Genomic DNA, 56,398 nt, shown 5'->3' on the forward strand with positions numbered 1-56,398 from the left:
ACCACCATGGTCAGGATCGCCACGCCCCACAGCACCGGCCGCCAGTCCAGCCGCAGGCCCGGGAAGGCCACGTAGAACAGCCGCAGGAACGCCCCGAACGCGGCGACCTTGGTGGCCGCGGCCATGAAGCCGGTCACCGGGGTCGGCGCACCCTGGTAGACGTCCGGGATCCAGGAGTGGAACGGCACCGCGCCGACCTTGAACAGCAGCCCCACCGCCAGCATCGCCAGACCGGTCAGCAGCAGCGCGTCGCTCTGGGTGCTGCTCAGCTGCGCCGGGGTGGTCATCGCCTTGCCGGCGATGACGTCCGCGATGTCGCCGAGCTTCACGCTGCCGGCGTAGCCGTACAGCAGCGCGGTGCCGAACAGGAAGAACGCCGAGGCGAAGGCGCCCAGCAGGAAGTACTTGACCGCCGCCTCCTGGGACAGCAGCCGGCGGCGCCGGGCCAGCGCGCACAGCAGGTACAGCGGGAGGGAGAAGACCTCCAGCGCCACGAACATGGTCAGCAGGTCGTTGGCGGACGGGAAGAGCAGCATCCCGCCGACCGCGAACATGGTCAGCGGGAACACCTCGGTGGTGGCGAAGCCGGCCCGGACCGCGGCCCGCTCCTGCTCCCCGCCGGGGGTGGCGGAGGCCTGGGCGGCGAAGGCGTCGGCGGGCAGGCCGCCCGCCTTGGGCTCCAGCTTCCGCTCGGCGTAGGTGAGCACCGCCACGACGGCGACCAGCAGGATCACGCCCTGGAGGAACAGCGCCGGGCCGTCCAGCGCGACCGACTCCATCGCCAGCAGGTCGATCCGCGGCGCGCCGTGGCCCTGGGTCGCCAGCACCACCACGGCGACGAACGCGCCGACCAGCGCGGCCAGCGCCAGCGAGACCTGGGTCCAGTGCCGCAGCCGGCGCGGGACGAAGGCCTCGACCAGGACACCGGCCACGGCGGCGCCGAAGACCACCAGCATCGGGGACAGTTGGCCGTACTCGATGTGCGGGGCCGGGATGCTCGGGGTGTTGCCGCCGACGGCGGCGAGCACTGCGGTGGCACTCACTTCTGCTCACCTCCTGAGGTGGCGGCGACCGGGTGGGCCGGCGCCGGATCGGTCCGGTGGACCTGCGAGAGCGTCGCGTCCACCGAGGGGTTCACCAGGTCGGTGAGCGGCTTGGGGTAGACGCCGAGCAGGATCGTCAGCGCCACCAGCGGTGCCACCACGGCCAGTTCGCGGACCTTGAGGTCGGGCATCGCGCGCACGCCCTCCTTCACCGGACCGGTCATGGTGCGCTGGTACAGCAGCAGGGCGTACAGCGCGGCCAGCACGATGCCGAAGGTGGCCACGATGCCGATCGCCGGGTAGCGGGTGAAGGTGCCCACCAGCACCAGGAACTCGCTGACGAACGGGGCCAGCCCCGGCAGCGACAGGGTCGCCAGGCTGCCGATCAGGAAGGTCCCGGCGAGCACCGGGGCGACCTTCTGCACGCCGCCGTAGTCGGCGATCAGCCGCGAGCCGCGGCGCGAGATCAGGAAGCCGGCCACCAGCATCCACGCGGCGGTGGAGAGGCCGTGGTTGACCATGTAGAGGGTCGCGCCGCTCTGCCCCTGACTGGTCATCGCGAAGATGCCCATGATGATGAAGCCGAAGTGCGAGATCGAGGCGTAGGCGACCAGCCGCTTGATGTCCTTCTGGCCGACCGCCAGCAGCGCGCCGTAGACGATCCCGATCAGCGACAGCACCAGGATCGCCGGGGCGAAGGTCTTCGAGGCGTCCGGGAACAGCCCGAGGCAGAAGCGCAGCATCGCGAAGGTGCCGACCTTGTCCACCACGGCGGTGATCAGCACCGCGGTGCCGGCCGTCGCCTCGCCCATCGCGTTCGGCAGCCAGGTGTGCAGCGGCCACAGCGGGGCCTTCACCGCGAAGGCGAAGAAGAAGCCCAGGAACAGCGCGTTCTGCGCCGTCCCGGACAGCTTCAGACTGCCGTCGGCGATCGCCCGGGTGAGGGTCGGCAGGTCGAAGGTGCCGAAGCCCTGGTCCTGGGCGATCACGTACAGCCCGATCACCGCGGCCAGCATCACCAGGCCGCCGAGCAGGTTGTACAGCAGGAACTTGACGGCCGCGTAGGAGCGCTGGCGCGCCGACTCGGGGCCGCCGGCCCGGTCGCCGAAGCCGCCGATCAGGAAGTACATCGGGATCAGCATGGCTTCGAAGAACACGTAGAACAGGAAGACGTCGGTGGCGTAGAAGGAGACCACCACCATCGCCTCCACCGCCAGGATCAGGGCGAAGAAGGCCTGGGTGCGTCGTTTGTTCTCGAAGCTGCCGTCGGGGCCCGGCGCGGCCGGGTCGGCGTCGTGCCAGGAGGCCAGCATCACCATCGGCACCAGGACGGCCGTCAGCAGGGCCAGCACCGCGCCGATGCCGTCCACGCCGAGCGAGAAGGTGATGCCGAAGGAGCGGATCCAGCTGTACGACTCGGTCAGCTGGAACCGGGCGCCGTGCGGGTCGAACCGCAGCGCCACCAGGGCGGCCAGCACCAGGGTCACCCCGGACACGGCCAGCGCGACGGTCTTGATGGTGCGCCGCCGGGCCTCGTTCGACCCGGCGGGCAGGGCGGCGGTCAGCACCGCGCCGGCCGCCGGGACGGCGCAGGTGGTGGTCAGCAAAACGCTCATGCCACTCCTCCCCCGCGGGTTGTGGATTCCTTGTCCATTACACGGACCTCATCAGGAGAGTGGTGGCGACCAGCACCAGCGTGCCGCCGAACATGGACAGCGCGTACGAGCGGACGAAGCCGTTCTGCACCCGCCGCAGCCGGCCGGACAGGCCCCCGATGAGGGCGGCCAGGCCGTTGACGAAGCCGTCCAGGCCGCGGCTGTCGAAGTAGACCAGGGTCGCGGCGAGCGCCGAGCCCGGCCGCACCAGCACGGCGTGGTTGAAGTCGTCCTGCAGCAGGTCGCGGCGGGCCGCCCGGGTGAGCGGGGAGCCGACCGGCGGCACCACCGGGACGGGCGAGCGCCCGTACATCAGGTACGACAGGCCCACCCCGGCCAGCATGCAGGCCGTGGTCAGTCCGGTGACCGTCCAGGAGCCGAGCGGGGAGTTGCCCTCGCTGTGGCCGGTGACCGGCTCCAGCCACTTCAGGAAGGAGTCGTGGAAGGCGAACAGCCCGCCCGCGAACACCGAGCCGAAGGCCAGCAGGACCATCGGGATCACCATGGTCCTCGGCGACTCGTGCGGGTGCGGGAGCTTGCCCTCCGCGTCGGGCTGCCAGCGCTTCTCGCCGAAGAAGGTCAGCAGCATCACCCGGGTCATGTAGAACGCGGTGACGGCCGCGCCGACCAGCGCGCACAGGCCGAGGATCCAGCCCTCGGTGCCGCCCTTGGCGAAGGCCGCCTCGATGATCTTGTCCTTGGAGAAGAAGCCGGACAGACCGGGGAAGCCGATGATGGCGAGGTAGCCGAGGCCGAAGGTGGCGAAGGTCCACGGCATCTTCCGCCACAGGCCGCCGTAGTGGCGCATGTTCACCTCGTCGTCCATGCCGTGCATGACCGACCCGGCGCCGAGGAACAGCCCGGCCTTGAAGAAGCCGTGGGTCACCAGGTGCATGATCGCGAAGACGTAGCCGATCGGGCCGAGCCCGGCCGCCAGCACCATGTAGCCGATCTGCGACATGGTCGAGCCGGCCAGCGCCTTCTTGATGTCGTCCTTGGCACAACCGACGATCGCACCGAACAGCAGCGTCACCGCACCGACCACCACCACGGCGGTCCGGGCGTCCGGCGCCAGGTCGAAGATCGCCGAGGAGCGGGTGATCAGGTAGACGCCGGCGGTCACCATGGTGGCCGCGTGGATCAGGGCCGAGACCGGGGTCGGGCCCTCCATCGCGTCCCCGAGCCAGGACTGCAGCGGCACCTGCGCCGACTTGCCGCACGCGGCCAGCAGCAGCATCAGGCCGATCGCCGTCAGCTTGCCCTGGCTCGCCTCGTGCGCCGCGCCGACCGCGCCCTCCGAACCGAGGATCGGCGTGAAGGCGAAGGAGCCGAACTCCGCGAACATCAGCATGATCGCGATCGACAGGCCCATGTCGCCGACCCGGTTGACCAGGAACGCCTTCTTCGCCGCCGTCGCCGCGCTCGGCTTGTGCTGCCAGAAGCCGATCAGCAGGTACGAGGCCAGGCCCACGCCCTCCCAACCGAAGTACAGCAAAAGGTAGTTGTCCGCGACCACCAGCAGCAGCATGGCGGCCAGGAACAGGTTCAGGTACGCGAAGAAGCGGCGCCTGCGCTCGTCGTGCGCCATGTAGCCCACCGAGTACAGGTGGATCAGCGTGCCCACCCCGGTGATCAGCAGCACGAAGGTCATCGACAACTGGTCGAGCCGGAACGAGACGTCGGCCTGGAAGGCGTTCACCGGCACCCAGCTGAACAGGTGCTTCGTCACCGCCCGGTGCTCGGCGTCCCGGCCCAGCATGTCCGAGAACAGTGCCAGGCCGAAGCCGAACGAGAGCGCGGCGAGCGCGGTGGCCAGCCAGTGGCCGAAGCGGTCGAATGCCCGACCGCCCAGGAGCAGCAGGGCGGCACCGGCCAGCGGGGCCGCCACCAGCAGCGGAATGAGAGAGTTCACCGAAGGCCCTCCGCCTACAGCTTCATCAGATTGCTGTCGTCGACCGAAGCGGAGTGCCTGGTCCGGAAGATGGAGACGATGATGGCGAGGCCGACCACGACCTCGGCCGCCGCGACCACCATGGTGAAGAAGGCGATGATCTGGCCGTCCAGGGTCCCGTGCAGCCGGGAGAACGTGACCAGTGCCAGGTTCGAGGCGTTCAGCATCAGCTCGACGCACATGAACAGCACGATCGCGTTCCGCCGGATCAACACCCCGGACGCGCCGATGGTGAACAACAGGGCCGACAGATAAAGGTAGTTGACCGGATTCACCGCTCCCCCTCCTGATCGCCCTCACGGCTGCCCTCGGCACCCGCACCGGCCGGCGCCGGCTCCAGGGACTTGCGCGGAGCCGCCACCGCCGGGCGCTCCGAGGACGGCCGGCCCAGCCAGTCCGACGTGCTGTTCTCCAGCTCCGCCATCCGCCGCAGCATCTCCTGGCTGACGTCCCGCACCTGGCCGCGCTCGCGCAGCGTCGCCATCACCGAGTCCTCCGCGATCGTGCCGTCCGGCAGCAGCCCCGGCACGTCCACCGCGTTGTGCCGGGCGTACACACCCGGGGCCGGCAGCGGCGGCACCTGGATGTTGTCCCGCACCCGCTGCTCCGCCAGCTCGCGCTGGGTCTTCGGCGCCTTCACGTGCTCCCGGTGGGTCAGCACCATCGCGCCGATCGCCGCGGTGATCAGCAGCGCGCCGGTGACCTCGAAGGCCCACACGTAGCGGGTGAAGATCAGCCGGGCCAGGCCCGGCACATTGCCCTCGCCGTTCGCCTCGGTCAGCCCGGTGAAGTGGTCCAGCTTCGCGTTGGCGATGCCCGCGATCAGCAGCACCCCGAAGCCCAGCCCGCACAGCACCGCCGCGAACCGCTGGCCCTTCAACTGCTCCTTCAGGGAGTCCTCGCTGGTCACGCCGACCAGCATCACCACGAACAGGAACAGCATCATGATCGCGCCGGTGTAGACCACGATCTGCACCACGCCCAGGAACACCGCGCCCTCGGCCATGTAACAGACCGCCAGCGCCATCATCGTCGCCGCCAGGCAGAGCGCGCTGTGCACCGCCTTGCGCATCAGCAGCATGCCCAGCGCGCCGCCGACCGCGATCACCGCGAGCACCCAGAACTGGACGGCCTCACCCGTGGAGGTCGTCCCGCTCGCCGCCGCCAGCTGTGCGATCACTGCCGCACCTCCTTGTCCCGGTCGGTGCGCTCCTGCTGGACCGTCCCCGGCGCCGCCGCGGTGATCTCGCCCCGGTAGTACGCGCCCTCGTCGGTGCCCGGGAAGATCTCGTGCGGGCTGTCGACCATGCCCTCGGACAGGCCCACCAGCAGCTGCTCCTTGGTGAAGATCAGGTCCTTGCGGGAGGAGTCGGCCAGCTCGTACTCGTTGGTCATGGTCAGCGCCCGGGTCGGGCAGGCCTCGATGCACAGCCCGCACAGGATGCAGCGGGCGTAGTTGATCTGGTACACCGCGCCGTAGCGCTCACCCGGCGAGTAGCGCTCCTCGTCCCGGTTGTCCGCGCCCTCCACGTAGATCGCGTCGGCCGGGCAGGCCCACGCGCACAGCTCGCAGCCGACGCACTTCTCCAGGCCGTCCGGATGCCGGTTCAGCTGGTGGCGGCCGTGGAAGCGCGGAGCGGTGGGCTTCTTCTGCTCCGGGTACTGCTCGGTCAGCCGCTTCTTGAACATGGCCTTGAAGGTCACGCCGAAGCCGGCGGCCGGGCCGAGGATCGACGGCCGGTCGGCCCGCTCGGGCCGGCCCGTCTGGTCGGACGACATCGCGGATCAGCTCCCTTCGGTATGGTCGGCCCCGTTGAGGGCGTCCTGGAGTTGCTTCTTGGCCCGACTCGGCCTGCGCGGCACCGGCGGGAGCACCTGCCCGGGCAGCGGCGGCACCGGGTACCCGCCCGCCATCGGATCGAACTCCCCACTGGGAGGCGCCGGTTGCTCCTCCCCGGACTCCTTCCGGAAGAAGTCCCGGACCAGCACCAGCAGCAGGACCACGCCGACCGGCGCGCCCACGTACAGCACCACGTCGCCGAAGCCGTAGCCCTCGTTGCGCAGCGCCCGCACGCTGGCGATCAGCACCAGCCACACCAGCGAGACCGGGATCAGCACCTTCCAGCCCAGCTTCATGAACTGGTCGTAGCGCAGCCGCGGCAGCGTGCCGCGCAGCCAGATGAAGAAGAACAGCAGCAGCTGGATCTTCAAGGTGATCCACAGCATCGGCCACCAGCCGTGGTTGGCGCCCTCCCAGAAGGTCGACACCGGCCACGGGGCCCGCCAGCCGCCCAGGAACAGGGTCGAGGCCACCGCCGAGACCGTCACCATGTTGACGTACTCGGCCAGCATGAACATCGCGAACTTCAGCGAGGAGTACTCGGTGTTGAAGCCGCCCACCAGCTCGCCCTCGGCCTCCGGCAGGTCGAACGGCGCCCGGTTGGTCTCCCCGACCATCGCGATGATGTAGACGATGAACGACACCGGCAGCAGCACCGCGAACCACTTCGGCTGCTGGTGCGCCACGATCTCCGAGGTCGACATCGACCCGGAGTAGACGAACACCGCCGCGAAGGACAGGCCCATCGCGATCTCGTAGCTGATCATCTGCGCCGAGGAGCGCAGCCCGCCCAGCAGCGGGTACGTCGAACCCGAGGACCAGCCCGCCAGCACGATGCCGTAGATGCCCACCGAAGCCGTCGCCAGCACGTACAGCAGCGCCACCGGGAAGTCCGTCAGCTGCAGCGGCGTCCTGGTCCCGAAGATGGACACCTCGTTGCCGGGCGGACCGAACGGGATCACCGCGAAGGCCATGAACGCCGGGATCGCGCAGACGATCGGGGCCAGGATGTAGACCACCTTGTCCGAGCCCTTGACCACCAGGTCTTCCTTCAGCGCCAGCTTCACGCCGTCCGCCAGCGACTGCAGCAGGCCCCACGGCCCGTGCCGGTTCGGCCCGATGCGCAACTGCATCCAGGCCACCACCTTGCGCTCCCAGACGATCGCCACCAGCACCGTCAGCAGCAGGAAGACGAAGCAGAACACCGCCTTCAACAGCACCAGCCACCACGGGTCCTGGCCGAAGAAGTGGAGCGTCTCGTACGGCTGCGGAGTCGTCGTCATCGGACCTCCCCTTCCCGGGCCCCGGCCGCGGCGGCGGCCGGCGCGAGCTCGGCCGCGGCGATCGTCACCAGATGGCCGACGGTGGTGCCGAGCGCGCGGTGGGCGCCGCCCGGCGTGGAGTTGAGCGGGATCCAGACCGTACGGTCCGGCACCGAGTCGGTGACCTCCAGCGGCAGGACCAGCGACCCCGCCGGACCGGTCAGCCGCAGCGCCCCGGCGGCGTCCGCCCCGACCTCCTTCGCGGTGGCCGAGGAGACCCGGGCCACCGCCCGGTGCCGCGTCCCCGCCAGATGCGGATCGCCGTACTGCAGCGAGCCCTCGTCCAGCAGCAGGCGCCAACCCGCCAGCACCGCCTGGCCGGTGGCCGGGCGCGGCAGCACACCGGGGTGCGCCGCCGGATCCGCCGCGCGGTCACCCCGCCACGGCTCGAAGCGGTCCAGCTCCAGCCGGGCCGCCCGCACGTCCGCCAGACCCAGCCGGTGCCCCAGCGCGTCCGCCAGCATCGCCAGCACCCGCAGGTCCGACTGGAGGTGACGGCCCATCTGCTGGTCCGGCTTGAGCGCGGCCTCGAACATCCGCACCCGGCCCTCCCAGTCCAGGAAGGTCCCCGCCTTCTCCGCCACCGCCGCCACCGGCAGCACCACGTCCGCCCGCGCGGTCACCGCCGAGGGCCGCAGCTCCAGCGACACCACGAACGGCACCGCCGCCAGGGCCTCCCCGGCCAGCGCCGGATCCGGCAGGTCGTCCGGATCCACCCCGCCGACCAGCAGCGCGTCCAGGTCGCCGCGCGCGGCCGCGGTCAGGATCTGGCCGGTGTCCCGGCCCGGGCGCGACGGCAGCTCCGCCACCCCCCACACCGCGGCCGCCTCCGCCCGCGCCGCCTCGGCCGCCACCGGACGGCCGCCCGGCAGCAGACCCGGCAGCGCACCCGCCTCCACCGCCCCGCGCTCCCCGGCCCGGCGCGGCACCCAGGCCAGCGCCGCCCCGGTCGCGTGCGCCAGCCGCAGCACCGCCGTCAACGCGCCCGGCACCGACGCCAGCCGCTCACCCGCCAGGATCACCGCGCCCGGCAGCCGCAACAGCTCGGCCGCCCGCCCCGCGTCATCGCTCAACGGCTCGTCCGCCGCCAGCGCCGCGAACCACTCCGGCTCCGTCCCCGGCGCCGCCGGCAGCAGCGCACCGCGCAGCTTCGCCAGCCCCCGGGAGGCGAACGACGCCACCGAGAACACCTTCAGGCCGCCCGCCCGGGACGCCTTGCGCAGCCGCAGGAAGACGATCGGCGACTCCTCCTCCGGCTCGAACCCCGCCAGCAGCACCGCCGGAGCCTGCTCCAGCCGCTCGTAGGTCAGGCCCGAGCCGTCCACGTCCACCCCGCGCCCGGCGACCGCCGCGGCCAGGAAGTCCGCCTCCTCACCGCTGTGCGGCCGGGCCCGGAAGTCCACGTCATTGGTGCCCAGCACCACCCGGGCGAACTTCGCGTACGCGTACGCGTCCTCCACCGTCACCCGGCCACCCGCCAGCACACCCGTACGGGCCCCGCGCAGCCCCTCCGCCACCCGGGCCAGCGCCTCCGGCCAGGAGGCGGGCACCAGCTCGCCGTCCACCCGCACCAGCGGGGTCGTCAGCCGGTCCCGCTGCTGGGCGTAGCGGAACGCGAACCGGCCCTTGTCGCAGTTCCACTCCTCGTTCACCGCCGGGTCCTCGCCCGCCAGCCGGCGCAGCACCTTGCCCCGCCGGTGGTCGGTGCGCTGCGCGCAGCCTGCCGAGCAGTGCTCGCACACGCTCGGCGAGGACACCAGGTCGAAGGGGCGCGAGCGGAAACGATAAGCCGCCGAAGTCAGCGCGCCCACCGGGCAGATCTGGATGGTGTTCCCGGAGAAGTACGACTCGAAGTCGTCCCCCTCCCCGGTGCCGACCTGCTGCAGCGCCCCGCGCTCCACCAGGTCGATGAACGGGTCCCCGGCGATCTGCTGCGAGAAGCGGGTGCAGCGCGCGCACAGCACGCAGCGCTCCCGGTCCAGCAGCACCTGGCTGCTGATCGGCAGCGGCTTCGCGTAGGTGCGCTTCATCCCCTCGAAGCGGGAGTCCGCCGCGCCGCTGCTCATCGCCTGGTTCTGCAGCGGGCACTCGCCGCCCTTGTCGCAGACCGGGCAGTCCAGCGGGTGGTTGATCAGCAGCAGCTCCATCACGCCGCGCTGCGCCTTCTCGGCCACCGGCGACGTCAGCTGGGTGCGCACCACCATGCCCTCGGCGACCGGGATCGTGCAGGAGGCGACCGGCTTGCGCTGGCCCTCGACCTCCACGATGCACTGCCGGCAGGCGCCGGCCGGGTCCAGCAGCGGATGGTCGCAGAAGCGCGGGATCTGGGTGCCGACGGTCTCGGCGGCCCGGATCACCAAGGTGCCCTTGGGGACCTTCACTTCGACGCCGTCGATGGTGAGCGTGACCAGTTCGACCGCGGTGTCGGGGGCGGTTGGCTCAGTGATCGTCACGCGTGCACCTCCCTCTCGGTGGCGGACTGGTGGCCGGGGCGGGGGCCGTCGGCCCAGACGGTGGAGGCGGCCGGGTCGAACGGGCAGCGGCGCTCGGCCAGGTGCTGCTCGTACTCGGCCCGGAAGTGCTGGAGCGAGGAGACGATCGGGCTCGCCGCGCCGTCGCCCAGCGCGCAGAAGGACTTGCCGTTGATGTTGTCGGCGATGTCGAGGAGCTTCTCCAGGTCCCCCTCGACGCCCTCGCCCGCCTCGATCCGCTTCAGCAGCTGGACCAGCCAGTAGGTGCCCTCCCGGCAGGGGGTGCACTTGCCGCAGGACTCGTGGGCGTAGAACTCCGTCCAGCGGGTGACCGCCCGCACCACGCAGGTGGTCTCGTCGAAGACCTGCAGCGCCTTGGTGCCGAGCATCGAACCGGCCGCGCCGACGCCCTCGTAGTCCAGCGGGACGTCGAGGTGCTCGTCGGTGAACATCGGGGTGGAGGAGCCGCCCGGGGTCCAGAACTTCAGCCGGTGCCCGGCCCGGACGCCGCCGCTGAGGTCCAGCAGCTGGCGCAGGGTGATGCCCAGCGGCGCCTCGTACTGGCCCGGGTTGGTCACGTGGCCGGAGAGCGAGTACAGCGTGAAGCCCGGGGACTTCTCGGTGCCCAGGCCCTTGAACCACTCCTTGCCGCGGGCCAGGATCGGCGGCACCGAGGCGATCGACTCGACGTTGTTGACCACCGTCGGGCAGGCGTACAGGCCGGCGATCGCCGGGAACGGCGGGCGCAGCCTCGGCTGGCCGCGGCGGCCCTCCAGCGAGTCCAGCAGCGCCGTCTCCTCGCCGCAGATGTACGCGCCGGCGCCGGCGTGCACGGTGATGTCCAGGTTCACCCCGGACCCCTGGATGTCGCGGCCCAGCAGCCCGGCCGCGTACGCCTCGGCGACCGCCGCGTGCAGCCGGCGCAGCACCGGGACGACCTCGCCGCGCAGGTAGATGAACGCGTGGTCGCAGCGGATCGCGTAGGAGGCGATGATCATGCCCTCGATCAGCGCGTGCGGGTTGGCGAACAGCAGCGGGATGTCCTTGCAGGTGCCCGGCTCGGACTCGTCCGCGTTGACCACCAGGTAGTGCGGCTTGCCGTCGTTCTGCGGGATGAACTGCCACTTCATCCCGGTGGGGAAGCCCGCGCCGCCGCGGCCGCGCAGGCCGGAGTCCTTGACCAGGGCGATCACGTCGTCCGGGGGCATGGCGAGGGCCGCCTTGAGGCCCTCGTAGCCGTGGTGGCGGCGGTAGGTGGCGAGGGTCCAGGGGCGGCTGTCGTCCCAGGAGTCGGAGAGGACGGGGGTGAGCAGCTTCTCGGCCGGCTCGGCGGAGGTCATCACGCTTCGGTCCCTTCCTGGCCGGTGCCGGTGGCTTCGGTGCCCTTGGCTTCGGTGCCCTTGGCTTCGGGGCCGGTTCCGGTGCCTTCGTGGCTGGTGGCTTCGGGGCCGGTGCCGGTGGCTTCGGGGCGGGGGGCCTCGTGGCGGGGGGCGACCACCTTGGTGCCGCCGGTGCCGGGCAGGGCCTCGCCGCGGGCCAGCCGCAGACCGGCCAGCGAGGGGCCGCCGCCGGCGCCGGACTCGTCGTTGGCGCCCGGGCGCTCGTCCGGGAAGCCCGCCAGGATCCGGGCGGTCTCCTTGAAACCGCACAGCCGGGCGCCGCGGGTGGGCCGCACCTCGCGGCCGGCCCGCAGGTCGTCGACCAGCCGGCGGGCGCTCTGCGGGGTCTGGTCGTCGAAGAACTCCCAGTTGACCATCACCACGGGGGCGTAGTCGCAGGCGGCGTTGCACTCGATGTGCTCGATCGAGATCTCACCGTCCTCGGTGGTCTCGTTGTTGCCGATGCCCAGGTGCTCCTGCAGGTCGGCGAAGATCCGGTCCCCGCCGAGCACCGCGCACAGGGTGTTGGTGCAGACCCCGACGTGGTACTTCCCGGCCGGGCGCCGCCGGTACATCGTGTAGAAGGTGGCGACGGCGGTGACCTCGGCCGTGGTGAGCTCCAACTGCTCGGCGCAGAACCGGATCCCGGTCCGGCTGACGAAACCCTCCTCGGCCTGCACCAGGTGCAGCAGCGGCAGCAGCGCTGAACGGGCCTGCGGGTAGCGTCCGATCAGCTCGGCGGCGTCGGCGGCCAGCCGGGCGCGCACCTCCTCGGGGTACGGCGGGGCCGGCATCGCCGGCAGTCCCAGTTCGACGTCCGTCACCGGTCCACGCCTCCCATCACCGGGTCGATCCCGGCCACCGCGACGATCACGTCGGCCACCTGGCCGCCCTCGCACATCGCCGCCATCGACTGCAGATTGGTGAACGACGGGTCCCGGAAGTGCACCCGGTACGGGCGCGTCCCGCCGTCGCTGACCACGTGCACGCCCAGCTCGCCCTTCGGCGACTCGACCGCCGCGTACGCCTGGCCCACAGGGACCCGGAAGCCCTCGGTGACCAGCTTGAAGTGGTGGATCAGGGCCTCCATCGAGGTGCCCATGATCTTGCGGATGTGGTCGAGCGAATTGCCCATCCCATCCGGGCCGACGGCCAGTTGGGCCGGCCAGGCGATCTTCTTGTCGGCCACCATGACCGGGCCCGGGCGCAGCCGGTCCAGGCACTGCTCGACGATCCGCAGCGACTGCTTCATCTCCTCCAGCCGGATCAGGAAGCGGCCGTAGGAGTCGGCGGTGTCCGCGGTCGCGACCTCGAAGTCGTAGTCCTGGTAGCCGCAGTACGGGTCGGTCTTGCGCAGGTCGTGCGGCAGGCCGGCGGCGCGCAGGATCGGGCCGGTGGCGCCGAGGGCCAGGCAGCCGGCCAGGTCCAGGAAGCCGACGTCGACCAGGCGGGCCTTGAACACCGGGTTGCCGGTGGCGAGTTTGTCGTACTCGTGCATCCGGGAGCGGAAGGTGCGGACCGCCTCGCGGATCTGGTCGACCGCGCCGGGCGGCAGGTCCTGGGCCAGGCCGCCCGGGCGCACGTACGCGTGGTTCATGCGCAGGCCGGTGACCAGCTCGAAGACGTCCAGGATCAGTTCGCGGTCCCGGAAGCCGTAGATCATCAGGGTGGTGGAGCCGATCTCCATGCCGCCGGTGGCCAGGCAGACCAGGTGCGAGGCGATCCGGTTGAGCTCCATCATCATCACCCGGATGACGCTGGCCCGGTCCGGGACGTCGTCGGTGATGCCGAGCAGCTTCTCGACCGCCAGGCAGTAGGCGGTCTCGTTGAACAGCGGGGTCAGGTAGTCCATGCGGGTCACGAAGGTGGTGCCCTGGACCCAGTTGCGGAACTCCATGTTCTTCTCGATGCCGGTGTGGAGGTAGCCGATGCCGCAGCGGGCCTCCTTCACCGTCTCGCCGTCGATCTCCAGGATCAGCCGCAGCACGCCGTGGGTGGACGGGTGCTGGGGGCCCATGTTGACGATGATGCGTTCGTCGTCGGCCCGGCCGACCGCCTCGACCACCTCGCCCCAGTCGCCGCCGGTGACGGTGAAGACCCGGCCCTCGGTGGTGTCGCGGGCGTGCGCCTCCTCGGCCCCGCCGGGGGTGTCCGCGCCGGTGTCCGCGGGGGCTTCCCCGTGGGCTTCGTGGGCCTCGTGGGGGGCCTCTTCGAAGTGCTGGGTGCTCATCAGCTGTACGACCTCCGCTGGTCGGGTGCCGGGATCTGGGCGCCCTTGTACTCGACGGGGATGCCGCCGAGCGGGTAGTCCTTGCGCTGCGGGTGGCCCAGCCAGTCGTCCGGCATCATGATCCGGGTCAGCGCCGGGTGGCCGTCGAAGACCAGGCCGAAGAAGTCGTAGGCCTCGCGCTCGTGCCAGTCGTTGGTCGGGTAGACGCTCACCACCGAGGGGATCCGCGGGTCGGCGTCCGGCGCGGTGACCTCCAGCCGGATCAGCCGGCCGTGGGTGATCGAGCGCAGGTGGTAGACCGCGTGCAGCTCGCGACCCCGGTCGCCCGGGTAGTGCACCCCGCTCACCCCCAGGCACAGTTCGAAGCGCAGCGCCGGATCGTCGCGCAGGATCCGCACCGCCTTCAGCAGGTGGGTGCGGTCGAGGTGGAAGGTGAGCTCGCCGCGGTCGACCACGGTCTTCTCGATCACCTCGACCGGATCCAGGCCCTGCTCCTCCAGCGCGCCCTCGAACTCGTCGGCGACCTCGTCGAACCAACCGCCGTACGGGCGTTCGCTCGGACCGGGCAGCACGATCGGGGCGGCCAGACCACCGAAGCCGGAGGTGTCGCCGGTGCCGGCGGCACCGAACATGCCCTGCCGGCGGCCGACCACCTCGACCGGGATCTCGCGGACCGGCTGCTCGCGGCGGGTCTCGGGTACCTGCTCGTTCATCGCAGCTGCCCCCGCATCTCGCTGATCGGGGTCGCCTTGAGGGCCAGGGCCTCGCCCAACTCCTCGGCGCGGCGCCGGTTCACGCCCAGCGGCTCGTGCTGGATCTTGTCGTGCAGCTTCAGGATGGCGTCCATCAGCATCTCCGGTCGGGGCGGGCAACCGGGCAGGTAGATGTCCACCGGGACGATGTGGTCGACGCCCTGGACGATCGCGTAGTTGTTGAACATCCCGCCGGAGGAGGCGCAGACGCCCATCGAGATGACCCACTTGGGGTTGGCCATCTGGTCGTACACCTGGCGCAGCACCGGGGCCATCTTCTGACTCACCCGACCCGCCACGATCATCAGATCGGCCTGCCGGGGGGAGCCCCGGAAGACCTCCATGCCGAACCGAGCCAGGTCGTAGCGGCCGGCGCCGGTGGTCATCATCTCGATCGCACAGCAGGCCAGACCGAAGGTGGCCGGGAAGAGTGACGCCTTGCGCACCCAGCCGGCGGCCGTCTCCACGGTCGTGAGCAGAAAGCCGCTCGGCAGCTTCTCCTCGATTCCCATCAGATCCCTCTCAATGCCCTCAAGTCCTCTGGTACGTCCGGCGATGCGCCCGCGGAGCGTCCGGGGGAACGTCCGGCCCGTCCGAGCTTGTCCGCTCGTTCACAAGGGCGGCGGCGCCACCCCTGCCTCAGTCCCACTCCAGGCCGCCGCGGCGCCAGACGTAGGCGTACGCGACGAAGACGGTGGCGATGAACAGGAGCATCTCGACCAACCCGAAGATCCCCAGGGAGTCGAAGGTCACCGCCCAGGGGTAGAGGAAGACGATCTCGATGTCGAAGACGATGAAGAGCATCGCCGTCAGGTAGTACTTGATCGGGAACCGACCGCCGCCCACGGGCTGCGGGGTCGGCTCGATGCCGCACTCGTACGCCTCCAACTTGGCCCGGTTGTAGCGCTTGGGGCCGGTGAGTGAGGCCATCACGACGGAACCGACCGCGAACGCCGCCGCGATGGCACCGAGTACGAGGATCGGCGCGTAGGCATTCATAGCCTCCGCTCCCTCCGTCCAGTCGTCCTTGACTGCAGATCGGAACCGGCGGGTCACAGTGAGGTGAACCCGCGTTCCAGTTCCCGAGATCCACCTCATGTGAGGCAGTTCACAAAGCCTGGAACGAGCGCATCCTATGCCCGGTGGCTTGTGATCTGCGACACGCAGTTCATCGTCATCTTTGTGATCTACGACACCATGTGAATGGTGGCGAATGTGAACATGCCCAGAGTTGTCAACGCAAAGGAGTCAAATGGTCACAAGCAGTCGCATTCATCTTGGAAGCGGCTGGTCAGGGGCGCGTTCCTATATCAACTGTGCTTCGTGGATAGCAAATTTCAAGGCGCCATGTTGACGTGTTATAGGGGCTCACTCGGAGGGGTGGTGGGGGGATGAACGCTTGCTTGACCCTTCGTTCACAAGCGCGCGATGTTGTCGTGGGGATCTCCCCCTCCCCCCTCCCCCCCTCCCCCACCCCACCCGCCGCCCGCCGCCCGCCGCCCGCCGCCCGCCGCCCGCGCCAGGGTTGCCCACCTGCCGCCGGTGTCACCTGCGCTGGGCCGGCCGGTCCCAGCGCGGGGCTGCTGCGCGCTCGCAGCCCTGGCAGCCTGTGGGCCCCTGGGGGCCTGCCCTCCTCCTCCGCCTCCGCCTCACTTGCCGCCCTCGCGGCTCCGCCTCCCGTGTCGGGCAGGCCCAACTTCCGATGCGGCCCTCGAACCTCTCGGCCCGCCTCCGCCTCCCTCCGCCCCGCCTCCGCCTCCCTCCGCCCCGCCTCCTTCTCCCTCTCAGGCCCCGCCCTTGTGCGGGCCGCCTCCTCTGTCCGCTCTCGCCCTTCGGGCCAGGGGCCGGCTACCGGTTGCCGACTGCCTGTTCCCACACCCAGCTCGCGACGCCCACCCGGTTACGGGCGCCGAGCTTGCGCTGAATGTTGGCGAGGTGGTTCTTCACCGTTCCCGGTGAGATGAAGAGCCCGGCGCCGATCTCGGCGTTGGTCGCTCCATCGGCCACCAGCTCAGCGATCTCCCTTTCTCTCTCGGTCAGTTCTTCCACCGGGCCGGCTATCAGCGGGCCCGGCACCCCGGCGCCGCCTGCGGCCCCGGACGCCGGGGCGGATCCCGGCAGCGCCATGTGCTGAAGCAGCCGCACGGTGACCTGCGGGCTGATCAATGCGTCCCCGGCCATCGCCGCTCTGACCGCCTCGATCAACAGGACCGGCCCCGAACGCTTGAGCAGGAACCCAGCCGCACCATGGCGCAAGGCCGTGTGCACGTACTCGTCCAGGTCGAAGGTGGTCACCACGATCACCTTGCATTGGCCGGCCAGCTGCCGCGTGACCTCCAGACCGTCGAGCTTCGGCATCCGAATGTCCGCGAGCACCACGTCCGGCCGTAGCCTCTTCGCTTCCTGCACCGCCGCGGCACCGTCCGACGCCTCGGCCACCACCGTCATGTCCGGCTGGACGTCCAGGATCATCCTGAACGCGCTGCGGATGTCCGCCTGGTCATCGGCGACCAGGATCCGGATCGGCTTTGCGCTGTTGCTCATCCGCTCTTCTCCCCTGCACCCGCGCTCGTCCTCATCGAGGTCTCCGGCTGCTCCGGTTCCTCCCGCCCTGCCAATGGCAGCCTCGCCGTCACGCGCCAGGCCTGCTGCTCGTACGCTCCCGCCTCGAAGGTGCCGCCGAGCGCCTCGACCCGAGCCGCCAGGCCCGGCAGTCCGCTGCCGCCACCGTGTCGGGGCCTGCTGTCCGCCCCCGGTGCTCGGCCGTCGTTCGTCACGGTCAGCTCCAGCCACACACCTACGCGGCGTGCCTGGACGTCGATTCGGCGAGCTCCATGGGCATGCCGCCGGACGTTGGTCAGAGCCTCGACGACGATCCGGTGGATCGTCCCTCCCAGCTCCCTCGGAACCGGTTGGTCCGGCAGGTCCATCCGGACTTCCGCGCCGCCCGAGGCGGTGAACCGCTCGGCCACCTCGGCGAGTTCCGAGAGCCCCGGCTGTGGGCCGCGCCCCGTCCCCTCCTCCGTGCGCAGCAGTTGGACCGTCCGGTCGAGCGATGCCAGGGCCCGCTGCCCGGCCTGCTCTATCCGTTCGAACATGGCGACCGCTCGGGCCGGGTCGACCGAGGCCAGGTAGGCGCCGGCCTGGGCCTGGGCGACCATGCCACTGACGTCGTGCGCCACGAAGTCGTGCAAGTCGTGGGCCAGTTCGAGCCGCTGGGCACGCCTGGCCTCGACCACCGCCTTGTTGCGCCCCTCGTCCAGGCCCCGCAGGTAGAGCCCGATCAGGACGGCCGGCAGGGAGAGCATCGAGCCGAAGCCGAAGATCGTGAGTACGTCCCCGGGCCCTTCGACGAAGGAGAACCTGGTCAGCCAGAGAGCGATTGCTCCGCACGCCGTCCAGGCCGCCGCCGCGCACCGTGGGCCGTCCTCGCCGCGCAGGGTGATGATCACCGACAGCAGCAGGACGGCGAGTTCGACCAGGCCCAACAGCCCGGCCCAGCGGTCCCCCTCCGCCCAGCGGCCGAGGATCCAGACCGCGACCGTGACCGCGACCGACGACGCACCGAGCGCCGAGGTCACCACCGCCGTGCCGTAGCGCCTCCGTGCCAACCAGGCCGGCGGCGCCAGGACCAGGACGACCCCGGACAGGATCTGAGTCATCGTCATCACCTCTCCTCGACTCTTCGACTGCCGTCACACTACGGCGCCGCCAGGGCGGCACGCCTGTGCCGATCGGCATATTTCAAAGGCCGGTTGAGCAGGAGGAACAGCCCGATCGGCATCTGCCACCGGGCCTCTCCGGCCGCCAGTCTTGAGACATCGCACCGGCCACGGGGGCCGGGGCCGAAGGGAGTCCACCACCATGTCGAAGCTCATGATCAACGCCCGCACCGCCACCCATCGGGTCGAGGCCCCCGCCCCGGACGTCCCGCCCGCCCCGCGCTGCGCCCGGATCGCCGCCAAGGCCGCCGTCCTCAGCACGCTTCCCTCGGGGCTGTGGCGGATCGTCTTCGGTTTCGGCGTCCCGCTCGGCTTCAGCGGCGCGACGGCTGCGGCGTTCGCCGCACACCAGCCGGGCTGGGGCACTGTCTACTGCGTGGCGCTGAGCGCCCTGACGGAGGCGCTGGCCTTCCTGACCGTGGGTCTGGTCCGGCCCTGGGGGCAGGTGGTGCCGCGCTGGATCCCGCTGATAGGCGGCCGGAGGGTGCGCCCGCTGTTCGCCGTCGTTCCGGCTCTGTTGGGCTCGCTCGTTCTGACCAGGCTGGGGCTGCTCGCCCTGTTCGGCGGCTGGGCCGGGAACCTGGCCGACGCGGATTCACCGCACGGTTTCGGCGCCCTGGTGATGACGCTCGCCTACCTGCCCCTGGTCGCCTGGGGCCCGCTGCTCGGCGCGGTCACCATCGACTACGCCCGCCGGACGCTGTGGCGGCGCCGGTGACGAGGGCGCGGTTCACACCGGGGACGGCTCCCGGCTCGACCCCACCGAGTCTGGTGTGTTCTCGCTGCCAGCCGTGGCCGAGCGCGGCGCGGGAGCGGTCCGCCGGCCCCATTCGGTCGCGATCAGCACCAGGGCTCCGCCGATCAGGGCGAGCGGACCCATCCGGTTCCCGGCCACCGTGATGCCGAAGACGGCGGCCCACAGCGGTTCGGTACCGAGCAGCAGGCTCACCCGGGACGGCGAGGTGGCCCGGACGGCCCACATCTGAACGAAGAAGGCGAACAGGGTGCAGAACAGGGACAGATGCAGCAGCCAGGCCCACTGGCCGGCCCCGTACGAGCGGGCGACCGTCCACGGCGCGGGCCCGACGGACAGCGCGACGACGGCGAACACTCCGGTGGCCACCGCGAGTTGGACCCAGGTGACGGCGAGCGTGTCGGTGTCGCGGATGGCCCGGGTGCGGGCCATCGCCAGGACGTACGCCGAGCGGACGAGGGCGGCGCCCAACACCAGAAGGTCACCGAGGGTCGGAGGGCGCAGCCCGCCGTCACCGGTGAGCAGGGCGACGCCCAGAACGGCCAGCCCGGCGGCCGCGAGGAAGGCCCGCGGCGGTGCGGTGCGGGCAAGGGCGCTCTCGCCGAGCGGGGTGAGCACCATCGCGAGGCTGATGATCAGCCCGGCATTGGTCGCGGAGGTGTGCACGGCGCCGTAGGTCTCCAGCAGGAAGATCCCGCTGAGGACGACGCCCAGACCGGCGCCGCCGAGCCACTCGGCGCGGCTCAGCTTCCGAAGGGAGCGCCAGGCGACCAGTCCGAGCACCGGCAGGACCAGCCCGAAACGCAGGACGAGCATGGCCACGACCGTCTCCGGTTCGGCCACCCGCTGGACGGCGAGGAAGCTCGACCCCCACACCACTGCCACCAACAGGACCGGCAGATCACGAAGGACCGATGAGGACGAGGACAGGGAGGCACGCATGAGGAGGATCCCTCCGTACGAACGGAACCGGCGGGTGCGCGGACCGTACGGCGTCGGACGGACCCGGGAGCTGGGCGTGTGGCTCAGCGGCGGACGAGGCGAAGGGTGGAACAAGGAGGCGCCATCTTCGCGCACCGGGCCGCCGGTGATCAATGCCCCCGCCAGGTGCCGGCGGGTCAGGAGGCGAGCAGGCCGTTCGTCTCGGCGATGGCCTCGATGTCGGCTGGGGTGCCGGACATGATGACCCGGACGTGCTCGGTGACGAGCTCGGCCGGCCAGTCCCACCAGGCGGCACGGAGGAGGCGTTCGATGTCGGCGTCGTCGAAGCGGCGCCGGATCGGACGGGCGGGGTTGCCGCCGACGATCGTGTAGGGCTCGACGTCGGCGGTGACCACCGCGCCGGCCGCGATGATCGCCCCGTCGCCGATCCGGATGCCGGGCAGGACGGTGGCGCCGAAGCCGAACCAGACGTCGTTGCCGACCACGGTGTCGCCACGGCTGGGCAGGCCCGTGACGATGTCGAGGGTCTGCTCGGTCCAACTGCCGCCGAACATCGTGAAGGGGAAGGTGGAGACGCCGATGGTCGGATGGGCGGCCCCGGCCATCAGGAAGCGGGTGCCGGTGGCGATCGCGCAGTACTTGCCGATCACCAGCCGTTCGGGGCCGTAGGCGTAGAGGACGTTGCGCTCCTCGAAGCGGGTGGCTCCGTCGGGGTCGTCGAAGTAGGTGTACTCGCCGACCTCGATCCGCAGGTCGGTGACGAGCGGGCGCAGCAGGACCACCCGGTCGTGGCCGGCGAGTGGGTGGAGGGCGGTCGGGTCGGGGACGGCACGGGTGGTCACACAGGCTCCTCTCGTAATGCGACTTGAGTCGCATTACGATGAGCATGGCACGACCCCCACCCCACAGCAAGCCTTAATGCGACTGGAGTCGACTTTGAGCGAGGCCATCAACCCCGGCCAGCAGCCCCGCACCCCGACCTCTCGCCCGGGCGGCCGCAGCGCCCGGGTCCGCGGGGACGTGGTCGCCGCCACGCTCGCCGAGGTCACGGAGAAGGGGTACGACGGCCTCACCGCCGAGGCGGTCGCGGCCCGGTCCGGCGTCCACAAGGCGACCCTCTACCGGCGATGGGGCGGAGTGGACGGCCTGGTCGCCGACGCCCTGACCGCCTCCGCCGACCAGCCCTGGCCGCTACCCGACACCGGAGACCTCCAGGAGGACCTCCGCCGGATCACCCAGGAGGTGTTCAGTGTCTTCACGGACCCGGAGCGGGGCTCCACCCCCACCGCACTGATCTCCGCCGCCCAGCGGTCCGACACCGGCGCGGCCGCCCTGCGCGACTTCTTCGCGACCCGCCACCGCCAGGCCGCCGAGGTGGCCGAACGGGCCGTCGCCCGCGGCGAATTGCCGGCCGGGACGGAGGGCGCCGAGGTGATCAGGGCCGCCACCGCCCCGCTTTACTACCGGCTGTTCGTCACCGGCGAACCGTTGGACGCCCGCTCCGCCGAGCGGGCCGCCGACGCCGCCGCGCTCGCCGCCCGCGCCGGACTGTTCACATCCACCCCGACCGGCCCCGCCGACGCCGACACCACCCCTGACAACACCCTCGACAGCGCCCGCGGCGCCGCGCCGACCGACCCGATCCCGTAGCCGCAGCCCCGGCTCCGAACCCCCACGCCGGCACCAGCACCAGCCCACGCGAGGGCCGCCGAACACCCTCACCCCAAAGCGCACATGACGCTCACTCAGCACCGACGGCCGAAGGAGCCACTGCCACCCCACCCCCTACCGAAGACCCATCCGGCCGTGGATGATTCCTCCATGACAAGCACGCCGTCCACCACCCCACGGAAGGCCCGTCACGTGAATCGCAAGCACTGGGCACTGGTTGCCGCCGCCACCCTCCTCCCGCTCGCGGCGAGCACCGGCACGGCCGTTGCGGCCCCCTCCGGCGCCACCCCCGCCCAGAGCGCGGCCTGCACCTACACACCCGCCGTCCCGGCCGACAATTTCAAGGGCATCCCGGTCTTCGACGCCGAGAAGGCCGCCCGCCCGTACCACGCGACCCTGCGGACCAATCAGGGCCCGATCACCTTCGAAGCACTGACCGACAAGGCGCCCTGCACCACCTTCTCGTTCCGTTTCCTCGCCGAGCACGACTACTTCGACCGCAGCCACTGCCACCGGCTCACCACCCAGCGGATCTACGTCCTGCAGTGCGGTGACCCGACCGGGACGGGCAGCGGCGGACCGGGCTACTCCTTCCCGGACGAGAACCTGACCGGCGCCACCTACCCGGCCGGCACCGTGGCCATGGCCAACGCCGGTCCGAACACCAACGGCAGCCAGTTCTTCATCGTCTGGAAGGACACCAAGCTCTCCCCCGCCTACACCCCGTTCGGCCGGGTCACGGCTGGCCTGGACGTCCTGCAGAAGATCGCCGCCGCCGGCGAGGACGACCAGAACAGCCCCGGCGACGGCTACCCCAACGTCCCGGTGAACATCCGCCACGTGAAGATCAGCAAGCACTGACCGACCCGGGCCGACAACTGAACAGCGAGCATCGAGCAGCGAGCATCGAACACCGGCGAAGGAGGTGCGCCGGGCCGGGCGCACCGGTCCGGCTCACCCCCGCTGCCGCTCCCGTACGGTGGCAGCACCAACGACACCGCAGGGGAGCAGCACCGCATGGACAGCCGGATCTGGGAGAGCGTCGACCACCTGGTCGCATGGCTGGACGAGCACAGCACGCAGTCACCGCAGGAGGAGCGCCTACTGCGGCTGCTCAAGCTCTCCGAGGAGATCGGCGAGGTCGGCGCGGCGGTGATCGGCGCCACCGGCCAGAACCCGCGCAAAGGCGTCACCCACACCTGGGAGGACGTCCAGCACGAGCTCTGCGACGTCGTGTTCAGCGCCCTCGTCGCCCTACGGACGCTCACCCCCGACGCGGCCCGGGTGTTCGACGAGCGCCTCGCCTACGTCGAGCAGCGCTCCGCCGCCTCCCGCGACACGGCGGAAGGGGAGACGGCAGAACAGGAGACGCCGGAACCGAAGACGGCACCGGAGCCGCGCTAGGTCGGCGGGGCACCGGGCCGCCCCGGCCCCCACCCCGTCCACCGCGACCACATCCGCGACCGCAACTCGCAGGCGCGAGCGCCGGAATCAGGCGTTCGGCGCGACCTTCGCCAGCCCGTTGATCACGCGGTCCATGGCGTCGCCGCCCTGGGGGTCGGTGAGGTTGGCGAGCAGCTTGAGGGTGAAGCGCATCAGCAGCGGTCGGGGCAGGCCGTGCTGGGCGGCGAGCTGCATCACCTTGGGGTTGCCGATGAGCTTCACGAAGGCGCGGCCGAGCGTGTAGTAGCCGCCGTACACGTCCTTGAGGATGCGCGGGTAGGCGTGCAGGGCGCGCTCGCGGCCGCCGTCGGTGAGGCGGGCGTGGGCCTGCACGATGACGCCGGCGGCGATCTGGCCGGATTCCATCGCGTAGGCGATGCCCTCGCCGTTGAACGGGTTGACCATGCCGCCCGCGTCGCCGACGAGGAGCAGACCGCGGGTGTAGTGCGGCTGCCGGTTGAAGGCCATCGGCAGGGCGGCGCCGCGGATCGGCTCGGTCATGTTCTCGGGGGTGTAGCCCCACTCCGCCGGCATGCTCGCGCACCAGGCCTTGAGCACCTCGCGCCAGTCGAGTTCGCCGAACGCGGGCGAGGAGTTGAGGATGCCGAGGCCGACGTTGGAGGTGCCGTCGCCCATGCCGAAGACCCAGCCGTAGCCGGGCAGCAGCTTGCGCTGGCCGCCGCGGGTGTCCCACAGCTCCAGCCAGGACTCCAGGTAGTCGTCGTCGTGGCGCGGCGAGTTGAAGTAGGTGCGGTAGGCGACGCCCATCGGGCGGTCCTCGCGGCGGTGCAGGCCCATGGCGAGGGAGAGCCGGGTGGAGTTGCCGTCGGCGGCGACGACCAGCGGGGCGCGGAAGGTGACCGGCCGCTTCTCCTCGCCGAGCTTGGCGGTGACGCCGATGATCCGGCCGGTGCGGTCGTCCAGGACCGGGCCGCTGACGTTGCAGCGCTCGTAGAGCCGGGCGCCGGCCTTCTCGGCCTGACGGGCGAGCAGTTCGTCGAAGTCTGCGCGCTTGCGGACCAGGCCGTAGTCGGGGAAGGAGGCCAGCTCGGGCCAGTCCAGCTCCAGCCGGACGCCCCCGCCGATGATGCGCAGGCCCTTGTTGTGCAGCCAGCCGTTCTCGGTGGAGACGTCGATGCCCATGTCCACCAGCTGCTTGGTGGCGCGCGGGGTGAGGCCGTCGCCGCAGACCTTCTCGCGCGGGAAGGCGGTCTTCTCCAGCAGCAGTACGTCCAGCCCGGCCTGGGCGAGGTAGTACGCGGTGGTGGAGCCGGCCGGGCCCGCGCCGACCACGATGACGTCGGCGGTGCTCTCGACCGTGCTGTCCGGCTTCGTCAGATCGGCTGCGGTCTCGGACACGTGGACACACTCCTGGAGCTGCGGCGGGGGGATGGCGGCTTTTGTCTCCGGCAGTCTAGTTCCGCTCACGCCGCCGGAAACGCCCGAGTCCCGGACGGAAACCCGCTCGCCCCCGGCGGGAACACCCGTCTCCCCGACCCGAACGCCGGCCTCCCCGACCCGAACGCCGGCCCCACCGCACGCGCCCCGCCCGGCTACGCCTGCTTGTACCCGCGGTGCAGCGCGACGATCCCGCCGGTCAGGTTCCGCCAGGCGACCTTCGACCAGCCGCTCTCCTGCATCCGCGCGGCCAGCGCGGGCTGGTCCGGCCAGACCCGGATGGACTCGGCGAGGTAGACGTACGCGTCGGGGTTGCTGCTGACGGCGGTGGCGACGGGCGGCAGCGCGCGCATCAGGTACTCGGTGTAGACAGTCCGGAACGGCGTCCAGGTCGGCGTGGAGAACTCGCAGATCACCAGCTTGCCGCCGGGCTTGGTGACCCGGTGCATCTCGCGCAGCGCGGCGTCGGTCTCATGGACGTTGCGCAGGGCGAAGGAGATCGTCACCGAGTCGAAGGTGTCGTCCGCGAAGGGCAGCCGGGTGGCGTCGCCGGCGGTGAGCGGCAGCTCGGGGTGGCGGTGCTTGCCCTCGGTGAGCATGCCGACCGAGAAGTCGCACGGGACGACCTTGGCCCCGGCCTCGACGAAGGGCAGCGAGGAGGTGCCGGTGCCGGCTCCGAGGTCGAGCACGAGGTCCCCGGGTCCGGCGGCGACAGCCTCGGCCACCGCCCGGCGCCAGGCGCGGGCCTGGCCGAGGGAGAGCACGTCGTTGGTGAGGTCGTACTTGGCCGCGACGTCGTCGAACATGGCGGCGACTTCGTGCGGCTGCTTGTCCAGAGAGGCTCGGGTCACGCCCCCATTGTTCACCCTGTGACGGACACCCCGACCAACGGGGCACACCTAGGGAGCACGCCACGGGGCACCGGCGGCACACCAACGGGCACCGGCGACCGCAGCCCGCCTAGTGCGATCCCCGCCGCCCGCCCGCGCGCCGGCGGCGGCGCGAGCGCTTGCCCTGGGTTATCGCGGGCATCCCCTCGGCCAGCGCCCCGGTCGCCAGCGCGAGGTTGGCGGCGAGCCGGCCGTGCCCGCTGCGGACGGCGACGTCCCGCCGGTGGCGCCGGATGCGCAGCATGCAGATCACGAAGAGCACGACGGCGACGGGCACGCTGAACCGGGCCAGGCCGACGCCGACGGGCTGCGGGTAGGTGTCGCCGCAGATCCGGACCGCGCCCGGGTCGTCGGCCGCGTGCTCCAGGCAGACCGTGTCGCCGAGCTTGGCGCCGTCGGCGAGCGGCAGCGCGGCGGCGGTGTGCGGCTGGCCGCTCACCTTGTAGCTGACGGCGCTGTAGGTGCCCCCGCCGGTCGGCAGCTGGGTGACGACGCCCTCGACTCTCACCGGGTGGGCCGCGATCCGGTCGGCCTGGTCGGCCTGGCGCCAACCGAGCAGGCACATCCCGACGGCCAGCACGGCGCTGAGCACGGCGGCGAGGTACCAACCACGGCCCAACCGCGGGGTTCGCGGCGGGGGGACGGTCGCGGTTCGCATGGTTCCTGTCCTGGCTTGCCTCCGGGGCCTGGGACACGGCCCCGCCGCCCGCGGGCACGGGTGGTGGTGTGGTGAGGGTACGGAGTGAGCTGTCCGGGATCGTATCCGCTGGCGGGCCCTCAGGTCACGGCGAAGGGGCAATCACCCCCCTGGGAGGGCACGGCAGTTCGAGTGCACACGAAGGAAGTCCCGTGCGCGGCACGGCAATCCGCCTACTGACGGGTACGTCACACCGGAGAGCTCACGAGCGCCTCCGCCCGCCGGGCAACCGCCCCCGCACACCGCCCCGCTGGCAGACCTCCACGCCACCCCCACACGCCGCCCCGCGGGCCGTCACCGCCGCCGGTACACCAACCGCCCGCCCAGCACGGTCGCCAGGCACCCGCCGGCCACCGGCCGGACCCCGCCCTCCTCCACCGCCACCGGGAACACCGCGAAGTCCGCCCGCCCACCGGCCGCGACCCGCCCGTACACGGCCCGGGCGAGCGGCAGCACCGCCAGCGGATCCAGCGCCACCAGCGGGTCCATCGGCACCGCCAGCGGGTCCAGCGCCACCACCGGGTCCAGCGAGCCCGCCCCCGACTCCAGCGGGCCTCCCGCCCCCGGCAGGGCCACCAACCCGGACCGCGCCACCGCCGTCCGTACCGCGGCCCGCGCGAACGGCCCGGCCACCGCCGTCACGCCGTACCCGAGCATCCGCTGCAGGCCGCGCCGCGCGCTGGCCCCGTACCGGGTCTCGTCGGCGCAGCCGACCAGCCCGTCCACGACCGGCTCGACGCCGATCTCCTCGCGCGGGTCCGGGTGGTAGTCCCGCTCCAACAGCCGCTGCCCGCAGGGGTTGCGCAGGCCGGGCGCGAGCAGCGCCCGGCCCCAGTCGCGGACCCGGGCCGACGGGTGCGCCGCCGCCAGCTCCGCGTACGGCCCGACGGCCTCGACCAGTTCACCGCGCACCACCACCGCCCCGTCGGCAAAGGAGAGGGCGGTGGAACCGGTGAGACCGGCGGGGTCGGTGGGACCGGCGGGGTCGGGCAGCAGGAACTCCGCCCGGTGCAGGGTCAGCACGGCGACATCAGATCAGAAGCGTGTCGGTCCGGTCCCGGCCCCTCAGTTGTCCAGGATCTTCAGCTCGGGGTGCGCCGTGCCGCCCTCGATCGCCGTGGAGGCGATGTGCGAGGCGACGCGGGGGTCGACCGGGTCGTTGGCCGGGTCGTCCAGCACCCGCAGGTGCTCGTACGTGGTCGAGCGCTGCGCCGGGACGCGGTCGGCGGCGCGGATGAGGTGGATCAGCTCGGTCAGGTTGGAGCGGTGCTTGGCGCCGGCCGCCGAGACGACGTTCTCCTCCAGCATCACGGAGCCGAGGTCGTCGGCGCCGTAGTGCAGCGACAGCTGGCCCGCCTCCTTGCCGGTGGTGAGCCAGGAGCCCTGGATGTGGGCGATGTTGTCGAGGAAGAGGCGGGCGATCGCGATCATCCGCAGGTACTCGAAGACGGTGGCCTGGGTCGAGCCCTTGAGGTGGTTGTTCTGCGGCTGGTAGGTGTACGGGATGAAGGCGCGGAAGCCGCCGGTGCGGTCCTGCACCTCGCGGATCATCCGCAGGTGCTCGATCCGCTCGGCGTTGGTCTCGCCGGTGCCCATCAGCATGGTGGAGGTGGACTCCACGCCGAGGCCGTGCGCGGCCTCCATGATCTCCAGCCAGCGCTCGCCGGACTCCTTGAGCGGGGCGATCGCCTTGCGCGGCCGCTCGGGGAGCAGCTCGGCGCCGGCGCCGGCGAAGGAGTCCAGGCCCGCCTTGTGGATCCGGGTGATGGCCTCCTCGATGGAGACGCCCGAGATCCGGGACATGTGCTCGACCTCGGAGGCGCCGAGCGAGTGGATCACCAGCTGCGGGAAGTCGGCCTTGATCGCCGAGAACGCGCGCTCGTAGTACTCCACGCCGTAGTCCGGGTGGTGGCCGCCCTGGAACATGATCTGGGTGCCGCCCAGCTCGACCGTCTCGGCGCAGCGGCGCAGGATCTCGTCGAGCTCGCGGGACCAGCCCTTGTCGCTCTTCGGCGGCACGTAGAAGGCGCAGAACTTGCACGCCGTCACGCAGACGTTGGTGTAGTTGATGTTGCGCTCGATGATGTAGGTCGCGATGTGCTCGGTGCCCGCGTAGCGGCGGCGGCGCACCGCGTCGGCGGCGGAGCCGAGCGCGTGCAGCGGCGCGGAGCGGTAGAGCTCCAGCGCCTCCTCCGGGGTGATCCGGCCGCCGGCGGCGGCCCGGTCGAGCACGGCCTGCAGGTCGGTGCTGGACGCATCGAGGGTGGTCGCTGCGAGCTCGGTCACCTGGCGGCCTTCTCTCTCTCAAGTGCAACTCGGGTACGGCCGAACCAGCCTACGCCAGGCCTTTCGGGCGTCCGCGTCAGCCCGCTGAACTGCACCTCACCGGGCCTACCCGGCCGTCTTCCGCAGCGTGCCGGCCGGGTTGCCGGCGGCCGGGTCGGCGGAGGTGAAGCGGATCGTCCCGTCGGCTTCCAGGGTGAGCGTCTCCGCGTTGGAGCCGCCGGTGCAGGCGCCGGGGATCGAGGAGCGCACCAGTCGGGACCGGAACACCAGCTTGGTGTCGGAGACCGAGGTGAGCGTCCAGGCGCCCTCGCAGCTGATCGAGATCAGTCCGGAGACGGCGTTGCGGCTGGTGGTGGCCTCCTGACCGATCGCCGCCTGGTGGACGTTGAGCGTGGTGGTGCCGCCGGGCAGCCCCTTCTCGGTGACCATGTCGCCGCTCCAGGTGCCCAGGAACGCCGCGGGCACCGCGCCCGGCCCGCCCGAAGCGGCCGCGGACGCGGACACCGACCCCGCCCCGGACGTAGACGCGGACGCGGACGCGGACGCCGGAGCGGACGAGGCCCCGTCCGCGCCGCCCGGCACGAAGACCCCGGGCGAGGCGATGGCGTCGCCCGGGTCCACGGACGGTGGCGGTACGGGCGCCGCGGTCGGCGCCGACACCACCGGATCGGACGGCCCGCTCATCGCGTACCACCCGTACCCGGCTCCCCCGAGCGCCGCGACCGCCAGCACCGCCGCCACCGCGATCCCGACCCGCCGACGGCGCTGCCGGGCGAGCCGCTGGTCGTCGCCCGTCCCGAACGGATAGCTGCACGGCGGCAACGGCCCGGCGCCCTCCCCGGCCGCCCCGTCCCCGGCCGCCGCCCCGGGAGTCCCCTCCCCCTGCGGTTCCCCCTGTTCCGCCCCCTGCGGCGAGTCCCCCTGCTCCCCCTCCAGGTCCAGCAGCTCCACCGCACTGCGCCCCACCCCGGCCGCCAGCGCCGGCGGCAGCCAGTCGCCGCGCGCGAGCAGGGCGGCGCCCGCGCCGGCCGGGTCGAGGCGGGCGGCCAGTTGCTGCGGGGTGGGCCGGGCGGCCGGGTCCTTGGCCAGGCAGTCGAGGACGATCGCCCGCAGCGGTTCGGGCAGTCCGGTCACGTCCGGTTCCTCGTGCAGCACCCGGTAGAGCAGGACGGCCGCGCTGACGTCGTCGCCGAAGGGGTGGACACCGGTGCCGGCGAAGGCCAGGACGGCGCCGAGCGAGAAGACGTCCCCGGCCGGTCCGGCCGACTGGCCGTTCGCCTGTTCGGGCGACATGAAGCCGGGCGAGCCCACGACATAACCCGAACGGGTGAGGCCGCTGGTCGCGTCCAGGGCCCGGGCGATCCCGAAGTCGATCAGCCGCGGGCCGTCCAGGGTGAGCAGCACGTTGGAGGGCTTGACGTCGCGGTGCACCAGGCCGAGCCCGTGCACGTGGGCGAGCGCCCCGGCGAGCCCGACGCCGAGGGCGCGGACGGCGGCCTCCGGCAGCGGCCCGTGGGTCCGGACGGCGGCGGCGAGTGCGGGGCCGGCGACGTAGCCGGTGGCGACCCAGGGCTGTTCGCCCTCGGTGTCGGCGTCCAGGACGGGGGCGGTCCAGGCGCCGCCGACCCGACGGGCGGCGGCCACCTCCTGGCGGAACCGGGCCCGGAACTCGGCGTCGTCCGCGAGTTCGGTCCGGACCACCTTGACGGCGACGGTGCGCCCGCCGGCCGTCCGGCCGAGGTAGACCCGGCCCATCCCGCCCGAGCCGAGCCGCCGCAGCAGCCGGTAGGCGCCCACCTGGCGCGGATCGTCCGACCCCAGTGCCCGCATGCCCGCACGCTCCCCTCGCCCGCCGCCGCACCTGCCCCGCACCCGCGCGGCATGCGTCGGACACGCCTCGGGAGCAGACCGTACCGGGCCGGCCCGACCCCCCGCCCTCCCCGGCCCGGTCCAGCCCCGCCCAACGCCCGGCCCAGCGGTCGGAGCAACCCCCGCCCAACCCTTGAACCGACCCCCGCGCCCTACGACCCGACCGGCAGCGCCGCCGGCTCCAGCAGCCGCACCGCCACGTCCGGCGCGAAGCCGCTGTCGTGCGCGACCCGCCGGGCGAACTCGGCGACCCCGGCGAGCTGCCGCCCGCCGAGCGAGAAGTCGAGCGCCTCGCTGAAGTACCGCTCCAGCACGTCCGCCCCGAAGGCCTCCCAACGGGCGGCCTGCTCGGCGACCTTGGCGGCCTCGACCAGCGAGAGGTCGCGGGACTCCAGGAAGGCCCGGTGGACGGCCGCGGTGAGTTCGGGGCGGCGCTCGGCGAACTCGCGGCGCACGGCCCAGACCGCGAAGACGAACGGCAGGCCGGTCCACTCCTTCCACATCTCGCCGAGGTCGTGGACGGTCAGCCCGAGGTCGGCGGCCTGGCCGAGGTAGGCGCGCAGGGCCGGGTCGCCGATGAGGACGGCCGCGTCGGCCTCGGCGAGCATCGCGCTGAGGTCCGGGGGGCAGCTGAAGTAGTCCGGGCGGACGCCTTCGCGCTCCTCCAGGAGCAGCCGGGCGAGCCGGACGGAGGTGCGGCTGGTGGAGCCGAGGGCGACCCGGCGGCCGTCGAGGTCGGCGAGCGGGACCTTGCTCACGATCAGGCAGGACATCACCGGGCCGTCGCTGCCGACCGCGATGTCGGGCAGGACCAGCAGGTCGTCGGCGTTGCGCAGGTACTCCACGCAGGTGATCGGACCGATGTCGAGGGAGCCGGCGACGAGCTGGTCGCTGAGCTTCTCCGGGGTGTCCTTGGTGAGGTCGAGGTCGAGCAGGTTGCCGGTCCTGGCGAGGCCCCAGTAGAGGGGGACGCAGTTCAGGAACTGAATATGGCCGACCCTGGGCCTGACCGGGGTGTTCTCCTGGGGCTCGGGCTCCCGTGTTTGTCCGTCCGGTGCTGCCACTGCGCCGCTCCCTTGCTGTTCGTGCGCTTCCCCACAGCGCTGTTCGTGCGCTTCCCCGCAGCGTATGCCTGCTGTTCGCGACGGCTCGCACCGGCCGCCCGACACGCGCGCGGGCGCTTCCCGGCGAACCCGCGCACATCCTCAACGCGCCTGCCCGCGCCCGTTCCCAGCCCACTCGGGGGGCCTCCGACACGCGCTGTCCGGAGGGCAAGTGACCCCTGGTCGTCACAGCTGCCGCATGCTAGCGTTGCCCTCAGTTGCAGTTTGATTCCCCTTGCAGTACTTGAAGCCTGCGGAGCATGTAACCGCAGGCTTTTTGTAGTTTTTCAGCAATATCGAAAAACTTCGGACTCGTCCGGAGGCAGGGCGATCAGCGCAGCGGACCGGGGACCACACGGTGTGGCCCCCGACACGCATCGCAAGGAGAACGGCATGGCTCAGGGAACCGTCAAGTGGTTCAACGCTGAGAAGGGCTTCGGCTTCATCGCCCAGGAGGGCGGCGGCCCCGACGTCTTCGTCCACTACTCCGCCATCAACGCGAACGGCTTCCGTTCGCTGGAGGAGAACCAGGCGGTCACCTTCGACGTCACCCAGGGTCCGAAGGGCCCGCAGGCGGAGAACGTCACCGTCAGCGCTGTCTGACCTTCCTCTGATGTTCTGATCGCTCGGGACCCCTTCGGGTCCGCCGGCGGCTCCCGACAGCCGTCACCATGAGCACAAGAGCAACACCCAAGGGGGCCTGCCCATCGCGGCGGGCCCCCTGCCTTTTCCCCGGCACCCCGGCACCCCGGCGCCCCGGCGCCCTGCGGGAACGCCGAAGGGCCCTCCCCCGTGCACCGGGAGAGGGCCCTTCACGTCGTACAGGTCATACGGGTCATACGGGTCATACAAGAGTCGTACCGACGGATCAGGCGACGACCGGGACCGCGGCCTTCGGCGCGTCCTCCTCGTACAGGTCCCCGGAGGGGTTGTTGTACGCGGCCACGTCCAGGATCCGCTCCCGCGCGGCGACCACGACCGGCACGACCACCTGACCGGCCACGTTGGTGGCGGTGCGCATCATGTCCAGGATCGGGTCGATGGCCAGCAGCAGGCCGACGCCCTCCAGCGGCAGGCCGAGGGTGGACAGGGTCAGCGTCAGCATGACGATCGCACCGGTGAGGCCCGCGGTGGCGGCCGAGCCGACGACCGAGACGAAGGCGATCAGGATGTAGTCCCTGATGCCCAGTTCGATGTTGTAGACCTGGGCGACGAAGATCGCGGCGACGGCCGGGTAGATCGAGGCGCAGCCGTCCATCTTGGTGGTGGCGCCGAACGGCACCGAGAACGAGGCGTACTCGCTCGGGACGCCGAGGCGCTCGGTGACGCGGCGGGTGACCGGCAGGGTGCCGACCGAGGAGCGCGAGACGAAGGCCAGCTGGATGGCCGGCCAGGCGCCCTTGAAGAAGTGCAGCGGGTTGAGGCCCGCGGCGAAGCGCAGCACCAGCGAGTAGACGACGAACAGCACCAGCGCGCAGCCGACGTAGATGTCGAGGGTCAGCGTGGCGAAGGGCTTGAGCAGGTCCCAGCCGTACTTGGCGACGGACTTGCCGATCAGGCCGAGGGTGCCGAGCGGGGAGAGCCGGATGACCCACCACAGGGCGGTCTGGGTCAGCTCCAGCACGGTCTCGCTGAGCTTGAGGACCGGCTCGGCCTTGGTGCCGAGCTTGATGATCGCGGCGCCGACCACGACCGCCATGAAGACGATCTGCAGCACGTTCACCTTGACGAAGGCGTCGACGATGTTGGTCGGGAAGATCCCGGTCAGGAAGTCGATCCAGGTGCCCTTGGAGTCGAGCGCCTTGAGGCCCTCGGTCTTGAGGTTGGTGCCCTGGCCGGGGTTGGTCAGCAGGCCCAGGCCCAGGCCGATGCCGACCGCGATCAGCGAGGTGATCATGAACCAGAGCAGCGTGCGGGTGGCCAGGCGGGCCGCGTTGGTGACGTTGCGCAGGTTGGCGACGCTCACCACGATCGCGGTGAAGACCAGCGGCGGCACGGCCAGCTTGAGCAGCTGGACGAAGATCTTGCCGATCGTCTCCAGGGTGGTGGCCAGCCAGGAGACGTCGGCGGCACGGGCCAGGTAGCCGAGGCCGACGCCGAACACGAGGCCGGCGACGATCTGCACCCAGAACGGCGTCTTGCGGATGCGGGCGAGCACGGACGGCGACGAGGTCGCCTCGGGCGCTGTGGACATGGGGGTGCGACTCCGGGGGAGGGCGTTGCTGACGGTGGGGTGTGGGGCGGAGGGGGCGGCACGGCACGGGGCCGGACGGGGAGAGGTCACGAACCCCGGTTCAGGGGCGTGCCGCCGCGATACAGCTCATGGCCGTACAGCTCATGGCGCGACAACGGCGCGGGCTGTCCACAGCACCGGTCAGAGCACAGGGGCGGGCGGCGCCGGGCAGCGGGCCCGGGCCGTGCATCCGCAGTGCGTCTGAGGTGGTCACGGCCGACACGTTAGCAGGAAAGGTTTGAGATGTTCAAAGTAGTTGTTTGAGATCAGGCCACATCCGACCGCCGCCCGGCCACCGCCCGAGCGTGAGATCCGGACACGAACGAAGCTGACGCCCCATCAGCCCAGCCCTCCGGTCGGATTGACCGACCGGTGGTTATACGTATAACTTTGACGACGTCCCCGCCCTCCCCTGCCCTGACCGGAGAAGACCACCGATGGGCTACCTCGCCCTGCTCCGCGCCCCGCACGTCACCCGACTCCTGCTCGGCACCCTGCTCGGCCGCCTGCCCGCCGGTATGACCGCCCTGGTGATCGCCCTCGCCCTGCGCGAAGCCGGCGTCCCGTACAGCCGGATCGGCCTGGCCACCGCCGCCTACGCGATCGCCGCCGCCGTCGGCGGACCGGTGCTCGGGCGGATCGTCGACCGCACCGGCCAGCCGCGCGTCCTGCTCGTCTCCGCCGTCGTGGCCGGCGGCGGGTACGCCCTGCTCGCCCTCGCCCCCGGCTCCGCGCTCGCCGCGCCGCTCGGCGCCGCCGTCGCCGGCCTCGCGATGCCGCCGCTGGAGCCCTGCCTGCGCTCGCTCTGGCCGGACGTGGTCGAGGAGGAGCAGCTCGACACCGCGTACGCCTTCGACTCCGCCTCCCAGCAGATCCTCTACGTGGCCGGACCGCTGGCCGTCGCCGGCATCGCCGGGCTGTTCAGCCCGGTCGCCGCGCTCTGGGTGGCCGCCGGGCTCGGACTGGCCGGAGCACTGGTCGTGGCCACCGCCGCCCCGGCCCGTGCCTGGCGCGCCCCCGCCCGCGAGCAGTCCGCCGGACTGCTCGGCCCGCTGCGCTCCCCCGGCCTGGTACTGCTGCTGATCGGACTCGCCGGGGCCGGCTGGGCGGTCGGCGCGCAGAACGTGCTGTTCATCGCCTACGCCGAGCAGCACGCCGACGGCCTGCCCGGCGGCGGGGGCACCCTGCTGGCCCTGGCCGCGCTCGGCGGACTGCTCGGCGCGCTGGCCTACGGCATGGTCACCTGGCGGCAGAGCACCGCGACCCGCACCTGGCTGATGGCCCTCGCCATGGCCGCCTCCTACCTGCCGCTGGTCACGCTGCCCGGCCCGTACCCGATGGCCGCGCTGGCCTTCCTCTCCGGCGTCATGCTGGCCCCGCTGCTGGCGGCCGCCTTCGTCCTGGTCGCCGAACTGGCCCCGACCGGGACGGTCACCGAGGCGTTCGCCTGGCTGGTGACCCTGTTCGCCACCGGCAACTCGCTCGGCTACGCCGTCTCCGGCCACCTCGCCGAGGGCTCGCTGCGCCCGGTCGCGGTGTGCGCGGCCGGCGGGATCGCCCTCGGCGCACTGGTGCTGTTCGGCGCCCGGCACTGGTTCCGCGGCGCACCGGTCGCGCCGCTCGCCGAGCCCGTCCCGGTGGGCTGACGCCCCACCCCACAGACGACTGCGCCCGCCGGGGGTCTGGCCGGCGGGCGCAGTCATGTCACTCTCAGCCGCAGCCCGCGACCCGGAAGCCGCAGGAGGCGAAGGACCGCCGGGGCAGCCAGGACGCGCCGAACGGAACCGTCAGGGACGTGCTGGGGCCGTCGAGGAGCGCCGCACCAGCGAAGTGGCCAGCGGCGCGACCGGCTCCACCGGCTCGCCGCGCAGCAGTCCGGCGAGCGCGGCCGCCCCCGCCCGGCCCAGCTCCTCGCCGGGCAGGTCGACGGTGGTCAGCGGCGGGGCGAGCAGCCCGGAGACCGCCACGTTGTCCATGCCGACCACCGACAGGTCGTCCGGCACCCGCAACCCCCGCTCGGCGGCGGCCTGGTAGACCCCGGAGGCGACCACGTCGTCGTCGCAGATCACCGCGCGCGGACGGTCCGCCCGCTCCAGCAGCTCCCCCGCCACGCTCCGCGCGGCCGCGTGGCCGTCGTTCAGGCTCACGCCCAACTCCACGACCTCCAGCCCGAGTTCGCGGACGGCCTGCTCGAAGGCGGCCTGCCGGACCCGGAAGGTGTACGCGGCGTGGGTGGAGCGCAGGTGCCCGATCCGGCGGTGGCCCAGGGCGGCCAGGTGCTCGACGGCCGCCCGCATCCCGCCGGCCACGTCGAGCTCGACGGTCGGGCGCGCCCGGTCGGTGCCGGGGTCGGCGTCCAGGAAGACGGCGGGGGTGTCCGGCGGTAGCTCGCCGAGCTGGCTGTCGTCCGGGGAGCAGATCAGCAGACCGTCGAAGCGGCCCGCGGTGGCGGCCTCGGCGAGGGTCGCGCTGCCCCAGCCGGAGCTGACCACGACCGCCAGGCCGTGCCTGCCGGCCTCGTGGTGGACGCCCTCCAGCACCCGGCCGAAGAACGGGCCCTGGAGGTTCGGCACCGCCAGCATGATCATCCCGCTGCGGCCCAGCCGCAGCTGCCGGCCCGCCGCCTGCGGGCGGTAGCCGAGGCTGCGGGCGGCCTCGCGGACCCGCTCCCGGGTCGCCTCGGAGACCCGGCGACCGGCCTCGGCACCGGAGAAGACCAGCGAGACGGTGGCCTGGGAGACCCCGGCGAGCCGGGCCACGTCCCGCCCGGTGGGCCGGCGCACGGGGGCCGGCCACGTCCCGGCGGCACGCCCGGCCCCGGCCCCGGCCCCAACGCCCGGCTGCGGATCAGCGGGTGCAGCGGGCGCGTCAGGAACGGCGGGCACATCAGGCACGTCGGGCACGTTCGGCACGGCGGGCTGCGCCCGGGGTCAGCTCTGCCGGGAGGCGGCCGCGCGGGCGGCGTCGTCCGCGGCGTCCTCCTCGGCGTTCTGCGTGGCGATCCGCTCGGCGGTCCGGCTGCGCAGCCCGGCGACCTTGGTGGTGATCTGGGAGGACATCTCGTCGCGCTGCTTGCTCAGCAGCACGTAGCTGAGCGGCGCGGAGGCGACCGCGGCCAGCAGGAACAGGAAGATCACCCCGGCCTCGCCGCTCACCGGGATGATCCCGAAGTGCCCGAGCAGCAGGGCCAGCAGCAGGCAGCCGAGGAAGATGCTGGCCCGCATGGAGGTGTAGCGGAGCGTGGCGTGCGACTTCTGCGGGCCGTTGCTGCTCACTGGGACACATCCTTCTGGTTCGAGCCGGGGCGGGTCTCCCAGTCAAGCATGCCTGACACCCGGCGCGGGCCAGGGGGCGCCCGCCCCTCCGCCCGGGCCGGTCAGCGTAGGTCGAGCCACATGGTGATGTCGTCGCGGTCGTCCCCGGGGGCGACCCGGATCGCGGCCGGCACCCGGCCCACCTCCCGGTAGCCGCAGCGGGCGTAGAAGCGCTCCAGGCCGAGGCCGCCGCGGGCGGTGAGCCGCAGCGACTCCAGGCCCCACGCCCGGGCGACCCGCTCGGCCTCGGCGAGCAGTTCGGCGCCGTAGCCGAGGCCCTGGAAGTCGGGGTGCACCATGACCCGCTTGAGCATCCGCCAGTGCTCCATCAGCTCGAAGCGCATCGACTCGAAGAACAGCACCCCGACCAGCCGGCCGGTCGCGCTCTCGTGCGCGACCAGGAGGCGGTCGGGGCCGTCCGGGGCGACCCCGGCGAACTGGCGGTCGGCGGTGTCCCAGACCTCCTCCTCGGTGACCGGGGCCACGAAGCCGACCGCGCCGCCGGCGTTGGTGACGTCCGTCCACAGCCGGACCACGGCGGTGCGCAGGTCGGGGTCGGGCTTCGGGTCGAGGGTGAAGGTGAGCGCCATGAAACGGAGCCTAGACGTCCGCTCGAACGTGGTTACGGCAGGGCGGGCACCGCCCGGTCCGTCGGCCGCCCGGTGCGCAGTGCCAGGCAGAGCCCGACCGCGACCGCGCACAGCGCGCCGGCGCCGTACCAGGTGAGGTCGTAGTTCCCGAGCGCGTCGCGGGCCAGGCCGGCCAGCCCGGCGACGACGGCCGCGCCGATCTGGTGGGCGGCGAGCACCCAGCCGAACACGATCGGGGCGTCCTCGCCGAACTGCCGGCGGCACAGCGCGACGGTCGGCGGCACGGTGGCCACCCAGTCCAGGCCGTAGAAGACGACGAAGGCGAGCATCGGCGGGTGGAGCGAGCCGGCCAGCAGCTGCGGCAGCAGGAGCAGGGAGAGGCCGCGCAGCCCGTAGTAGACGGTGAGCAGCAGCCGGGAGTCGACCCGGTCGGTGAGCCAGCCGCTGAACACGGTGCCGACCACGTCGAACACGCCGATCAGGGCGAGCAGGCTCGCGGCGGTGGTGACGGGCATGCCGTGGTCGTGCGCGGCCGGGATGAAGTGGGTGCCGACCAGGCCGGCGGTGGTGGCGCCGCAGATCGCGAAGGAGCCCGCCAGCAGCCAGAAGGCCCGGGTGCGGGCGGCGTCGCGCAGCACCCGCAGGGTGCGGGCCAGGGCGCGGCCGTCCCGCACCGGCTCGGGCGGGGCCTCGGTGGCGCCGTACGGGAGCAGCCCGAGGTCGGCGGGGCGCTCGCGCATCAGCAGCAGGACGGGCACGGCGACGGCGCTGGCGGCGAGCGAGACCACGACCACGGCCGCGCGCCAGCCGTGCTGCTCGACCAGCCAGGCGCCGACCGGCAGGAAGACCAGGTTCCCGGCGGCCCCGGCGGCGGTGAGCACCCCGGTGACCAGGCCCTGGCGGGCCTGGAACCAGCGGCCGGTGATGGTGGTGGCGAAGGCGCCGGCCATCGAGCCGCTGCCGAGGCCGACCAGTACGCCCCAGCAGAGGATCAGCTGCCAGGGCTGGCGCATCAGCATGGTGAGGCCGGCGCCGACCGAGATGGTGAGCAGCGCGCAGACCACCACCAGCCGCACGCCGAAACGGTCCATCAGGGCGGCGGCGAAGGGGGCGGTGAGGCCGTAGAGGGTGAGGTTGACGGAGGTGGCGCCGGAGATCGTCCCGAGCGACCAGCCGAACTCGTTGTGCAGGGCGTCCATCATCAGGCTGGGCGTGGAGCGGAAGCCGGCCGAGCCGAGCAGGACGACCAGGGCGACGGCGGCCACCACCCAGGCGTAGTGCACCCGGGGGCGCCGGCCGGGGGCGGGTGCGGGGGCGCCACCGGCGGTGGTCGGCGTGGAGGTGGCTGGCGTGGCGGTGGCTGGCGTGGAGGCGGCGGTGAGGGCACTGCGTTCGGTCACATGGACGAGTGTCCCGAGCCCGCGCCGCCCGGACGAGTGGCCTGAATGACAGCTTTCGCAAGGATCGGGCCACACCCGTCGCATACCCTGTCCCGGACCCGCACGGAACCGGGAACGACGGCCCCGGGAACGACACCCCGGAGAGAGAGGGAACGGCATGGCACACCTGGTCGCGGTACTCGCCCTGCGGGGCGTGATCGCCTTCGAACTCGGCATCCCCGCAAGGATCTTCGGCAACGCCAAGGACGGATCCGGCCGGCCGCTCTACGAGGTGGCCACCTGCACCCTGGACGGCGGCCCGGTCGCCACCAGCGCCGACTTCCGGATCGCGGTCGACCACGGGCCCGAACTGCTGGAGCGGGCCGACACGGTGGTGGTCCCGGCCTCCCACGACGCCGACCCGGACGGCGCGGACGCCGCCTTCACCCCCGAACTGGCCGCCGCCCTGCGGCGGATCCGGCCCGGCGCCCGGCTGATGTCGATCTGCACCGGCTCGTTCCTGCTGGCCGCCGCCGGCCTGCTGGACGGCCGCCCGGCCACCACCCACTGGCGCTACACCGAGCGCTTCGCCCGGGCCTTCCCGAAGGTCCGGCTGGACCCGGACGTGCTCTACACCGACGACGGCGACGTCCTCACCTCCGGTGGGGTGGCCGCCGGGGTGGACCTGTGCCTGCACGTGGTGCGCCGCGACCACGGCAGCGCGGTGGCCAACGCGGTGGCCCGTAACTGCCTGGTGCCGCCGTGGCGCGACGGCGGTCAGAAGCAGTACGTGGAGGCCCCGAGCCCGGTGGAGACCGGCGGCTCCGGCACCGCCGCCGTCCGCGCCTGGGCGCTGGAGCACCTGGACGGGCCGCTGCCGCTGCGCCGGCTCGCCGAGCGGGCGGGCATGAGCGTGCGGACCTTCACCCGGCGGTTCCGCGAGGAGACCGGGGCCAGCCCCGGCCAGTGGATCACCACCCAGCGCACCGAGCGGGCCCGGCAGTTGCTGGAGCGCACCGACCTGACCATCGACCAGGTCGCCCGGGAGTCCGGTTTCGGCACCGCCGCCTCGCTGCGGCTGCAGCTGCGCGATCGACTGGACGTGGCTCCGAGCGCCTACCGGCGCACGTTCCGGGCCGCCCCGCTCTGAGGCCGCCCCCCGGAGAACGGGCCGGTGGCCGGAACCCGCCCCTCCGGAGCGGCGCCACGGACGACGGCCGGCCGCGTGCGCGCCGAGCGCAGCGTGGCGGGCCGCCGTCCGATCACGGCGCAGGGGCCCTGAAGCCGCGCCGGACGCTCCGCACTCGCCGAGGACCCGACCGCGTCCGGCAGTCCACGATCCCCCCTGCTGGCGCGATTCCCCTGGACAGCAGCACCGTGACGGCGGACGGACGTCCCCTCGGCGTCCCCTCGCAACGGAGAGCCGCACCCAAGCGTGATCAGTCGGATACGTCACGTCAATGGGTAGTCCGAAATTCGGAATGGTTGCGTCAACTTTCGGCCGGTGCCGAAAGCCGGTGCCGGAGACCGGTGCCACAACCGCTGCCGGAAGCCGCTATTGCGCCAAAGCCGCCCAGTCCACGCCCGCCAGCGGATCGGCCGGCCGCGCCTCGGCGCCGATCTCGCACCAGACCCGCTTGCCCGAGCCGTCCGGGTACCAGCCCCAGCGCTCGCAGAGCAGCTCGACCAGCTCCAGGCCGCGCCCGTTGGTCGCGTCCTCGTCCGCCCCGGCGTGCCGGGGGGCCGGGGCGGCCTGGCTCGCGTCGGCCACCTCCACCCGCAGCGGGCCGGGCGGAGCGGCGGCCGCCGGGCCCTCGGCCATCGGCAGGCAGAGCCTCAGCACGGCCGGACAGCCGGTGTGCACCACGGCGTTGGTCACCAGCTCCGAGACCACCAGCACCACCGTCTCGGCCATCGGCGCGTCCGGGTCCACCCCGTGGTTCAGCAGCCGCGAGCGCACCCACCGGCGGGCCCGGCCGACCTCGGCGGGGTCCGCCTGCACCGCAAGCTGTACCTGTAGAACCTGCACCGCTCCACCACCCGCACTCGCAGTTCGGCCAACGTCCCGGTCGGGCCGGATCAGCCGGCCGGCGGGGCCCTCGCACTTCGCCCGGTGCCACCCGGGGCTCACCGGGGCGCTCGCCGACCCGTCCGCCCGCGCCACTCGCCCGCGTCAACTCGTCGGCCGCGCACCGGCCACGACACGAATACGCCTCAGGATGGGTGGGCGGACGAGCCGCAGCAAGCGCTTCGGGCATATTCCGGCGATCGGGGGACAGGGCAGTGCATACTGTCCCGTTCACTCTCGCGAGCCTCGCACCGGCACTCGTCCGGCCCGGGCCGACGCCGGTCCCGCGGGGCGTGTCGGACACGCCCTGGGCGGGAACCTACCGCCGGACACCCCCGACGCCCCGGCCGCCACTCGCTAACCACCCGTGCGACATATGTCCAGGGGTCCTCGAACAGCGGCATCGGCGGACCGTCCCACCATCGGACGATCGGCCGTCCGCCGGCGGACCGCCGTCCGGTGCCGCACCGCCACCGCACCGCCGCCGGGCGGCCGCCCCGAACCACGAGGCCCGGTTCCGTTCTTGCCCGAATCCCTCCCGCCGCGGACCTGCCACGGGATACCGTTGGGTAACGCCAGCGAACCGGGCAGGAGGGTGGTTCTCGATGGCCACCCCGGACCGGATCCCGCGCTGGGACGAGCAGTTGCAGCGACGCCTCGCCCGCGGCGAGGAGACCGCGCTGGGCGAACTCTACGACCGGCTCGCGCCGATGGTGCACGGCCTGGCCGGCCGGATACTCGCCGACCAGGCGGCCGCCGCCCAGCTCACCCGGGAGGTCTTCGCCCACGTCTGGGAGCACCCCGAGGACTTCGACCCCGCCCAGGGCTCGCTGCGCTCCTGGCTCGGCGCGCTCACCCACCGCCGCGCGGTCGAACGGCTGCGGAAGCGGCGCGGCGCCGAGCTGACACCGGGGCGCGGCGGCGCGGCCGAGGAGGAGATCCGCGCCGTGGCCACCGCCGCGCGCATGCAGTACGTGGTGGACTCCCTGCCCCAACCCCTGCGTGAGACCATCGCGGTGACGTACTACGACGGCCGCACCTACCAGGAGACGGCCCGGCTGCTCGGCATCAGCGAGCAGGCCGCCAAGCAGCGGATGCGGCTCGGCCTGGAGTTGTTGGCCACCGAACTGGCCGACGAACGCGCCCGCCAGGAGCACAGCGATGGGGACGGGGGCAGGTGAAGGTGAGCGTGCGGATCGTCGAGAGGTGCGCGGGCGGATGAGCGAGGAGCTGCACGACACCCTGCGCTCGCTGCTCGGCGCCTGGTCCCTCGGTGCCTGCCCGCCGCGCGAGGCCGCCGAGTTGGAGCGGCACCTGCCGGCCTGCCCGGAGTGCGCCGAGGAGGCGGCCCGGCTGCGCGAGGCGGCCGGCTGGCTCTCCCTGGAGGAGCCGCTGGACCAGCCGGGGTCGCTGCGCCAGCAGGTGCTGGACTGGTGCCTGGTCCGCCGCCCGGCCGAACTGCCCGTCCCCGCCTGGGGGATGCCGTACACCGCGGAGACCGCCAAGCTGGACGCGCTGCTGCGCGACCTCGGCCCGGAGGAGTGGCAGGAGGTGGCCGAACTGCCGTGGCACGGCGGCACCGAGCTGCTGCGCCCGGCCGAGGTGCTGGGCCGGCTGACCGCGGCGGACGGCTTCCTGGCGCTCGCCCTCGGCCTGCCCGACCCGGTGCCGGCCGCCGCCCTGCCCGGGCCCGCGCCGGTCGCGGAGCGGCGGGTGCCGCCGCAGGAGGCCGCCGTTCCGGCGCCGCGGGTGCCCTCGCAGGGCGGCCGGTACGCGGCGGACGCCGCGCGGACCGCCCGGCTGCTGGCCGACCAGGCCGGCCTGCCGCCCCGGTCGGTGCGCGCCCGGTGGCGCCAGCAGACCCACGACCTGGTGCGCAGCGCCGCGCTGGCCCCGCAGGGCAGCACCCCGGTGGACCTGGGCTACACGGTGCTGCCGCTGCGCGACGCCTTCGTGGAGCGCGCCCTGGAGTGCTTCGTGCACGGCGAGGACGTGGCCCGCGCGGTCGCCTACCCGTACGACCCGCCGTCGCCGCAGCACCTGCGGCAGATGGTGGAGCTGGTGGTCCGGCTGCTGCCGCGGGCGCTGGCCGGGCTGCGCGCGGCGCGGCCCCAGCCGGTCGGGGCACCGTCCGGGGACGGCTGGACCGGCCGACGGGTGCGGCTGGTGGTCGACGGCCCGGCGGCCGGCGAGTGGCTGGTGCCGCTGGACGGCGAACCGACCGGGCCGGCCGGCCCCGCCACCGGGGAGCCGGTGGCCTCGATGGTGCTGGACGGCCTGGAGCTGTGCCAGTTGGCGGCCGCGCACCGCGACCCGGACCGGCTGCCGGTGGGCGAGCACGGCGACCGGGCCGCGGTGCGCGAGGTGCTGCACGCGCTGCCGCTGCTGTCGCGGCCGTAACGGTCCTGCAGCGCCTGCGCGCAGACGACGTCGCCTGAGCGCAGCCGACCGCCGCCTACGCGAAGACGACCGTCCTGGTCCCGTCGAGCAGCACCCGGTGCTCGCTGTGCCACTTGACCGCGCGGGCCAGCGCCTGGCACTCGACGTCCCGGCCGAGCGCGACCAGCTGGTCCGGGCTGACGTCGTGGGTGACCCGGGCCACCTCCTGCTCGATGATCGGGCCCTCGTCGAGGTCGGCGGTGACGTAGTGCGCGGTGGCACCGATCAGCTTCACGCCGCGGGCGTGCGCCTGGTGGTACGGCTTGGCGCCCTTGAAGCTCGGCAGGAAGGAGTGGTGGATGTTGATCACGCGGCCGGACAGCTCGGTGCACAGCTGGTCGGAGAGCACCTGCATGTAGCGGGCCAGCACGACCAGTTCGACCTGCTCCTTCTCGACCAGGTCGAGCAGCTGGCGCTCGGCCTCGGCCTTGGTGTCCCGGGTGACCGGGATGTGGCGGAAGGGGACGCCGTAGCTCTCGGTCAGGTCCCGCAGGTCGGTGTGGTTGGAGACCACCGCGGCGATCTCCACCGGCAGGGCGCCGATCCGGGTGCGGTAGAGCAGGTCGTTCAGGCAGTGCCCGAACTTGCTGACCATGAGGACGATCCGCATCCGCTGCTCGGACGGGTGGATCTGCCAGTCCATCCCGAAGGAGGCGCCGATCGCGGCGAAGCTGGCCCGCAGCTTGTCGGCGGTGACCGGCTCGGCGGCGGAGAAGTGCACCCGCATGAAGAACAGTCCGGTGTCCCCGTCGCCGAACTGCTGGCTGTCGATGATGTTGCAGCCGGTCATGAAGAGGTAGCTGGAGACAGCGTGGACGATGCCCTGCTTGTCGGGGCAGGACAGCGTGAGGACGTACTGGGCGCTGGCCGGCTGCTGTTCCACTGCGGGTATCCCGTCCTGAGGTCGTACGAATGCGTGACGCGCGTGCGTGAATGGTCCAGCGTGTCACATCCTGGACAGTCGCCGCCCCGCTGCCCGTACTGCGGGACGGCACCGACCGGCGGTACGGCTCAGACCTGGGTCAGGATGCGCAGCACGTCGAGGGACTTGGGGGTCGCGTCCGGGTCGTCCCCGTCCCCGGTGGCGAGGGCGACGTGCGCCTCGCGGGCGGCCCGGACGGTCTCCGGCCAGCCGGGGTGGCCGAGGTAGGCGGAGGCCGGGGCGTCGGCACCGACCTCGTGCAGCATCTGCACCGCGCGCAGCACCGCGACGTCGACCAGGGCGGCCTCGGCGGAGTCGCGGAAGATGGTGCCCACGTACTTCTCGGCGGACCAGCGGTCCAGCCAGGTGTCCTCGACCAGCCGGTAGACGGCGTCGGTCACGTCGCCGTAGCCCTCCCGGCCGGTGAGCCAGGCCTCGTGCTGGAAACCGGGGTCGGACAGCATGTGCAGCGCCGAGCGGAGTCGGGCTCGCCAGCGCCACCAGGGCAGGTCGTTGAGCGGCATGCCGCCCATCGTGCTGGAGCGGTGGCCCGGACGAGAAGGGTTTCGGGCGGACCGGTGCGAAGAATCTGTGCTGGCGGACATGGTGAACGATCGTACGTTCCCCGTCTGTTCGTGCTCCACTCGCGATCTACACGCGTACCGCTCCGGATTTCAGCCTCCGTTTGCCGAGCGTTCGCATTTCCGCCCTCTCGACGTGTCGCTCCGGGGCTTGGCTTGTTCCCCGGTGCGCCGGATGGCGCCCCAGAGAGGGAAGACCGATGACCAGCCGAAGGGACTCGTCCCAGGCCCGTCCCACGATCAGCAGACGCCGCCCGCGGCGTCCGATCGCCGCCGCGGTGACCGCCGCGGTGCTGTTCCCCACCCTCTTCTCGGCCTCCGCGTGCGGCGGACCGGCCGATGCCTCCACCAGTGCCACCGACCTGACCGTGATGACCTGGGCGCCGTCCGGAACCGGCTCGGCGGACCGCCCCGGCATGACCGCGCTCGCCGAGTCGATCGGCCGGGACGTCAACGTCAAGGGCGGGTTGAGCGGTCACCGGCTGCACGTGATCACCTGCAACGAGCACAACACCGCCGACGGCGCCAAGGCCTGCGCCCAGCAGGCGGTGGACGCCAAGGCGGTCGCCGTGATCGGCTCCTACAGCCAGTGGGGCGACGCCTTCATGCCGGTGCTGGAGCGGGCGGGCATCCCGCTGCTCGGCGGCTACGGCCTGTCCCAGCCCGAGTTCTCCAGCCCGCTGTCCTACCCGGTGGACGGCGGCATGCCCGCGCTGATCGCCGGCAGCGGCCGCCAGCTGGTCGACGCCGGCTGCAAGGCCGTCTCGCTGATCCGCCCGGACACCCCGGCCGGCGACAACCTGCTCGGCTACCTGGGCAACGCGCTCAAGCCGGCCGGGATCAAGCTGCTGGACGTCAAGGCGCCCGAGCAGTCCTCGGACTACGGCCAGGTGATCCGCAAGGCGGTCGGCAAGGACGAGCCGGGCAACTGCATCACCAGCGCCCTGGCCGCCGAGCCGACCAGCAACCTGCTGGACTCCTACCGCCGGCAGAACCCGCGGAACACCCGGATCGCCTCGGTGATCGGCAGCGTCCAGCAGTCGGTGGTCGACTCCACCGGCGGCGACTCCGGCCCGCTGGCCGGCGCGTTCGTCACCAGCTGGTACCCGCCGGAGTCGGCCAAGACCTGGGACGGGCTGCGCGCGGTGGTGCGCTCCCAGGCCTCCGACGGGCACGCCATCGACGTCTCCGACCCGGGCGTGCAGACCACCTGGGTCGCCTACGAGGTGTTCCGGGTGGTGACGGAGAAGCTCACCGCGGCCGGCAAGCCGGTCGACGCGAAGTCCATCGACGCCCTGCTGGACAGCGGCGAGGGCATCGACGTCGGCCTCACCCCGCCGCTGAACTGGGGCACCACCAACATGCTGCCCAGCACCGAGTCGCCGCGGCTGGTCAACACCTGGGTCACCTACCAGGTGGTCAAGAACGGCCGGATGACCCTGCAGCAGCCGGGCTTCGTGGACGTCCGCTGGGTGCTCACCGGGGCCCGCGGCCCGTCCTGACCCCGCACGGGCCACGGAGGGCGGGCGCTACGGCCCGCCCTTCAGCGTCCCGCTACAGGTCGCCGTCGCCGCGGCTGGGCAGGCCGGTCTGGGTGGCGATCGCGTTCCACAGGGTCGAGGCCTGCTTCTTCGCGGTGGTCGCCGTGCCGCTGGCCTGCACCGCGTTCTTGTAGTGCTGGTTGCCGGTGTCCGGCTTCTTCGGGTCGCAGGAGGCCTGGGCGTCGGTCGCCCACGCCGCGTACTCGTCGTCGGCCTGGGCCGAGGCCGTCCAGGCCGCGTTGAGCTGATCGATCAGCTGCTGGCCGCCGGGCAGCTTGTCGGTCTTCAGCTGGCCGAGCTTGGTCTGCAGCTCGCGCCGCTTGCCGGCCGCGGCGGCCAGTGCCTGCTGCGACTCGGGGAGCTTGTCGCACTTCTGCACCGAGGCGACCGCGGAGACCACCGCGCTGCGGCTGTCGCTCGCGGTGCCCAGCAGGTCGGACAGCGGCTGGGCCTGCGCCTTGACCTCCGGGTCGGCGGCGGCGCCGGAGCCGCTCGCGCTGGCCGTGCCGGGGGTGGTGGAGCCGGTGGCGGCGACCGGGGCGGTCTTCTGGCCGCCCTTGGCGGGGTCGTCGCCGCTCATCAGGACGGCGACCAGCACGCCGGCGGCCGCGAAGCCCGCCACCACGCCGCCGATGATCAGCTTGTTGGAGGAGCGGCCGCCGCGACCGCCGCGACCCCCCTGGGTGGCGTCCTGGTCCGGCCCGTAGCCGTCCGGGGCGTACCCGTCCTGGGCGTAGCCGTCCTGCTGGGGGTAGCCCTGCACGGGGTACTGCTGCTGCGCGGCCTGCGGGTACCCCTGGTAGCCGGGCGCGGCCTGCGGCGGGACGCCGTAGCCGGGCTGCGGCACCGGGTAGCCGCCCTGCGGGTCGCCGGCCGGGTACGGCGGCAGGTGCTGGGTCTCCGGGGCGGGCTGGGCCTGCTGGGCCTGCGGCGGGACGCCGTAACCGGGCTGCGGCGCGGCGCCCCACCCGGGCTGCTGGGCGGGCACGGCCTGGGTCGGCTGCGCGTGCGCGCCCTCCCCCAGGTACTCGGGCTGCCCGGACGGCTGGCCCACCGGCGGCACGGCCGTGGGGCCCTGCTGCTGGCCCGGCTGGCCCTGGGGCTGGCCGGGCTCGGGGCGGAACAGGTCGTCCAGGTTGAAGTCACCCGAGTTGTACGAGCGGCGCTGACTCAACGCGATTCCTCACCTGTGCAGGACCGCGCACTGGCGGCGGACCACATCTCGTCGGTTCTTGGGAGCATCACAGTTCCTTGGACGTCGCGCCCACGCTACCGGTTCGCCCCACCGGGTGACCACGCGGGCGGGACAATCCCACACGCTCCCTGCACAGACGATGCTCAGGCCGCCTCCGCGTCCGCCCTGGCGTGGAACTCGCGCACCACCCGCTGCTCCCGGTAGGGCTCCAGCCTGCGCCGGAACTCGTCCAGGTACTCCACGCCCCGGTTGGAGCGCAGCCCGCTCAGCAGCCGCACCGCCTGGGTGCCCGTCTCGCAGGCGCGTTCCAGGTCGCGCTGCTGGAGCTGGGCGGTGGCGAGCAGGACGAGGTCCACCGCGCGGCGGCGGACCCTGGTCGGCGGGTGCAGGTCGAGCGCCCGGCGGGCGTAGTGCTCGGCCGGACCGGCCTGTTCCAGGTCCCGGTGGCAGTGGGCGAGTTCGTCGGCGAGGTAGGCGTCGTCGAAGTGGGCGATCCAGTCCGGGTCGTCCTCGGGGCGGCGCTTCTCCATCATCTCCAGCGCCTTGGCCGACACCGCCTCGCAGGAGCGGGCGTCGCCGAGCAGGGCGTGGCCGCGGGCCTCGGCGGCGTAGAACATCGCCATCGCCGTCGGGGTGGCCACCGTCCGGGCGCCCTCCTGGGCGGCGCGGGCGAGCTGGGCGATCTCCCGCGGGTTGCCGAGGGTGGCCGCCAGGTGGCTCATCGAGGCGGCCAGCACGTAGCCGCCGTAGCCGCGGTCGTCGGCGGCCTGGGCGAGCCGCAGGGCCTGGATGTAGTAGCGCTGGGCCAGTCCGGGCTGTCCGGTGTCCACCGCCATGTAGCCGGCCAGTTCGGTCAACCGGGCCACCGCGGCGAAGAGTTGGCGGCCGGTCTCCTCCCGGTAGGCGCCGCCGAGCAGGCCGGAGACCACCGAGTTGAGGTAGTGCACGACGACCGGGCGCACGTGACCGCTGCCGAAGCGGTGGTCCAGGTCGACCAGCATCGTGGTGGTCGCCTTGATCGCGGCCACGTCGGTCGGGCCGACCCGGGGGCCGCCGGCGCGGGCCACCACCGGGTCGGGCGGGGTGATCAGCCAGTCCCGGCTGGGCTCCACCAGCGCGGAGGCGGCGACCGTCGCCCCGGTCAGGAAGTCCCGCCGGCCGACGTCGCTGCGCCACAGCTCGCAGACCTGCTCCAGGGCGGCGTTCAGGGTCGGCGCGAACTGCAGCCCGATGCCGGAGCTGAGGTTCTTGCCGTCGGCCATGCCGATCTCCTCGACCGACACGCTGCGGCCGAGCTTGCGCCCGAGGGCCTCGGCGATCACGGCCGGCGCCTGACCGCGCGGCTGCTGCCCGCGCAGCCAGCGGGCGACGGAGGTCTTGTCGTAGCGCAGGTCCAGTCCGTGCTCCGCGCCGCACAGGTTGACCCTGCGGGCCAGGCCGGCGTTGGAGCAGCTGGCCTCCTGGATCAGTTGCTGCAGGCGCTCGTTGGGCTGTCGTGCGACGAGTGGTCTCGCGGCCATTGGGCTTCGCCTCCCCACACCCTCCGGTCCCGGCCGGCGGGCGACGATGTGCTGATCTGTTGCCGACTGTCCGACCGTCCAAGGAATCTGACACCAGGTTAGCGATCAGCAACGCCAGCGGGATACCCACGGTGACGAACCGCACCCCCCACGCGCCCTGGGGAATGCTTCCGTGCGCCCCCGCTGCGCCTGCCTCCGCCCGCACCAACTCGCTTGAGTCACCGGTTCGGGTGACATTGCCGGGATGCGGCCGACCGGGGCCCGCCGGGCCGTAACCAGCCTCACGCACGGTAGTTGAGCAGCCCGTGGAAGACATCCCCGACGCCCCCGGCCAGGACAAGAACGCCGGCCTGCCCCCGCTGCTGATCGAAGCCGTCGGCTACGCCGAGAACCGCCACTGGGAGGTGGCACCGGGCGCCTGGCTGATCGACGGCGACGGACCCGCCCGCTGCTCCTGCGGCGACCAGCGCTGCCCCCAGCCGGGCGCCCACCCGCTGGACGCGGACTGGGCCCGCAAGGCGAGCGCCGGGCCCGGCGCGGTGCGGCGCTGGTGGACCGAACGGCCCCGGGCCTCGATCCTGCTGCCCACCGGCCGGTCCTTCGACGTCCTGGACGTGCCGGAGACGGCCGGGTGCCTGGCGCTGGCCCGGATGGAGCGGATGGACCTCCAGCTCGGCCCGGTCGTGGTGCTGCCCACCTCGCCCGGCCGGGTCGGGCGGCGGCTGCACTTCCTGGTGCTGCCCGGGGTCGCGGCCAAGCTGCCGGAGATGCTCCGCAAGCTCGGCTGGCCGCCCGGGCGGCTGGACCTGGTCGCCCGCGGCGAGGGGGACTGGACGGTCGCCCCGCCCTCGCGGATCGGCTCCACCGGCTACGCCCAGTGGGCCCGCTCCCCCTCCGAGTCCAACCGCTGGCTGCCGGACGCCGCCGAGCTGATCAGCCCGCTCGCCTACGCCTGCGGCCGGGAGGCGCCCGCCCAGCAGCTCCAGACCGCCCAGCCGGCCGGCGTCTGACCGCCCGGCCGTCGGCCCGCCGTCCGCCCCGGCCGTCCGTACGGACCCGCCCGCGGACCGGCCGTCGGCCACCCGGAGCATGCCGCCCTGCGCCGATCGGGTGAGGGCGTGCAGCGCGCGACACCACGCGCGCGAGTGACGGGCCTTGTCTCCCACCGGAGGCGGGGCCCGTCACACGCATGTGCGGATAAGGCCTCGGTCTACCCGCTGGTCAACCGGGAAAGCCCCTCGTACGAGTGACAGCGCTCAAGGATTGCCATGATCGGCCAAGGGGAGGAATTGCGGTGTGTGGGGTCGCCGGAAGGGTCGCTCGGACGGGGAAGCCGGGCGAGGCGGTGGAGGGGCCGGGAGGGAGCGGGAGGGGCAGGAGGGGACCGGGAGGGAGCCGGGGAGGGACGGGAAGGGCCCGCTGCACGGGGAGCAGCGGGCCCTGACCGTCGTCACGGAGCCCCTTCGGAGCCCGGACGGAGCGCGACGATCGGGCCCGGTCGGGCGGCGGGCTCAGGCCTGGGCGACGAAGACGTGCTGGGCGATGTCCTTGCCCAGCTCCGCCGCGTTGTCCCCGGTGCCGACCAGCACGCCGCCGACGCCGGTGCCGACGGCCACCTTGATCGTGGAGCCCGGCCGGACGCCGGCTCGGCGCAGCGTGCTCATCAGCTCGCTGTCGGTCTGGATCGGCTCGCCGATCCGGCGCACCACGACGTCGGCCCCGGCCTCACCCGGCTTGACGGTGTCCAGCGGGACGAGCGCGGCGTCGAAGCCCTCGCCCTCGGCCTTGGTGTCGCCCAGCTCGTCCAGCCCCGGGATCGGGTTGCCGTACGGGGACTGGGTCGGGTGGCCGAGCATGGCGAGCACCTTGCGCTCGACCGTCTCGCTCATCACGTGCTCCCAGCGGCAGGCCTCCTCGTGGACCTGGTCCCACTCCAGGCCGATCACGTCGACCAGCAGGCACTCGGCGATGCGGTGCTTGCGCATCACGCGCACCGCGAGCCGCCGGCCCTCCTCGGTGAGTTCGAGGTGGCGGTCCCCGGCGACCTGGAGCAGCCCGTCGCGCTCCATCCGGCCGACCGTCTGGCTGACCGTGGGGCCGCTCTGCTCCAGCCGCTCCGCGATCCGGGCACGCATCGGGACGATGCCCTCTTCCTCCAGCTCCAGGATGGTGCGAAGGTACATCTCAGTGGTGTCGATCAGCCCAGACATCGCCGCTGGCTCCGTTCTTCGGTGTCCTCACCGCCAATTCTGACGCACCGCACCGACAACCGAGCCCGCCGAGGGGTTTCCGGCACCGGTTTTCGTTCCTGTTGACAGCGGTACCACCGGGGCGCGACCGTGCTCGCCGTAGCTTTCTCCACTGGCGGCCCGGGCCACCCCGGCCGCCCCACCCGGCCGGCGCCCCCACCGGCAGAGAGCGAAGGCAACCGATGAACGACCTGGTCGGCCGGTACTTCGACGCCGCGATCGCCCACCTGAACCGGGTCCGCGCGGAGGAGTCCGACACCATCGAGGCGGCGGCCGCGCTGCTGGCCGAGGCGATCACCGAAGGTCGTCGGGTCTTCACCTTCGGCGCCGGTCACTCCTCGCTGCCGGCCCAGGACGTGGTCTACCGGGCCGGCGGGCTGGTCCCGATGAACCTGCTGAACGTGCCCGGGATGGCCGGGGTGACGATGATGCCCGCGCCGCTGTCCAGCGCCCTGGAGCGGGTGTCCGGGCTGGCCACCTCGACCCTGGACCTGACCCCGGCGACCAGCGGGGACCTGCTGTTCCTGATCTCGCTCTCCGGCCGCCAGGTGATGCCGGTCGAGCTGGCCCGGTACGCCCGGGACCGCGGCCTGAAGGTGATCGGGGTGACCTCGCTGGCCTACCCCGAGGAGGTGCCCTCGGCCCACCCCTCCGGCACCTACCTCAAGGACCACTGCGACGTGGTGCTGGACAGCAAGGTCGCGGTGGGCGACGGCGAGCTGACCCACCCGGGCGCCGAGACCTCCTTCGGCCCGGTCTCCACCATCGTCACCAGCGCGCTGATGCAGGCCGTGGTCGCCTCGGCGGTCGGCCGACTGGCGGACCGGGCGGCCGCCGGGGACGCCGCCGCGCCGCCGCTGTTCCGCTCCGGCAACGTCCCGGGGGGCACCGAGTGGAACGCCAAGCAGATGGCCGAGAACGCCGAGCGCATCCTCTACACCTACTGACGGCGCGTACGCGCCCGATGACGGCTCGCAACCATCCGACTACGGGGCGTACCGGACAATCCACCGGGGCTTCCCGGCCATTGCTCGACGCCCCGGCCGCGGCCAGGCGTACCGGGAACCCGCCCGGGGCAGGAGAGCGGAGGGACCGGAGCGACGGGTGGGGGCCGAGCATGGCGTCTGGTGCGGGACGGACCGGGTGGGTGCGCGAGCGGGAGCTGCTGCCCGAGTTCTTCTGGGCCGCCGACGCGGCCTCGCTGCGCGGCCAGCGCCGCGCGGTGCGGCTCTCCGCCTGGGAGCTGCTCCTGCTGCTGGTCGCCGCCGCGACCGGCTCGGCCGACGGCAAGCCGTGGGCCTGGGCGGCCGCCGCGGGCTACCTCGGCGCGGTGGCCCTGGCGGTGGTGATCGGCCGGCAGAACCCGCAGGGCCTCTGGTACGAGGGCCGGGCGGCCGCCGAGTCGGTGAAGACGCTGGCCTGGAAGTTCGCCGTCCGGGCGGACGCCCACCAGCCGCCGCCGCACAGCCTGCCGGACGCGGAGGGGCTGTACCGCTTCCAACTCGCCCGGGTGCTGGGCGCGTTCCGGGACAGCCCGGTGGCCGTGCCGGTGACCGGGGTGGACATCACCCCGGCCATGCGGGACCTGCGCGAACAGCCGCTGGCGGTGCGCCGCGAGGTGTACCTGAACGAGCGGATCCGGGTGCAGCACGCCTGGTACCGCGACAAGGCCCGCTACTGCGCCCGCGCCGGGTACTGGACCGGCGTGCTGGGCGTGCTGCTGCCGGCGCTGGGCCTGGCGCTGGCGGTACTGCGGGCGCTCGGCGCGTTCGGCTACGACGCGCTGGGCACGGTCTCGGCGGTGGCCGCCTCGGTCACCGCCTGGGCGCAGCTGCGCCAGTACCGGCCGCTGGCCGCCGCGTACGGGCTGGCGGCCCAGGAGTTGGACCTGATCCGCCTCCAACTCGCCCGCCTGGACCTGGAGTCGATGGACGCCGAGGAGATCTGGGCCCGGCTGGCCCGGGACGCCGAGGACGCGGTGTCCCGCGAGCACACCACCTGGCAGGCCCGCCGGGAGGTGCGCACCACCACCGACCGGGAGCACTGAGGAGGAACGCGTGGCGTTACGGATGGTCAAAGCGGCGGACGGTCGCGCCCTCGCCGTCGAGTCCCTCGGCGACCCGCGCGGCCGTCCGGTGTTCCTGCTGCACGGCATGCCGGGCAGCCGGGTCGGACCGCATCCGCGCAGCACCGTGCTGTACCGGCTGGGGGTGCGGCTGATCTCCTACGACCGGCCCGGCTACGGCGACTCGACCCGGCTGTTCGGCCGCCGGGTGTCCCACGCGGCGGCCGATGTGCGCACCATCGCCGACGAGTTGGGGCTGGCCGACTTCGCGGTGCTGGGCCGCTCCGGCGGCGGCCCGCACGCGCTGGCCTGCGCGGCGATGCTGCCGGGGCGGGTCAGCCGGGTGGCGGTGCTGGTGGGGCTGGCGCCGCGCGACGCGACCGGCCTGGACTGGTACGCGGGGATGACCCCGTCCAACGTCCGCGCCTACCGGGAGGCGGAGCGCGGGCACGGCCGGATCGCCGACGCGATGGAGTTCCGCTCCCGGCAGATCAAGGACGACCCGGTCCGGCTGCTGAACGGGCTGCGCACCGAACTCTCCCCCGCCGACCGGGAGGTGGTGGCGGACAGCGGGCTGCGGCGGATGCTGCAGAGCAACTACCGGGAGGCGTTCCGGCACGGCGCGGACGGTTGGATCGACGACGTGCTGGCCTTCACCGCGGAGTGGGGCTTCGACGTCGGGTCGATCGGGGTGCCGACCTGGCTGTGGCACGGCGCGGACGACCAGTTCTCGCCGGTCGACCACTCCCGCTGGCTGGCCGACCACATCCCGGGCGCCGAGCTCTTCCTGGAGCCCGGCGCCGCGCACTTCGGGGCGTTCCGGGTGATGACCACGGCGCTGGCCTGGGCGGCGGGCTGACGCCTCGGATCTGGACCGGGGTCAGGCCTTGACCGGCGTCAGCGGTTCGGAACCGCCCAGCACGGCCAGGATGTTGTCCACCGCCAGGCCGCCCATCGCCTGCCGGGTCCGCACGGTGGCACTGCCCAGGTGCGGGACCAGCACCGCGCGCTCCTGGGCGAGCAGCGCGGACGGCACCTCGGGCTCGTGCTCGAAGTTGTCCACGGCGGCGGCGAACAGCGCGCCGGACTCCAGGGCGGCGGCCAGCGCCTCCTCGTCCACCACGCCGGCGGTCATGCTGACCACCACCGCCCCGGGCGGCAGCATGGCCAGCCGGCGGGCGTCCAGCAGGTGCCGGGTCTCCTCGGTGCACGGGCAGGTGACGACCAGCACGGTGGAGGTGGCGAGCAGTTCCTCCAGCGGCTTCCACTCGGCGCCGCCGGCCTGCTCGGGCGGCAGGGCGCGGCGGTTGTGGTAGCCGACCGGCATGTCGAAGGCGCTCGCCCGGCGGGCCACCGACTGCCCGATCCGGCCCATGCCGAGCACGCCGAGCGGGGTGCCGGCGAGTTCCAGGCCGAGCAGGAAGTTCGGGCTCCAGGTCCAGGGCGTGCCGGAGCGCAGCAGCCGCTCGCCCTCGCCGAGCCGGCGCACGGCGGCCAGCAGCAGCGCCCAGGCGGTCTCGGCGGTGGCGTTGGTGAGCACGCCGGGGGTGTTGGTGACGATCACGCCGCGCTCGGCGCAGGCCGCGAGGTCGATGTTGTGGTAGCCGACGGCGTGGTTGGCGACGATCTCCAGCTGCGGGCCGGCGGCGTCCAGGAACTCGGCGTCCACCCGGCTGTTGAGGGTGGTGAGGACGGCGCGGCGGCCGCGGACGGCGTCGAGCAGTTCGGCCCGCTCCAGCTCCTCGTCGGTCTCGCGCACGGTGACGGCGTACCGGTCGGTGAGCCGTTCGAGGACGCCGGGCGCGGGGTGCCGGGTGACCAGAACGGGGGGCAGGGTACTCATGGCTCGGCAGCGTACCCCGCCCCTCCCCCGGTCACACGGGCTGCGGCTCCAGGTCCCGGTTGATCCGCTTCCAGCCGCGCGCGGAGACGGTGTTGGGGTGCTCCTCGCCGAACTGCCGGATCAGCTCGGAGATCGCCCGGGCGCGCAGTTCGGCGGCCTGGGTGTGCCGGCCGGCCGAGCGCAGGGTGATCGCCAGGTTGGCCTCGCAGGCGACCGCGTCCGGGTGCTGCGGCGAGTAGCGCCCGCACAGGCCCGCGTAGGCGGCCCGGCCGAGTTCCTCGGCGAGGTCGTTCTGCCCGGCGTCGCCGTGGGCGTTGGCCAGGTTGATCACCGCGTTGAGGGTGTACGGGTGTTCCGCCCCGACCGAGCGGGTCAGTCCGTCGACGGTGAGCCGGCCGCGCTCGATGGCGCCCTGGACGTCGCCGCTGCCGCGCAGGTAGATGCCGAGGTTGTTGGCGCAGGCCAGGGTGAACGGGTGCTCGTCGCCGAACAGCCGCCGGTGGCCCTCGAAGACGGTGGAGCAGAGGTCGCGGGCGGCCTCCTTGTCGCCGGAGGCGCTGTGGTCGGCGGCCAGGTTGAGCGCGCAGGCGAGCGCGTCGGGGGCGTCGGCGCCGTAGCGCTCCAGGTAGCGCTCGTAGGTCTCCCGGGTGATCCGGCGGGCCTCGGCGAGCTGGCCGATCCGGCGCAGCGAGACGGCCAGCGACTTGGCGTTGCGCAGGTTCTCCGGCAGGTCGGGGTCGAGGACGTCGCCGAGGTCGGAGGTGACCTCCTGCAGCAGGTCCACCGAGCCGCGGTAGTCGCCGAGTTCGCGCAGGTCGCGGGCCAGGTTGGACTTGGTGGACAGGGTGTAGGGGTGCTTGGGGCCGAGGACGGCGGTGCGCCGGTCGAGGGTCTCCTGGTCGAGTTCGCGGGCGGCCTCGCTGTTGCCGACCAGCCGGTAGTCGATGGCCAGGTTGTTCGCCATGGAGAGGGTGCGCGGGTTGTCGTCGCCGAACAGTTCGCGGAACTGCTCCAGGATCTCCTGGTCGAGGTCGAGCGCGG

General features: G+C 72.8%; 52 protein-coding genes (2 of these 52 only partly in view). 14 read left to right on the forward strand and 38 right to left on the reverse strand.

The window, feature by feature from the left end; all coding sequences use genetic code 11:
- The 16 genes from nuoN to ACFVXG_RS08115 all read right to left on the reverse strand — a co-directional run.
- Positions 1-1,043: the 5' portion of an NADH-quinone oxidoreductase subunit NuoN gene (gene nuoN / locus ACFVXG_RS08040; protein ID WP_387925411.1), read on the reverse strand. Its footprint begins 595 nt before the window's first position; only the first 1,043 of its 1,638 coding nucleotides appear in the window; its start codon is at positions 1,041-1,043; the stop codon falls past the left edge of the window.
- Complete coding sequence (locus ACFVXG_RS08045; protein ID WP_387925412.1) at positions 1,040-2,659, reverse strand: NADH-quinone oxidoreductase subunit M; 1,620 nt, start codon at positions 2,657-2,659, stop codon at positions 1,040-1,042. Before ACFVXG_RS08045 ends, nuoN begins: the two co-directional genes overlap by 4 nt.
- A 37-nt stretch (positions 2,660-2,696) precedes the next feature.
- Positions 2,697-4,610 (reverse strand): NADH-quinone oxidoreductase subunit L, encoded by a 1,914-nt coding sequence (nuoL, locus tag ACFVXG_RS08050; protein ID WP_387925414.1) that lies wholly within the window; start codon positions 4,608-4,610, stop codon positions 2,697-2,699.
- Positions 4,611-4,624: 14 nt separating this feature from the next.
- Entirely contained in the window at positions 4,625-4,924 is a 300-nt protein-coding gene (gene nuoK, locus ACFVXG_RS08055) for an NADH-quinone oxidoreductase subunit NuoK (RefSeq protein WP_188309222.1), read from the reverse strand.
- The gene (locus tag ACFVXG_RS08060) at positions 4,921-5,826 is read right to left on the reverse strand and encodes an NADH-quinone oxidoreductase subunit J (RefSeq protein ID WP_387925762.1); all 906 of its coding nucleotides are present in this window, start codon (positions 5,824-5,826) and stop codon (positions 4,921-4,923) included. Before ACFVXG_RS08060 ends, nuoK begins: the two co-directional genes overlap by 4 nt.
- Positions 5,826-6,428, reverse strand: a complete 603-nt coding sequence (nuoI, locus tag ACFVXG_RS08065; RefSeq protein WP_387925416.1) for an NADH-quinone oxidoreductase subunit NuoI — start codon at positions 6,426-6,428, stop codon at positions 5,826-5,828. The genes ACFVXG_RS08060 and nuoI overlap by 1 nt, the downstream gene beginning before the upstream one ends.
- Before the next feature lie 6 nt (positions 6,429-6,434).
- Positions 6,435-7,772 (reverse strand): NADH-quinone oxidoreductase subunit NuoH, encoded by a 1,338-nt coding sequence (nuoH, locus tag ACFVXG_RS08070; protein WP_387925418.1) that lies wholly within the window; start codon positions 7,770-7,772, stop codon positions 6,435-6,437.
- Positions 7,769-10,264: an NADH-quinone oxidoreductase subunit G gene (locus ACFVXG_RS08075; protein ID WP_387925419.1), complete on the reverse strand. Its 2,496-nt coding sequence runs from the start codon at positions 10,262-10,264 to the stop codon at positions 7,769-7,771. Before ACFVXG_RS08075 ends, nuoH begins: the two co-directional genes overlap by 4 nt.
- The gene (nuoF, locus tag ACFVXG_RS08080; RefSeq protein WP_387925421.1) at positions 10,261-11,622 is read right to left on the reverse strand and encodes an NADH-quinone oxidoreductase subunit NuoF; all 1,362 of its coding nucleotides are present in this window, start codon (positions 11,620-11,622) and stop codon (positions 10,261-10,263) included. The genes ACFVXG_RS08075 and nuoF overlap by 4 nt, the downstream gene beginning before the upstream one ends.
- Complete coding sequence (gene nuoE / locus ACFVXG_RS08085) at positions 11,622-12,455, reverse strand: NADH-quinone oxidoreductase subunit NuoE (RefSeq protein WP_387925764.1); 834 nt, start codon at positions 12,453-12,455, stop codon at positions 11,622-11,624. The genes nuoF and nuoE overlap by 1 nt, the downstream gene beginning before the upstream one ends.
- A gap of 26 nt (positions 12,456-12,481) precedes the next feature.
- Complete coding sequence (locus tag ACFVXG_RS08090; RefSeq protein WP_387925423.1) at positions 12,482-13,891, reverse strand: NADH-quinone oxidoreductase subunit D; 1,410 nt, start codon at positions 13,889-13,891, stop codon at positions 12,482-12,484.
- Positions 13,891-14,604: an NADH-quinone oxidoreductase subunit C gene (locus ACFVXG_RS08095; protein ID WP_350505041.1), complete on the reverse strand. Its 714-nt coding sequence runs from the start codon at positions 14,602-14,604 to the stop codon at positions 13,891-13,893. The genes ACFVXG_RS08090 and ACFVXG_RS08095 overlap by 1 nt, the downstream gene beginning before the upstream one ends.
- Entirely contained in the window at positions 14,601-15,155 is a 555-nt protein-coding gene (locus tag ACFVXG_RS08100; RefSeq protein WP_031079294.1) for an NADH-quinone oxidoreductase subunit B family protein, read from the reverse strand. Before ACFVXG_RS08100 ends, ACFVXG_RS08095 begins: the two co-directional genes overlap by 4 nt.
- A gap of 127 nt (positions 15,156-15,282) precedes the next feature.
- Positions 15,283-15,642, reverse strand: coding sequence for an NADH-quinone oxidoreductase subunit A (locus tag ACFVXG_RS08105; protein WP_188306789.1), 360 nt, complete (start codon positions 15,640-15,642; stop codon positions 15,283-15,285).
- Between the two features lie 849 nt (positions 15,643-16,491).
- A complete protein-coding gene (locus ACFVXG_RS08110; RefSeq protein ID WP_387925426.1) occupies positions 16,492-17,187 on the reverse strand; it encodes a response regulator in 696 nt (231 codons plus the stop codon).
- Positions 17,184-18,311 (reverse strand): sensor histidine kinase, encoded by a 1,128-nt coding sequence (locus ACFVXG_RS08115; RefSeq protein ID WP_387925428.1) that lies wholly within the window; start codon positions 18,309-18,311, stop codon positions 17,184-17,186. Before ACFVXG_RS08115 ends, ACFVXG_RS08110 begins: the two co-directional genes overlap by 4 nt.
- A 196-nt stretch (positions 18,312-18,507) precedes the next feature.
- Here ACFVXG_RS08115 and ACFVXG_RS08120 point away from each other — a divergent pair, with 196 nt between their 5' ends.
- Positions 18,508-19,083 (forward strand): hypothetical protein, encoded by a 576-nt coding sequence (locus tag ACFVXG_RS08120; protein WP_387925430.1) that lies wholly within the window; start codon positions 18,508-18,510, stop codon positions 19,081-19,083.
- A gap of 12 nt (positions 19,084-19,095) precedes the next feature.
- On the opposite strand, the gene ACFVXG_RS08125 is transcribed toward ACFVXG_RS08120, so the two are convergent.
- Complete coding sequence (locus tag ACFVXG_RS08125) at positions 19,096-20,061, reverse strand: DMT family transporter (protein ID WP_387925432.1); 966 nt, start codon at positions 20,059-20,061, stop codon at positions 19,096-19,098.
- A gap of 176 nt (positions 20,062-20,237) precedes the next feature.
- The gene (locus ACFVXG_RS08130) at positions 20,238-20,903 is read right to left on the reverse strand and encodes a CatB-related O-acetyltransferase (RefSeq protein ID WP_387925434.1); all 666 of its coding nucleotides are present in this window, start codon (positions 20,901-20,903) and stop codon (positions 20,238-20,240) included.
- Positions 20,904-20,997: 94 nt separating this feature from the next.
- Here ACFVXG_RS08130 and ACFVXG_RS08135 point away from each other — a divergent pair, with 94 nt between their 5' ends.
- The 3 genes from ACFVXG_RS08135 (at position 20,998) to ACFVXG_RS08145 (ending at position 23,136) form a co-directional block, all read left to right on the forward strand.
- Positions 20,998-21,711: a TetR/AcrR family transcriptional regulator gene (locus tag ACFVXG_RS08135; protein ID WP_387925436.1), complete on the forward strand. Its 714-nt coding sequence runs from the start codon at positions 20,998-21,000 to the stop codon at positions 21,709-21,711.
- Positions 21,712-21,924: 213 nt separating this feature from the next.
- Positions 21,925-22,593, forward strand: a complete 669-nt coding sequence (locus tag ACFVXG_RS08140) for a peptidylprolyl isomerase (protein WP_387925438.1) — start codon at positions 21,925-21,927, stop codon at positions 22,591-22,593.
- A gap of 156 nt (positions 22,594-22,749) precedes the next feature.
- Complete coding sequence (locus ACFVXG_RS08145; protein ID WP_387925440.1) at positions 22,750-23,136, forward strand: MazG-like family protein; 387 nt, start codon at positions 22,750-22,752, stop codon at positions 23,134-23,136.
- 87 nt (positions 23,137-23,223) lie between these two features.
- Here ACFVXG_RS08145 and ACFVXG_RS08150 read toward each other — a convergent pair whose 3' ends face one another.
- The 7 genes from ACFVXG_RS08150 to ACFVXG_RS08180 all read right to left on the reverse strand — a co-directional run bounded on the left by ACFVXG_RS08150 (position 23,224) and on the right by ACFVXG_RS08180 (position 31,379).
- On the reverse strand, positions 23,224-24,513 hold the full coding sequence (locus ACFVXG_RS08150) for a geranylgeranyl reductase family protein (RefSeq protein ID WP_350505137.1): 1,290 nt from the start codon (positions 24,511-24,513) through the stop codon (positions 23,224-23,226).
- A 215-nt stretch (positions 24,514-24,728) separates the two neighbouring features.
- A complete protein-coding gene (locus ACFVXG_RS08155; RefSeq protein ID WP_387925441.1) occupies positions 24,729-25,424 on the reverse strand; it encodes a demethylmenaquinone methyltransferase in 696 nt (231 codons plus the stop codon).
- Positions 25,425-25,533: 109 nt separating this feature from the next.
- A complete protein-coding gene (locus tag ACFVXG_RS08160) occupies positions 25,534-26,121 on the reverse strand; it encodes a hypothetical protein (RefSeq protein ID WP_387925443.1) in 588 nt (195 codons plus the stop codon).
- Between the two features lie 333 nt (positions 26,122-26,454).
- Complete coding sequence (locus ACFVXG_RS08165; RefSeq protein WP_387925445.1) at positions 26,455-27,183, reverse strand: hypothetical protein; 729 nt, start codon at positions 27,181-27,183, stop codon at positions 26,455-26,457.
- Between the two features lie 42 nt (positions 27,184-27,225).
- Complete coding sequence (gene mqnC / locus ACFVXG_RS08170) at positions 27,226-28,446, reverse strand: cyclic dehypoxanthinyl futalosine synthase (RefSeq protein ID WP_350505030.1); 1,221 nt, start codon at positions 28,444-28,446, stop codon at positions 27,226-27,228.
- Positions 28,447-28,551: 105 nt separating this feature from the next.
- On the reverse strand, positions 28,552-30,276 hold the full coding sequence (locus ACFVXG_RS08175) for a serine/threonine-protein kinase (RefSeq protein WP_387925446.1): 1,725 nt from the start codon (positions 30,274-30,276) through the stop codon (positions 28,552-28,554).
- 191 nt (positions 30,277-30,467) lie between these two features.
- Positions 30,468-31,379, reverse strand: coding sequence for a menaquinone biosynthetic enzyme MqnA/MqnD family protein (locus ACFVXG_RS08180; RefSeq protein WP_387925448.1), 912 nt, complete (start codon positions 31,377-31,379; stop codon positions 30,468-30,470).
- Between the two features lie 432 nt (positions 31,380-31,811).
- Here ACFVXG_RS08180 and ACFVXG_RS08185 point away from each other — a divergent pair, with 432 nt between their 5' ends.
- The gene (locus ACFVXG_RS08185; RefSeq protein WP_350505027.1) at positions 31,812-32,021 is read left to right on the forward strand and encodes a cold shock domain-containing protein; all 210 of its coding nucleotides are present in this window, start codon (positions 31,812-31,814) and stop codon (positions 32,019-32,021) included.
- Between the two features lie 265 nt (positions 32,022-32,286).
- Here the strand turns inward: ACFVXG_RS08185 and ACFVXG_RS08190 are convergent, their stop codons facing one another.
- Positions 32,287-33,612, reverse strand: coding sequence for a dicarboxylate/amino acid:cation symporter (locus ACFVXG_RS08190; RefSeq protein WP_387925450.1), 1,326 nt, complete (start codon positions 33,610-33,612; stop codon positions 32,287-32,289).
- A gap of 476 nt (positions 33,613-34,088) precedes the next feature.
- Between ACFVXG_RS08190 and ACFVXG_RS08195 the strand changes: the two genes are divergently transcribed.
- Positions 34,089-35,297 (forward strand): MFS transporter, encoded by a 1,209-nt coding sequence (locus tag ACFVXG_RS08195; RefSeq protein WP_387925451.1) that lies wholly within the window; start codon positions 34,089-34,091, stop codon positions 35,295-35,297.
- A gap of 141 nt (positions 35,298-35,438) precedes the next feature.
- On the opposite strand, the gene ACFVXG_RS08200 is transcribed toward ACFVXG_RS08195, so the two are convergent.
- The 4 genes from ACFVXG_RS08200 to ACFVXG_RS08215 all read right to left on the reverse strand — a co-directional run bounded on the left by ACFVXG_RS08200 (position 35,439) and on the right by ACFVXG_RS08215 (position 38,955).
- Complete coding sequence (locus ACFVXG_RS08200; protein ID WP_387925453.1) at positions 35,439-36,434, reverse strand: LacI family DNA-binding transcriptional regulator; 996 nt, start codon at positions 36,432-36,434, stop codon at positions 35,439-35,441.
- 147 nt (positions 36,435-36,581) lie between these two features.
- Complete coding sequence (locus ACFVXG_RS08205) at positions 36,582-36,926, reverse strand: DUF4229 domain-containing protein (protein WP_387925455.1); 345 nt, start codon at positions 36,924-36,926, stop codon at positions 36,582-36,584.
- A gap of 101 nt (positions 36,927-37,027) precedes the next feature.
- Entirely contained in the window at positions 37,028-37,555 is a 528-nt protein-coding gene (locus ACFVXG_RS08210; RefSeq protein WP_387925456.1) for a GNAT family N-acetyltransferase, read from the reverse strand.
- 32 nt (positions 37,556-37,587) lie between these two features.
- Positions 37,588-38,955 (reverse strand): MFS transporter, encoded by a 1,368-nt coding sequence (locus ACFVXG_RS08215; RefSeq protein WP_387925458.1) that lies wholly within the window; start codon positions 38,953-38,955, stop codon positions 37,588-37,590.
- A 157-nt stretch (positions 38,956-39,112) separates the two neighbouring features.
- Here ACFVXG_RS08215 and ACFVXG_RS08220 point away from each other — a divergent pair, with 157 nt between their 5' ends.
- Entirely contained in the window at positions 39,113-40,084 is a 972-nt protein-coding gene (locus ACFVXG_RS08220; protein WP_387925460.1) for a GlxA family transcriptional regulator, read from the forward strand.
- Positions 40,085-40,489: 405 nt separating this feature from the next.
- Here ACFVXG_RS08220 and ACFVXG_RS08225 read toward each other — a convergent pair whose 3' ends face one another.
- Entirely contained in the window at positions 40,490-40,963 is a 474-nt protein-coding gene (locus ACFVXG_RS08225; protein WP_387925462.1) for an ATP-binding protein, read from the reverse strand.
- A 644-nt stretch (positions 40,964-41,607) separates the two neighbouring features.
- Between ACFVXG_RS08225 and ACFVXG_RS08230 the strand changes: the two genes are divergently transcribed.
- Positions 41,608-42,183, forward strand: a complete 576-nt coding sequence (locus tag ACFVXG_RS08230; protein WP_387925464.1) for a sigma-70 family RNA polymerase sigma factor — start codon at positions 41,608-41,610, stop codon at positions 42,181-42,183.
- Positions 42,184-42,220: 37 nt separating this feature from the next.
- Complete coding sequence (locus ACFVXG_RS08235; RefSeq protein WP_387925466.1) at positions 42,221-43,402, forward strand: zf-HC2 domain-containing protein; 1,182 nt, start codon at positions 42,221-42,223, stop codon at positions 43,400-43,402.
- A gap of 55 nt (positions 43,403-43,457) precedes the next feature.
- On the opposite strand, the gene purU is transcribed toward ACFVXG_RS08235, so the two are convergent.
- Both purU and ACFVXG_RS08245 read right to left on the reverse strand, forming a co-directional pair.
- The gene (purU, locus tag ACFVXG_RS08240; protein WP_387925468.1) at positions 43,458-44,324 is read right to left on the reverse strand and encodes a formyltetrahydrofolate deformylase; all 867 of its coding nucleotides are present in this window, start codon (positions 44,322-44,324) and stop codon (positions 43,458-43,460) included.
- Positions 44,325-44,452: 128 nt separating this feature from the next.
- Positions 44,453-44,968, reverse strand: a complete 516-nt coding sequence (locus ACFVXG_RS08245) for a hypothetical protein (RefSeq protein WP_350505014.1) — start codon at positions 44,966-44,968, stop codon at positions 44,453-44,455.
- Positions 44,969-45,144: 176 nt separating this feature from the next.
- On the opposite strand from ACFVXG_RS08245, the gene ACFVXG_RS08250 reads away from it, so the two are divergent.
- Positions 45,145-46,446: an ABC transporter substrate-binding protein gene (locus ACFVXG_RS08250; RefSeq protein WP_387925471.1), complete on the forward strand. Its 1,302-nt coding sequence runs from the start codon at positions 45,145-45,147 to the stop codon at positions 46,444-46,446.
- Positions 46,447-46,498: 52 nt separating this feature from the next.
- Here the strand turns inward: ACFVXG_RS08250 and ACFVXG_RS08255 are convergent, their stop codons facing one another.
- Together ACFVXG_RS08255 and ACFVXG_RS08260 are read right to left on the reverse strand one after the other, a co-directional pair.
- On the reverse strand, positions 46,499-47,659 hold the full coding sequence (locus tag ACFVXG_RS08255) for a hypothetical protein (RefSeq protein ID WP_387925473.1): 1,161 nt from the start codon (positions 47,657-47,659) through the stop codon (positions 46,499-46,501).
- A 164-nt stretch (positions 47,660-47,823) separates the two neighbouring features.
- A complete protein-coding gene (locus tag ACFVXG_RS08260) occupies positions 47,824-49,200 on the reverse strand; it encodes a transcriptional regulator (RefSeq protein ID WP_350505011.1) in 1,377 nt (458 codons plus the stop codon).
- Positions 49,201-49,505: 305 nt separating this feature from the next.
- On the opposite strand from ACFVXG_RS08260, the gene ACFVXG_RS08265 reads away from it, so the two are divergent.
- Positions 49,506-50,210 carry a bifunctional DNA primase/polymerase gene (locus ACFVXG_RS08265; protein ID WP_350505010.1) on the forward strand — a complete coding sequence of 235 codons (705 nt, stop codon included), beginning with the start codon at positions 49,506-49,508 and terminating at the stop codon, positions 50,208-50,210.
- Between the two features lie 501 nt (positions 50,211-50,711).
- On the opposite strand, the gene ACFVXG_RS08270 is transcribed toward ACFVXG_RS08265, so the two are convergent.
- A complete protein-coding gene (locus tag ACFVXG_RS08270) occupies positions 50,712-51,410 on the reverse strand; it encodes a metal-dependent transcriptional regulator (RefSeq protein ID WP_387925474.1) in 699 nt (232 codons plus the stop codon).
- A gap of 221 nt (positions 51,411-51,631) precedes the next feature.
- On the opposite strand from ACFVXG_RS08270, the gene ACFVXG_RS08275 reads away from it, so the two are divergent.
- The 3 genes from ACFVXG_RS08275 to ACFVXG_RS08285 all read left to right on the forward strand — a co-directional run bounded on the left by ACFVXG_RS08275 (position 51,632) and on the right by ACFVXG_RS08285 (position 54,373).
- Positions 51,632-52,396 carry an SIS domain-containing protein gene (locus ACFVXG_RS08275; protein ID WP_387925476.1) on the forward strand — a complete coding sequence of 255 codons (765 nt, stop codon included), beginning with the start codon at positions 51,632-51,634 and terminating at the stop codon, positions 52,394-52,396.
- Between the two features lie 200 nt (positions 52,397-52,596).
- A complete protein-coding gene (locus tag ACFVXG_RS08280) occupies positions 52,597-53,496 on the forward strand; it encodes a DUF4231 domain-containing protein (RefSeq protein ID WP_387925477.1) in 900 nt (299 codons plus the stop codon).
- A 22-nt stretch (positions 53,497-53,518) separates the two neighbouring features.
- Positions 53,519-54,373 carry an alpha/beta fold hydrolase gene (locus ACFVXG_RS08285; protein ID WP_387925766.1) on the forward strand — a complete coding sequence of 285 codons (855 nt, stop codon included), beginning with the start codon at positions 53,519-53,521 and terminating at the stop codon, positions 54,371-54,373.
- A 21-nt stretch (positions 54,374-54,394) separates the two neighbouring features.
- Here ACFVXG_RS08285 and ACFVXG_RS08290 read toward each other — a convergent pair whose 3' ends face one another.
- Together ACFVXG_RS08290 and fxsT are read right to left on the reverse strand one after the other, a co-directional pair.
- Positions 54,395-55,357, reverse strand: coding sequence for a 2-hydroxyacid dehydrogenase (locus ACFVXG_RS08290; protein WP_387925479.1), 963 nt, complete (start codon positions 55,355-55,357; stop codon positions 54,395-54,397).
- Between the two features lie 31 nt (positions 55,358-55,388).
- Positions 55,389-56,398: the 3' portion of an FxSxx-COOH system tetratricopeptide repeat protein gene (gene fxsT, locus ACFVXG_RS08295; RefSeq protein ID WP_387925481.1), read on the reverse strand. 2,986 nt of this gene lie beyond the right edge of the window; 1,010 of the gene's 3,996 nt are visible here — the last part of the coding sequence; the start codon falls outside the window, past its right edge — the gene reads right to left on this strand; it ends in the stop codon at positions 55,389-55,391.

This window comes from Kitasatospora sp. NPDC058162 (assembly GCF_042884005.1).
GTDB lineage: Bacteria > Actinomycetota > Actinomycetes > Streptomycetales > Streptomycetaceae > Kitasatospora.

Bases quoted from the DNA above. Each gene is read 5' to 3' on its own strand.
- ACFVXG_RS08160 (WP_387925443.1), bottom strand. From the start codon at position 26,121: ATGCGAACCGCGACCGTCCCCCCGCCGCGAACCCCGCGGTTGGGCCGT.
- ACFVXG_RS08105 (WP_188306789.1), bottom strand. From the start codon at position 15,642: ATGAATGCCTACGCGCCGATCCTCGTACTCGGTGCCATCGCGGCGGCG.
- ACFVXG_RS08275 (WP_387925476.1), top strand. From the start codon at position 51,632: ATGAACGACCTGGTCGGCCGGTACTTCGACGCCGCGATCGCCCACCTG.
- ACFVXG_RS08210 (WP_387925456.1), bottom strand. From the start codon at position 37,555: ATGGCGCTCACCTTCACCCTCGACCCGAAGCCCGACCCCGACCTGCGC.
- ACFVXG_RS08175 (WP_387925446.1), bottom strand. From the start codon at position 30,276: ATGCGGGCACTGGGGTCGGACGATCCGCGCCAGGTGGGCGCCTACCGG.
- ACFVXG_RS08115 (WP_387925428.1), bottom strand. From the start codon at position 18,311: ATGACGATGACTCAGATCCTGTCCGGGGTCGTCCTGGTCCTGGCGCCG.
- ACFVXG_RS08230 (WP_387925464.1), top strand. From the start codon at position 41,608: ATGGCCACCCCGGACCGGATCCCGCGCTGGGACGAGCAGTTGCAGCGA.
- ACFVXG_RS08250 (WP_387925471.1), top strand. From the start codon at position 45,145: ATGACCAGCCGAAGGGACTCGTCCCAGGCCCGTCCCACGATCAGCAGA.
- ACFVXG_RS08245 (WP_350505014.1), bottom strand. From the start codon at position 44,968: ATGTCCGCCAGCACAGATTCTTCGCACCGGTCCGCCCGAAACCCTTCT.
- nuoE (WP_387925764.1), bottom strand. From the start codon at position 12,455: ATGCCGGCCCCGCCGTACCCCGAGGAGGTGCGCGCCCGGCTGGCCGCC.
- ACFVXG_RS08120 (WP_387925430.1), top strand. From the start codon at position 18,508: ATGTCGAAGCTCATGATCAACGCCCGCACCGCCACCCATCGGGTCGAG.
- ACFVXG_RS08125 (WP_387925432.1), bottom strand. From the start codon at position 20,061: ATGCGTGCCTCCCTGTCCTCGTCCTCATCGGTCCTTCGTGATCTGCCG.
- ACFVXG_RS08195 (WP_387925451.1), top strand. From the start codon at position 34,089: ATGGGCTACCTCGCCCTGCTCCGCGCCCCGCACGTCACCCGACTCCTG.
- nuoH (WP_387925418.1), bottom strand. From the start codon at position 7,772: ATGACGACGACTCCGCAGCCGTACGAGACGCTCCACTTCTTCGGCCAG.
- ACFVXG_RS08290 (WP_387925479.1), bottom strand. From the start codon at position 55,357: ATGAGTACCCTGCCCCCCGTTCTGGTCACCCGGCACCCCGCGCCCGGC.
- ACFVXG_RS08235 (WP_387925466.1), top strand. From the start codon at position 42,221: ATGAGCGAGGAGCTGCACGACACCCTGCGCTCGCTGCTCGGCGCCTGG.
- ACFVXG_RS08045 (WP_387925412.1), bottom strand. From the start codon at position 2,659: ATGAGCGTTTTGCTGACCACCACCTGCGCCGTCCCGGCGGCCGGCGCG.
- ACFVXG_RS08185 (WP_350505027.1), top strand. From the start codon at position 31,812: ATGGCTCAGGGAACCGTCAAGTGGTTCAACGCTGAGAAGGGCTTCGGC.
- ACFVXG_RS08110 (WP_387925426.1), bottom strand. From the start codon at position 17,187: ATGAGCAACAGCGCAAAGCCGATCCGGATCCTGGTCGCCGATGACCAG.
- ACFVXG_RS08095 (WP_350505041.1), bottom strand. From the start codon at position 14,604: ATGAACGAGCAGGTACCCGAGACCCGCCGCGAGCAGCCGGTCCGCGAG.
- ACFVXG_RS08270 (WP_387925474.1), bottom strand. From the start codon at position 51,410: ATGTCTGGGCTGATCGACACCACTGAGATGTACCTTCGCACCATCCTG.
- ACFVXG_RS08090 (WP_387925423.1), bottom strand. From the start codon at position 13,891: ATGAGCACCCAGCACTTCGAAGAGGCCCCCCACGAGGCCCACGAAGCC.
- ACFVXG_RS08145 (WP_387925440.1), top strand. From the start codon at position 22,750: ATGGACAGCCGGATCTGGGAGAGCGTCGACCACCTGGTCGCATGGCTG.
- ACFVXG_RS08260 (WP_350505011.1), bottom strand. From the start codon at position 49,200: ATGGCCGCGAGACCACTCGTCGCACGACAGCCCAACGAGCGCCTGCAG.
- nuoI (WP_387925416.1), bottom strand. From the start codon at position 6,428: ATGTCGTCCGACCAGACGGGCCGGCCCGAGCGGGCCGACCGGCCGTCG.
- ACFVXG_RS08285 (WP_387925766.1), top strand. From the start codon at position 53,519: ATGGTCAAAGCGGCGGACGGTCGCGCCCTCGCCGTCGAGTCCCTCGGC.
- ACFVXG_RS08100 (WP_031079294.1), bottom strand. From the start codon at position 15,155: ATGGGAATCGAGGAGAAGCTGCCGAGCGGCTTTCTGCTCACGACCGTG.
- nuoF (WP_387925421.1), bottom strand. From the start codon at position 11,622: ATGACCTCCGCCGAGCCGGCCGAGAAGCTGCTCACCCCCGTCCTCTCC.
- ACFVXG_RS08220 (WP_387925460.1), top strand. From the start codon at position 39,113: ATGGCACACCTGGTCGCGGTACTCGCCCTGCGGGGCGTGATCGCCTTC.
- ACFVXG_RS08190 (WP_387925450.1), bottom strand. From the start codon at position 33,612: ATGTCCACAGCGCCCGAGGCGACCTCGTCGCCGTCCGTGCTCGCCCGC.